This is a genomic window from Limosilactobacillus sp., from assembly GCF_051873075.1.
In the GTDB taxonomy this organism is placed as follows: domain Bacteria; phylum Bacillota; class Bacilli; order Lactobacillales; family Lactobacillaceae; genus Limosilactobacillus.
In genome coordinates, this window is sequence record NZ_JBJEEM010000035.1 from 35,946 (window position 1) to 86,227 (window position 50,282).

The window sequence follows — 50,282 nt, forward strand, 5'->3', positions numbered from 1 at the left end:
CCAAACTTCGGGTAGTCGGTACCACGGTCATAGAACTTCTTGGAGTACGGGTGAATGGCTGCCGCGTACTTGAAACTCTGGACAATCGTCGGGTTGTGTTTGAGATAAGGAACCAGTTGGGTGTATGGCGTTGATAAGGTCTGGGCAAAGTTGCACATTGCAAACCCAGTCAGGGTCATGTACTCCATGTCAGCGGTCCCGCCGCCGTAACCAGAACTGATCATTATTCCGGAAGTTGTCTGTTTCTTGATGTGATCGATCTTCGGGATGGGGTTGGCCTTGAGACTGACCCCTGGAACCCGGTCGGGGTTGGCGAAACTCTCACTCAGGTTGAAGATGATCGTCTGATCCTTCAGCTGATTAGTGCGGGTCGTGTTGATCTGGCGGGCCGTCTGGCTGTATTCACGGCTAATCCGGTCCATGGCGGCCTTGGAGTAGCCATGGGGCCTGGTCATGACCGTGATGTCGACGTTGTTGAGGAACTGAACAGTGGGACCGTTCTGCTTGGCACCCACGGCCTGGTGGATGAAGTGGGGCTGGTCATCTAAACCAGTCATGAAGGTCTGAATCCGGGAGTCGTGGTGGTTCCAAAAGGCCGAACTTCCAAAGGCCCCGATCGCCAGGACCAGCCAGAAGATTCGCCAAGGCCAGCTAAGCCGCTGGGCACGCTGGTAGTGTTCCAAGGCAATAATGGCCCCGATCACCAGAACGATGGCGATCCCACTGTAGATGAGCAGGTGGTAGTCGATCATCTTGAGCAGACTGTCGAGGTCGTCGATCATTGCTAATTCGGATGGCAGGATCGGTTCGTTACGCAGATCCATCTTCTGAATATTGGCTACGATCCAGATGACGTTGGCCATTCCCGTGACCAGTAGCGATAACCAGTAACGATTAGTCAGTGACTGAAGTGCTTTGAAGGTCAGAAAGATCAGGCCGGCAGTCAGCCATAGCATCGACTGCTTGACGAAGAGGGTGTCGTTGCCCATGTAGTAGATGGAAAGGTCGGCCAGGGCGTACGCAACCAGGAAGGCCAGCAGGCTCGGCCAACGGTGCCAAACGCCTCTGGCAACACGCCGGACAACCGTAGCTAATTGCTGGTCGACCGACTTGCTGGTATCGGTAGTAAAGCAGCGGTTGAGGCGTTGATTAAGCTGCCAGCGGGCTTGCAGCCAATTGATTAGGAACGGGAACAGGCCGGCAGCCACCATTCCCAGTAATACTAGAGCCAGGATGATTGCCAGTTGGCCCGCCAGGTTGGGCGCCAGCTTGGTCAGCTTGCTGGCCCGACTGGTGGCAACCGGATCACTGAACAGAACGGCCAGCCCAAGCAGGAAGTAGCTGGAGTGGTTGAGTACTGCTGCAAAGCGGGTCAATGGCTTAGCAAACAAGGCAAAAAGGCAGACGGCCACGATTACGGTTGGTAGGAAGGTCGGGGTGGTGAACCGGTCCGCCGTGAGCAGGGAAGCGTGCGTCTGGAAGGCGGCATTTGGCATGGCGGCCACCAGCAGGATGTTCACGACCAAGGCCGCACAGAGCCACTTGCCGATTTGATGACGGTTAACAATCAGCTGATCGGCCAGAGCTCCCATCGTTAGAATCAATAGGTAGAAGGTAACCCCGTTTCCCTTCAGCAGGCCGAACATGTCCTGGTTAAAAAGCGAGGTCGCTAACAGCGGCAGGACCAGCAGGGTGATCCCCGTTACGGCATTGTGCTTGTTAATCTTAGTGCGCAACCAGGGTAAGATAGCGCTGGCTGCAATTACTGCTGTTGCCAGCGGGGCCACGTTACGGCTGACGGGTAACAGAGCGTTGTATAGGCGGTGATAGTTGAACTGGTTGAAAGCTAACCAGTCGAAGACTACTGCTAAGGAGGCTGTCAGGATAGTGTAGAGCCATAGTCTGAAGGTCCGCGCAAGACGGAGCGGCTGGCGTGCTAAGATGGCTCCGCAGCTAAGCAGGGCGGTCAAAAATAAGATGATGGTTCCGCTATGAAGGAGCTGGATGCCCACCATGGTCAAATCATTATGTGCGTATTTGGCGTAAGTCAGTTGTGGCGACCAAATGATGGCGTTTATCCCCCAGATGAAGACGAGGAGTGTAAACGGCCACCAGGCCCGAATGTTTTTCATGAAGAGATCTCCCATACTTAATTAAATATAACCAGTATACCGCAAATTGGATTAGGACGTGGTTGGCAAATTAATTTTCAACACTAGGTTCCCTATTGACACGGTGTCACTAAAAAAGTAGACTAAATAGTGACACCGTGTCACCACGCGCCCAACTATACAGAAAGTTCGTGATAAAAATGTTTCTAGCGTTAAAAGAAATTAAACATTCTAAGTTTCGCTACGCGCTGATTACCATTATGATCATGATGATCAGCTACCTGGTCTTTATCCTGATGGGGATGATGCTGGGGTTGGCCGATGAAAACAAGGCGGCCATCAATTCTTGGGGGACCCAGACGGTTTTCCTCAATAAAAATGCGAACGGTAGCCTGAGTGCCTCGATGATTACCAAGGACCAGTTGCCGAAAAACGGCCTAAATGACCATGAGGCCCTAGTCGGCCAGGTCCCGGTAGTCATTACCCGGGCAAAGCACCAGCAGCTGAAGGAAAATGCGCAGGTAATCGGTCTTGATCGCCAGCAGTTCATTGCCAAACAAAAAATCAAGCTGACGGCCGGGCACCAGGCCAAGGGGACTCACCAGATTGTGGTCGATGAAGGCCTGCGTGACAAGGGCTACCGAATCGGTGACCAGGTCCGGTTGAATTCCAGCCAGCAGAAATACCGGATCGTTGGTTTTGCTGAGAATGCCAAGCTCAACGTGGCGCCGGTTATCTACACCACCCTTGACAATTGGCAACAGCTGAAAGGGGTCAACGACCAGGTCATTGCTAGTGGGGTGGTGGCCGACCAGGCTGAATCTGCTGACCGTTTTAACCAGCTTAGCCGTTATTCCGTCACTAGCTTTATCAATAAATTGCCTGGTTATACTGCTCAAAACAACACCTTCACGTTCATGATTGCCTTTCTGATGGTGATTTCCTTGGTTATTATCGCCGTCTTCTTGTACATCCTGACGATGCAAAAGATAAGCAACTATGCGGTCTTGCGGGCTCAGGGAATCCCGGCTCGTCACCTGGTCAACGCGACGCTTGCCCAGGCAGCGGTCCTGATGCTGGCGGGGGTCATTGGCGGAGTAGTCTTTACCTGGATTACCCAGCTGATACTGCCGGCAGCCGTACCGATGCTGATGAATTGGCCAATTATTGCCGGGATCAGTATTGTCCTGGTCCTTCTTGGAATGCTGGGCGCATTGCTGCCAGTGCGGATGATCCTTAAGATTGACCCAGTGCGGGCCCTTAATAATTGATGGGAGGAAGAAACGTCATGAGTGCAATCGAATTGAGCAACATCAACAAGTTCTTTGGGACGGGCCTGAGTCGGGTCGAGGTATTAAAAAACGTGGACTTTACCGCTGAACTAGGCGAATTGAGCCTAATCCTCGGGCCGTCGGGTTCGGGGAAGAGTACCCTTTTGACCATCATGGGCGGCTTGCAGACTCCCGACAGCGGGACCGTCATGATTGATCAGCAAAATCTCGCTGACCTGACCCCTAAACAGCGGGACCACCTGCGGCTCAATAAAATCGGCTTTGTCCTTCAATCGTATAACCTTTTGCCCTACCTGAAAGTCAGAGACCAATTCAAGCTCGTTGACCGGGTCAAGCGGCAGGGCAATATCTCAGCAGCCGAATTGGACCGCCTGCTGGAAGAACTCGGGATTGACCGCCTCCTTGACCAGTACCCGGGCGAGTTGTCGGGGGGGCAGAATCAGCGGGTGGCGATTGCCCGGGCCCTCTATACCAATCCCCAGATCATCCTGGCCGATGAACCAACGGCGGCTCTGGACAGTAATCGGGTGAAGGTCGTTGGCCAGCTCTTCAAGCAGATGGCCCGTCAGCACCATAAGGCGGTGATCGTGGTGACCCATGACCTGCGATTACGGGAATTTGCTGACCACACCTACCAGCTGATGGATGGACAACTAACCCGGGAAAACTGATATTTCCTGGGAAATATAATTTATTCCAAAAATGCCGCCTTTACTTGGCGTTAACCGGGAAGCCCTTGGTATAATTTTAACTAGGTAATCTATGGAAACTAAGTAAGGGAGGCAATCATGGCTTTTTTAGAACTACGCGATATCCATAAGTCATACTATCTCGACAAAGAAGAGTTCCCGGTTCTTAAGGGGATCAGCCTGGACTTTGACCGGGGAGAGTTTGTATCGATTCTCGGTGAGTCCGGCGGTGGGAAATCAACCCTGATGAACATTATTGGCGGACTGGATCGGAACTTCACCGGCCAGGTTCTGGTCAATGGCCAGCTCCTCGACCACCACGACCAAAAGCAGCTGGATAATTACCGGCGCTCGACTGTCGGCTATATTTATCAATCGTATAACCTGATCTCTCATTTGACGGTGCTTGATAATGTGCTGATTGCGCTGGACATGACTACTTTGAGTCGTGAAGAGCAACGGCAGCGCGCCCTTAAGCTGCTGGATAAAGTTGGCCTGGCAGACCAGGTTAATAAGCACCCTAACCACCTATCTGGAGGGCAGAAGCAACGGGTAGCAATTGCCCGGGCCCTGGCCAGCGACCCTCAGATCATCATTGCCGATGAGCCGACGGGGGCCTTAGATGCCCAGAATACCCAGGAGGTGCTGGCCCTGCTGGACGACATTGCCAAAGACGGCAAGCTGGTCATCGCGGTCACCCACTCCCAGGAAGTGGCGGATCACGGGACCCGGATCGTTCACCTTGCCGATGGCGTGATCGATGGTGATGAGCGGCTTCGTCCCACTTATCCCTTGCCGGCCAACCCGACCCACATTGCATCCCGGCCATTGCCGGCGAGTGCTAGTTACCGGACGGCCTTCAAACACCTGATGTATAACTTCTGGCGTAACTCCCTGATCATGCTGGGGACGGCGATCGGGATCTTTGCGGTCATCCTCTTTACGGGTTTGGGCAACGGGATTAACGGCTATATTCAGGACCAGATCAATTCACTGGCAAATCCGCGTGCGGTGACGGTGCACAAGAACCCGACGGGGAAGAAGATGACCCAAGATCAGCTCCAGACCTCGATGCAGAACATGGCCGCCGATCCCCAATCGATGCTGATCAGTGATCATAATGTTGACCGTCTTCGCAAGCTCAAGGGCGTTTCAAAGGTGGAACCGGGAATGATCGTTCCTGGTTTCCGCTTGTCCTACCAGAAGATGCAACAGAGTGGGACCAACCTTTCGACCTGGAACCACTCCGTTACCACGCGGGCAATCAAGCATGGCCATAAACCGGGTAACAACGAGATCCTCCTAACCAAGCAGCAGGCGATCCAGTTGACTAGCCCAACCAAGTACCGGCAACTGATCGGTAAGAAGGTCCATATTGCGTTTAACTGGGTTGACGATAGTGGTAAACCGATAGCGGTAGAGAGTGATGTTCGCGTGAGCGGAATTGCCGATGGACCAAGTGCGGTGACGGCCATGAATTATACGACGATGCACCACTTGATGAAGGATAACGGCGGCACGACGGAGGCCAACTTTGTAGCCGTGATTGTCAGTGACCTTGATCAGGTACAGACGGTTGCTAACCGGATTGATAACATGCGTGATGGCAATAACAAGCGGATCTTTGGCGCGATTACCGTTGGTTCGGTCCTGAAGACTGTTAATACTTACGTTAGCCTAGCCTCAACGGTGCTGGCCGCAATTGCCGGGATTTCACTGTTGGTATCTGCTCTGATGATCATTGTGACGATGTACATGTCGGTATCGGAGCGGACCAAGGAGATTGGGATCTTGCGGGCCCTGGGTGAACGGAAGAAGGACATCCGCCGGCTCTTCACCTCTGAATCAATCTTGATCGGCCTATTCTCAGCGGTCCTAGCGATGGCCCTGGCTCTAGTGGTGACGGCAATTCTTAATCACGCCCTGTATGGCTTGATCAAGTACAACATTGTTCAGATCACTGCGGGAAACATTGTCTTCGCCTTCGTGGTGGCAATTGTGATCTCCTTCATTGCAGCCCTGCTTCCGGCACACCGGGCGGCAAATCTGAACCCAATCGATGCCTTAGCGGCAGATTAGATAACGAAAAGCTCAACTCAGGTGGTACTAACCAATTGGTTCGGGCTTTTTACTTTTATTAGACAGATGAACACCAATAGTGCAATAAGTTAAAGTTGACCAGAAAGTTTTGTTAGGTAGGCCAAAATAAGCGTATAATAAGTAACGGAGGTGTTAAAAGTGACGACGGTTTTTGTTCACGATAACGACAAGACGCAAACGGTTCATTGCTCTGACGGTACACAAGGGGTCATGTATATTACGGATATTGACTCAGCACCAAAGTACGATTTTAAATTTTATGGTCATGCGCATCCCGGCTTTTATTTGACGGCGGATCAATATCATAGTGGTGAAGAACTAAAAGTCGAAGATGTCCTGGACACGGAAGAGTTTCAGCTTGAGTTTGTCTGAAATGAAAATGAGGAATATGGCTTATGCCATATTCCTCATTTTTTAACAATTTGTTCAGCATGGTTTAGGACATCGGCGATTAGAACAACCACCTGGGGATCATCGAGGTGGTAGATGACCACTTTTCCTTCCCGGTGTTGCTGGACGAGATTGTATTTGCGTAACAGTTGAAGTTGGTGTGATACACCGGATTGCTCCCAGTTTAATCGTTTGCTGATTTCGGAGACACTCATCGAGTTCTGAATCAGGAGGTAGAGGAGTTGCAGTCGTTTCGGATTACCGAGGATCTTAAAGAAATGACTGATACTCTCAAGGTTAGGATTGTTATTTACTGGCACGGTAAATCACTACTTTCATTCTAAAAACGCTTTATTTGACAATGAAATAACCAATATATATTTATTTTAAGGTTTTAAACGAAAAAAAGCAAAAGTCAAATTGCTTTTGCTTTTTTCAGTTAGTTAAATTTTATTTTAGAGTGCCAGGTGTTGCCCAACGTAGATAACGTATGGACTTTGCAGGTTATTTTTGCTTGCCAATGTTCGCCAACTTAAACCATATTGAGCGGCAATCTTTGATAGGGAGTCGCCACTCTGGACGACGTAACCGGTGTGCGTGGCTGAGACGCGGCTAACAGTACTGGTCTGGAAGCCTTGACTGCCGCCACGAACTTGCAAGCGTTGGCCAACATAAATCTGGTTCGGGTTGCTCAGGTGGTTGGCCTGGGCGAGACTCGTGTAGGTGGTGTTGAACTTAGCAGCAATTCCAGAGAGGGTATCGCCACTCTGGACGGTGTAAGTTGCAGCCGTGCTGGTACTGGTTGTAGCCGTACGTTGCGTGGTAGTTGTTGCCGTCTGGCTAGTCTGTGCCCGGAGTTGCAATCGTTGCCCGACGTAGATGCGGTTCGGGTTGCTCAGGTGGTTAAGCTGGGCGAGGCTAGTGTAAGTAGTGTTGAACTTATTGGCGATGCCGGACAGGGTGTCACCACTTTGGACAGTGTAGGAACTGGCACTAGTCGTCTGTTGCGCATTGCTATTGGTATTTTGCGTTTTGTTGCTATTGCTTTGTGCCTGTGCCCGGAGTTGCAGTTGCTGACCGATATAGATGCGGTTCGGGTTGCTCAGGTGGTTGATCTGGGCCAAACTGGTGTAGGTGGTGTTGAACTTGTTGGCAATGCCGGATAGGGTATCGCCGCTTTGGACAGTATAGGAACTAGCATTTGAAGTCTGTTGAGTATTGTTATGAGTTGACGCCTGGTGGTTGGAACTGGCGTGGCTTTGCTGTGTCGTTGATGATAAGTTCTGCCGAACCAGCAGGCGTTGACCAACGTAGATGTGGTTGACGTTTTGGATGTCATTCAGGTGCGCCAAGGTTTGAACAGAGGTTGAAAAACGGTTAGCGATGCCGGATAGGGTGTCACCGCTGTGCACAGTGTAGTAATTGGTGCTTCCGTTGGCATCAAAATTGGTGTCTGACGAGGAAGTATTAGTATCCTTATTAGTGATCGTCCGGCCAGAAAAGGCGACTGAATCGAGCTGATTCAGGTTGTAGGTTTGGACCAGCTTGATCAGCGAATTAGCGTAGCTCGGGTCAGTTGCGTAGCCGTCTTGGCGCAACTTGTTAGCAACTGAGACATAGTTGGTGTCACCGAGAAGGTTGTGGTAGCGGCTGTTACTGTGTAAGAAGTTCCCGTGGTCCTCAACCGATTCAGAATTGTTGGCGTAGGCCCGGAAGTTGTCATTGACGTAAACGCTCCGCCCATTGTAGACTTCCCGAGTCCGCATATTGATGGAATGACCATTATAGGAACCCTTGATCCCAAAGAGGTTGTGGGCCTGGGTAGTAAGGGTTGACTGACCCCAACCGCTTTCCAGGATTGCCTGGGCAACGGTGATGGAAGGCAGGACTTGGTACTTGTTCCAGCCGGTAATAGCACCCGGAGCGACACTTTGGATAAAGCTCTGGCAACGGGCATTATTGCTGAAATGCAACGTGGATGGGTCGACCGTATTGCTTTGCTGAGGAGCAGCGGTGGCTGCCATTGCCATCGTTGTGACGGCCGCAGCACTGGCCGGCGCGCTGCTCTGGGCTATCGTAGCTGAAGCGGATTGAACCGGAGCAACGCTAGCAGAAGTGGCAGCACTGGCGCTTTTAGGCGCGGAGCTGCTGGCGGCTGAACTGTTGGCAGTTGCGGAACTTTCAGTAGTGGCAGAGGAACTGACGTTGCTGTTAGCAGCGGCGCTATCGGCAACGGCACTGCTGGTTGGTGTAGCACTGGTGATTTGGGGTTCTTCCTTTACCAGCTGACCTTCATCGGCATGGGCGACGGCGCCAGTGGCGGTAAGCATTGTAAGTGCTGTGATCCCCGCAAACATCCATTTTCGACCACTTTTGTACATCTTGAAATGAGTGGTCGAGTTAACAGATTCTTGACGATTCATTAGCATGGACTCCCTTGACTTAAATTGGTAAATAACTTGCTAAGTTTTAGCAAAAAAATTTAAGAACTTATTAAGATTTACACTTAGCACCAAATTACCATTAATTTGGTTGGTCGTCAATTTGAAAAGGACTCGCTTTATTAGTGGAGTTATATTTCTGCCTTGATGATCGACGACCGTGGTGCCTTTTTTGCTATCCAATAGGAAGGAAAATTAATTTATCAATATTTTAACGAATGAAAAAAATTGCATATCAATGTTGGAAAATAAATCTTAAGTTATCCGTCTGGGGCCGGTTACGCTATAATAAAAGGGTTACTGACATAATTTTGGAAGAAAGTAGGGATTAATTAATGGTTGCGAAGTTAAAAGATGTTGCCCAGCTTGCGGGGGTTTCAGTGACCACTGTATCGCGGGTGATTAACAACTACGGGTCCCTGAGTGAAAAAACCATTAAGAAGGTGCACGCGGCGATGCGGGAACTGAACTACCAGCCTAATGCTTTAGCGCGGGCAATGCAGGGGAAGCCGTCCAAGTTTATCGGCCTGATCTTTCCTAATCTGATTAACCCCTTTTTCGCGGAGCTGGTCAATGAGCTAGAGCGTCAACTGTTCATCAAGGGTTACAAGACGATTATCGCGTCCTCGGCGGAAAATCCGGAGATTGAGCATGACTACCTGAGCATGCTGATGGCGAACCAGGTTGATGGGATCATCTCGGGTTCCCACAACCTTGACATCAAAGAGTACCACCAGATCACGGCGCCAATTGTGTCGTTTGACCGTTACCTGGCTGACAACATTCCAATCGTTTCGGCCGATAGCTACCAGGGCGGGCAGCTGGCCACCAAGTATCTTCTAGATCATCAGGTGCGGCGGATTGCGGTGATGGTCGATGAGGACCAGTCGGTTTCCCCGACCGTCAACCGAATCCAAGGAGTGGTCGACTATCTTGGCCAACAGCACCGCAGCTTTGATCCCATTGACGCCCATCAGGATGACCTGACGGCGGTCTTCCCCGGCATCTATGACGGGGTGATCGCCTCTAATGACGTGCAGGCCCTAGAGATCAGCAACATTTATCGGCAAGCAGGCCTGCGCCTCAACCAGGATTACTTCTTGACGGGCTACAATGGTTCTCGGCTGATTCGTCAGACCAATCCCGAGTTGCCAACCGTAATTCAGCCGATCGAAGAGCTGAGTGCCAAACTGATCGATACCTTGATGATGCGGATCAAGAATCCGCAGACGGCAGTATCATCAGTGGTGGTCCCGGTGCATTTCTATGCTCCAAAAAAATAGTGATTTTACGCTAAAGGCCTCCCGTGTTCAGTGCAGAACACAGAAGGCCTTTAATGTTTTTGGCGTATTCATAGTCGGTTACTTGCTTTGCATAAACCGTTGGAGTAATTCGGTTTCTTCAGAAGTCGCCGCTGCGTTTGATGATTTGATGTCGTGAATTCGTTCGACTGACAAATGGCTTCCAAAGGCAACTTCGTTATCGTTTAAGTCGTTCTCACGCTCAAAGTTGATCAGCTTAAGGGCTAACTCACTCAAATTGTCCATGAAATCAATTCCTCCTTAAATAATTAGGTCATTTAGACTTGAGTCACTTCATGTTTCATTGTAGAACATGTTAAAAATTTATGTCAAAATTTAGTTTAGCACAGATCGGCCAAGTTGCGATAATTAAATTCGCAATGTTCTAACGGGAAACCCGGGACATGGGCCCGATTTTGTGTGATAATCTATGTAATTACTTTTTTAGATTGGAGAATCATTATGAGTTGGAATTGGCTTGGCTGGCTCCTTTGGATTTTGGCAATTGCCTTTTTCTGCTACGTCATCCACTACATCCGGGTGCAGCAGTTGATGCTGATCGCTAAGACCAAGCGGGCGTTTGATAAGAAGCTGTTTGGCCGCTATGTTGTCTTGGTATTGGTGGCCCTCCTGTGGATTGGAACCATGTCTTACATGACCTTCTTTCGACAGGTTGACTTGGGAAATCGCCACGAAACACGGATCAGTACAGAATACTATCCGCTGCAAATCAGCAACAAAAATGATAACTACTACTATGTCCTGGCAACACGGAGCAAGGGCGGGAATCACCCGGTTGTTTCCTATACATATTGGTCTGGAAACAACAAGTATGTGACCAACTCCCGCTTTGGTTCAGTTGCAGATGGCGAGCGGATTATCCCGTTGAGCATCAGCGCCTTGCCATGGAACCGGCCCCAGCTTAAGAAGCATGATTCGCAGACGGGGCACGCTTTTGCCGCCGTCATGTCGGTCCACTACCGGAATACTCCACTGAACGGGATCGGCCTGCGGGCTAACCGCGAGTCGGCTGTCTACACGCTTTTGCGGGTACCATCGGCAGAAATGGTCGTTGAACGATAGTAATCGGGGCGTTTTATGACGACGAAAAATACGATTAAGTTAAAATGGGTAGCTCTGGCAAGCTTGTTGAATAATACCGGAGCTGCTTTTTTGTGGCCGCTGACTACGATGTACATGCATAACTACCTGCACCAGACCCTGACCACCGCGGGGCTGGTTATGCTCTTCATGTCGATTGCCATGATGGCCGGCAACTATACCGGCGGCTGGTTGTTTGACCATTGGAGTCAGTACAAAACGGCGCTGATCGGGGTTGGCCTGTCGACTTTGGCAATCTTTCTTCTGATTTTTATCCATGGGTGGCCCTACTTTGCTTTGCTGATGATGCTAAACAGCCTTGGTGACGGGATCAACGCGACGATCGTCAACTCATACGGGTCTCTGATCACCCAGCATACCTCCCGTTACGTGTTCAACTACATTTACATGGCTTTCAACATCGGGGTAGTAATCGGGACCTTACTGGTAGGGATTCTGCTGCCGATTAGTGTGGTCCTGGTCTTTGCGGTGGCCACGTTCTTCTACCTGATGCTGACGGTACTGGTGATCCTGACCTTCAACGTTAAGGTGACCATTCCCAAGCGCTCGGCGACCCGGGACCGACAGCGGGTGCGCTCACCCCAGCATCATCGTCTGATCATCCTGATCTGGCTGATTTTATTGAACCTGGTAACGATCCACCTCAGCTACTCCTTGTGGGAGAGTGTGATGGCGGTTCACATGACCAATATGGGAATCCCCTTCTACGCCTACAGTATGCTGTGGACGTTGAACGGGGTCCTGATCATCATCGGCCAGCCCCTGGTCAACAAATTGAGTCCCTATGTCCGGCTGTCGAGCCAGATCATCGTGGGGATTCTGATCTTTGCCTCCTCGTTTTTGCTGCTGGTCTTCGCCAAGAACCTGCTGGCCTTCACCCTGGACTTTGTGGTGTTGACGATCGGTGAAATGACGAGTTTCGCTGGCCTGCCAGCCTGGATTGCCCAGCTGACCGATGTCGATGAGGCTGGCCACTATCAGGGACTGTTGAACATTACTATTTCGGTAGGCCGGGCGATTGGACCGCTGTACGGTGGTTACGTCATTGAGGCCGGTAACTACCAGCTGCTGTTTATCTCGGTTTTCTTGATGATGTTTATTACCCTACTGATCGTGATTGGCTACCTTACCCGAATTCATCGGCTGCAGGCTCGTTCCTGATTGGGTAGACCAACGGCGAGAGCTATGGTAAAATCACAAGTGTGTAAAAGCGTTGAGTAGATAATAAAGCGGTCGCAAAATCGACAGAGAACCAGTAGGGCTGAGAGCTGGCGGCGATCGTGAAAACACCTCTACTAGCTGGACGGGGGAATTGAGTAGTCCGTCCCGGATGACCCGTTAACGTCATGAAGTTGAAAAACTTCCTGAGGTAGTGACTGTGAGGCCACTACGAATAGAGGTGGCACAGTGGATTTAATTCGCCCTCTAAGGCTGGATGGCCTTGGGGGGCGTTCTTTATTATGCTCAATGCGGAATTGAAAGGAGAGAATAAAATGGATTATCAAAAGCCAAAGGGTACCGCCGATCTGCTTCCAGGAACGACTGGCCTGTGGGAAAAGGTTGAGGCAAGTGCTCGTGAAGTTTTCCGTGAATTCGGCTACCGGGGGATTCGGACACCAATGTTTGAGGACTACAACGTCTTCTCACGGAACGTTGGGGACACCTCTGATATTGTGGAAAAGGAAATGTACGACTTCCATGACAAGGGTGACCGGCACATCGCACTGCGGCCTGAGGGAACGGCCGGGGTTGTCCGGGCCTACGTTGAAAACAAGCTCTATGGCCCTGAATATCCAAAGCCGTACAAGGTCTACTACATGGGCCCAATGTTCCGTTACGAGCGCCCACAATCTGGTCGGCAGCGTGAGTTCCACCAGATCGGGGTTGAGGCACTGAACAACGAATCACCGCAGATTGACGTTGAAGTCATCGCCATGGCCATGACCCTCTTCAAGCGGTTCGGTGTTCCAAACGTCAAATTGACCATCAACACCCTGGGGGACAAGAAGGTGCGTGAAGATTACCGTCAGGCTCTCATCGACTACCTGAAGCCCCACTATGATGAACTCAGCAAGGATTCTCAAGAACGTCTCTACCGGAACCCGTTGCGGGTCCTCGACAGCAAGGATGCGGGTGACCAAAAGATCGTGGCCGATGCGCCGTCGATTCTGGACTACCTTGATGACGAATCCCAGGCCTACTTCGACCAGGTTCAAAGCCTCTTGAAGCAATTGGGCATCGATTACGAGATCGACACCAACATGGTACGGGGACTGGATTACTACAACCACACCATCTTTGAGATCATGTCCGATTCACCGGTCTTCGGCGGTGGCTACACCACGGTATGTGCCGGTGGTCGTTACAACGGCCTGATCAAGCAGCTGGGCGGCCCTGAAGAAGGGGGCATTGGCTTCGGAATGGGTGTTGAACGGCTAATGTTGCTCCTCCAACAGGAGAACCCGGAATTTGCCCCTCAAGACAGCCTAGACGTCTTCTTTGCTAGCGCCGATGACCAAGGGGATGCCCTGGCCTTCGACCTGCTGAACAAGGCTCGCCAACAGGGTGTCGTTGCCGACAAGGATTATAGCGGCGTCAAGGTCGGCAAGCAGATCAAGGAGGCCTTCCGGCGCAACGCCAAGTACTTTGCCGTGTTTGGCAGCCGGGAAGTTGACGAAGGCAAGTTCCAGCTGAAGAACGCTGCTACTAAGGATAGCGTCGAAGTTGCCGTTGACGACTTCGCGGCGGATCCTGCTAAGTACCTGAAGTAGAATTTCCGAAAAATAAGGGACCATGGCAATTGTTGTCAGGGTCCCTTATTTTGAAAATTGAATATTGAATTAGTCGTCGACGGCGTAAGTCCCCATGTCGTCAGCGATGACAATCCGGCCGGCGTATTCGGCACCGTCACCCTTAGTCAGGCCGACCTTGTTGAAGGCGAAAGTAACGGTGGCATCGGCTTTGACGGCCGTTCCCATGACTTCCCCAGTGTCGGTATTGATCCCGGATGGCATGTCGACGGCGACCACCAGGGCCTTGCTTTGGTTGATCGCTTCGATAGCGTCAGCGTAGGCTCCGGTCACCGGCCGGTCAATGCCGATTCCGAACATGGCGTCAATGATCAGCGTGGCTTGCTTGAGAACAGCCAGGTCGCTTGTCTCGGGGATCTGGTAGTATTGGCAGATCTTCTCCTGGGTCTGGTGTTCCGCTGAGGCGTGGTCGGGATTGCCGACGTTGAGGATGGTGACCCGGACACCGGCGATGTGGAGCAGCCGGGCGACATCGAGTCCGTCCCCGCCGTTATTGCCGCTTCCGGCCACCACGACGACATGTCCTAGGTAGAGAGGAAAGGCGTTGAGGACCTCATCCCGCACCGCCAGGGCAGCCCGCTCCATTAGGACCAGTGAGGGGATCCCGATCGTATTGATCGTATAGGAGTCATAGTGCCGCATTTGTTCAGCCGTAATAGGTGTTTTTTTCATAATTGAAAACCTCCTGAGCGCTTAATTAACTTAACTGTACCACTTAATGCAGTTGTAAGTTGAATTTGCGGAAGATAAAAGTAGAATTAATAGTAAAGCGAAGAAGGGACATGAACGATGAGTAAGAAAGGCAAGTATGAAGTCTTGAAATTCACCTGTATTCCGGTGGAAACAGATGCAGATGGCAAGTATCAACTGAAACTTGATCCAACCGGCAATGCTAAGCTGCACGTCTGGCGGATTGGCAAGCATACCAAAGGAAAGTACCAAGGACCCGGTCAGCTATTGATGACCGAGAATAACCTGACCGCGGTGATTCTGGCCGCCGAACCGCTGGCCTTTAAGGACCGCCACAGCGAAACGCCAATGCAGCGTTTCCTGACAACCCGGGTGGATAACGACGTATTACAACAGGGGTTGGCACTGTTGAAATAGTAAATGACGGGGACCGTGTTTAGTGCGATCCCCGTTATTTGCTATTTAAAGGCGGCCTGCAGTTGTTCTTTGAGAATGACGGCTTGATTATGCTGTTGGTCCTTGGCCCCGTACAGGAGGATGATGTTCTGGGATGGCAGTTTTTCTTCAACCAGCTGCCTGAGCTGTTCGTAAGCCGGATTTTCGGCGAGCTCATTCAAGTAGCGAACCTTGAATTCCGCGTATTTAGCTGGATCGTGGCCGAACCACTTCCGCAAGTCATTGCTAGGCCCGACTTCCTTTAACCATTTGTCCAGGTGGGCGTTGACCTTGGAGATCCCCCGGGGCCAGAGGCGGTCGACCAGGATTCGGTAGCCGTCTAGGTCGGCTGGCTTGGTATATATTCGTTCCGCTTTGAGTTCCATCTGTGCTGCTCCCTTCAATTCGTGGTAACTTTAGAATAGTTCTTTTAAGGGGGAATTCAACCGATGTTGTCTGAATACCAACAATTTTTTACCGGCCGGCCGACAACCGCGATCGCCCGGGACCTGCTGGGTAAGCTCGTAGTCTACGACGGACCGGATGGCATGACCGGGGGCTATATTGTCGAGACCGAGGCCTACCTGGGGGAAGATGATTCTGCTTCTCATGCCTACAATGGTCGGCGGACCGGCTATTCAGAATCGCTGTATGGCCAGCCGGGTGACATCTACCTCTACCAGATCCGCGGGCACTACTGCTTTGACATCGTTGTCCAGGACCGGGATGAGCCGCAGGGGATCCTGCTGCGCGGCATTGAACCCGCGATCGGCGCCGACCTGATGGCGGCCCACCGGAAGATGACCGGGGTCAACGTCACGAATGGCCCCGGCAAACTCGTTCAGGCCCTGGGGATTCATTCCCGGGAGCTTGACGGGCAGCCGATGGAAACCAGCCCGCTCCGGGTGGACCTTGATCGGTATAAGATTCCCCGGGAAATAATCACGACGCCCCGGATTGGGGTAAGCATGCGGGGCAAGGATGGCGCCAAGCCCTGGCGCTTTTTTGTCGCGGGCAATCCCTACGTGTCGGGGATGCGTAAACGCATGATGGACCGCCAAGAACACGGGTGGAAGGACTGATTACATGGCATTGACATATCAACAACTACTGACAGCCGTCCCATTGGTTTTACGGGCGGGTAATGTTCCTAACATCGTCGGTGACGCCGGGATCGGCAAGTCGGCCCTGGTTGGCGATGTTGCCAGCCGGCTGGGGGCCCACCTATTCACCACAGTGGTTAGCCTGAACGAGAAGGGGGACCTGGCTATCCCAGTTCCGCCGCTGACCAGTGATTCCTTTGTGGAGACCCAGCACTATGGGCGGCTGGCCAATGTCCAGTTTGGCTATTCGGAGACCCTGATCAGAATTATCAAGGATGCCGAGGCCCATCCCGAGACACCGATTATCTGGTTCCTCGATGAATTTAACCGGGGGACCGCTGCCGTCCAGAGCGAGCTGATGAACCTGGTCCTGCAACGGCGGATCAATGCGCTGCGTCTCCCGGATACTGTGATGATCGTGATTGCGGAGAACCCGGATAGCACGATGGCCGGCTTTGGCGATCGTGAGTATGCGGTGGCTGCTGCTGATGCGGCAATCAAGGATCGGACAGTCCGGCTGGTGATGACGACCTCCACCGCAGAATGGCTTGCCTGGGCGCGCGGGGCGAAAATTAACCAGCTGGTGATAGATTACCTGACCACCTATCCGGAGCGGCTGGCGGTCCACGATCCTGATAATTTGGACCTGCAGCCGACGCCCCGGGCCTGGGAGCGGGTTTCAAATAATTTGGATCAGCTGCAGCAGTTGCCGGCAGATGTTCAAGCTGAGCTGGCCGCCGACCTGTTCAGCGGCGACCTGGGGACTGAGGTCGGGGTCTCTTTTGCCCAGTTCGTGCTGGCCCAGGGGAAACAGCTTACCCTGGAGGCTCTTCAAACCAAGGCGGCCAGTCGAGAAGACTTTGCGGGGGCCGATGAGGCGACAAAGGTTCGTTTGCTCCGGGAATGGGCGGCAGACGATAATCGGGCACCGCTGAGTACGGAATCCGGGGCCCGGGACTTCAGTACATTACTCGATCAGGTCAGTCCCGACGGCCAGTTTGCCGTTGTTCAGTCAATTGGCGATCAGCTGGAGCAAGTTATTCAGCCGATGTATGAGGCAGCCAAGGAAGTGCCTACGGGGGCAGTGGCGAAGCTTTACCGCCGACTGGCTGAGGTTGCCACGCGTGGGGATCGCCACTGATGGCCTTCTGGAACAAGCTCTTTCATCGTTATCCTGCTGAGGATGCCCCCGAACTGGTCAGTCAGGCGATTATTGCGATATTGCAGGAACATCGCTTGCTGGGCGAAATTCTCCTCCAATTACCCCGCCAGTTTGCTGACCACCAGAACGTCGTGGTTGGCCTGCATTGGGTGGGCGACCAGCTAACCCTGGTGATCAACCCGAATATGTTTAATAGGCTTCGCCACGACGACGCCCAGCTGTTGCTTGCCCACGAGGCGTTGCACGTCCTTTGGCAGCACCCGCTGCGTTACGCCGGCCATCCCCACCCCGCACTGGTCAATGTGGCCACGGACATGGCGGTTAACCAGTATCTCCCGGCGCCGCCACCAGGAACGGCGACTCTGGAACAGGTCCAGAAACTCTTGCGCCGCCGAATTCCGGCCCGGCTAGATTCCCAGGACTACTTACGAATACTAGCCAAGACCAGCGTGGCCGAGCGCGAACGCTTGAAAAAGGGCGGTATCCAGCTGGAGGGCGCCCGGCGTGGCCAGTTGCCGGTTTCTGGAACGCAGGATGATCACCGGGGCTGGTACCAGCGTTCAGCGCAGCTGGCCAGCAGTCAGCAGGTCCGGATCGCAAACTTGCGCCGGCTTCTTCGGCATGCTTGGCACCAAACGCCGCAGCGTGATCGGGGCCTATTGCCGGGGGAGGTTCGGCAGGCGCTTTCTCCCCAGCGGTCTTCAGGAAGCTTCGATTGGCGCCAGGTCCTTACTCGCCAGGTCGGCCAGATTGCCCGGGGCAAGGAAGAATCACACGCCCGGTTTAACCGCCGCCAGCCCCTGCGCATGGACCTGCCTGGTCAGGTTACCCACTTGACAGCCGACCTGCAGATCTTTATCGACAACTCAGGCTCGATGGCCGACGCAACGGTAAGCCAGGTCCTGACGGAGATCACGGCCCTCACCCGGCGATACCGGGTCAAAGCGACGGCCTATTCGTTTGACGCCAAGGTCTACTCGCCAGGGCACTCCCTGCGCTCTGGCCGGTCCCTTGCTTGGCAGCGGCACGGCGGTGGTGGTACCAGTTTTCAAGCGATCTTTGATTTTCTGGCCAGTCACCACGTTTCCCGGACCGGGACCCTGGTGGTGATCATTACGGATGGCTGGGGTGAAAAGCAGTTGCGCGATCACCGTTATCGTAACGTTGACTGGCTGCTGACGACGAAGGCTGACCAGCTGTCCGTCATCGATCACCCCGGCCGAGTATTTGAATTAGGGAGGAAGACAATATGACGACACTTTTGAATCCCCAGGCCATGCAGCGAGTCCTGACCCATAGCGATGAGTACCAGCGGGCCGTGGGGCTGTTGAACGAGGACTGGGACCCAGACAGTCAGCCGATCTATCGGAATGTCCTCGAGGCAGCCGACGTCCACTTCGCCCGTCAGCTCCAGGTGGCCGGCCTATTAAACGGCACCACCGACCTCGGCGACTACCGGGCCGTTAACCAGTTGATCATGCGGCATGACCAGTGGTTTTCGGCCGGGGCGCGGCAGGCATTGCTGGCCCCGTTTCAGGACTAGTTCAAATGTTACCGACATTTCTTAAAAGATAGTATAATAGTAATATTAATACGCTAAGGAGGATGCACTGTGGCAGTAGATAAAAAGATGATCAGAGATGACCTGTACGAGGCCGTTAACGGTGACTGGATCAAGGACGCCAAGATTCCTGATGATAAGCCGGCAACCGGGGGCTTCAACGACCTTGTTGATGAAATCGATAAGCAGATGATGGATGACTTCGATGCCTACGCGGATGGCAAGCAGAAGTCAGACGACGCGCGGTTCAACGAGATGATCAAGCTGTACAGGGTTGCCAAGAAGTTTGATTTCCGCAAGAAGGTTGGCCCTAAGGCATTGAAGCGGGTGCTCAGCAGCGTCGAAGAGCTTCAATCCTATGACGACTACCAGGGCCAGTGGAAGAACTGGGTCATGTTCGGCCTGCCGTCACCGGTTGCTTTTGACATTGATGCGGATATGAAGAACGCCACGGTCTATGCCCTGTTCGTTTCATCTCCCGCACTGATCCTGCCCGACAAGAGTTACTATGCTCCAGAAAAGCAGCAGGAGCATGATCAGTTGCTCAAGCTGTGGACTGACATGGTTGCAACGTTGATGGATAAGCTGGGCTACGATAAGGAAGAAGCTGCCCAGATCATCCAGCACGCTAAGGACTTCGATGCCCTCCTTTCGCCAAACGTTAAGAGTGCCGAAGAAGCCGCGGACTATAGCAAGATGTACAACCCGCAGACGGTGGCAGAACTGGCGAGTGCAACTGACCAGCTGGACCTGGCCGGTGTAATCAAGCGCTTGGTCGGCACTACCCCAGAGAAGGTCATTGTGATGGAACCGGACTACTTTAAGGCCCTGGATGGGATCTTGAAGGGCCACTTCGACCTGTTCAAAGACTGGGCCACCGTCAACATCATCCGCGACTACGCCAGCTACCTGGACGACGAGATGCGTGAGATCAACGGCCGCTTTAGCCGGGCCCTGTCTGGGAGCAAGAAGCCGGTTAGTCAGCGCAAGTTCGCCTACTACCTTGCCCGGGACGTCTTCAGCCAGGTTGCCGGTGACTACTACGGCAAGAAGTACTTCGGCCCCGAAGCCAAGGCCGATGTTCACCGAATGGTTGAAAAGATGGTGGCAGTTTACAAGAAGCGGCTGGCCAAGAACGACTGGCTCAGCAAGGCCACGCGGGAGAAGGCGATCCTCAAGCTGGACAAGCTTGGCATCCAGGTCGGCTATCCAGACGAGATCCCGGCCATCTATGACCAGCTCAAGGTCGATGAGGGTGAATCGCTGATTGCCAACCTCAACCAAATCAGCTACGTCAAGAACCGGGAGATGTTTGGCCGCTGGAACAAGCCGGTTGACCGGATGCGGTGGGAGATGAGCGCCGCCACGGTTAACGCCTACTACCACCCGTTCAAGAACATCATCGTCTTCCCGGCTGCCATCCTGCAGGCACCGTTCTACTCTTTGAAGCAGACCAGCAGCCAGAACTATGGTGGGATTGGGGCCGTAATCGCCCACGAGATCTCCCACGCCTTTGACAACAACGGGGCTCTCTTCGACGAGTACGGCAACCTCAACAACTGGTGGACCGCTGAAGATTCTGCGCACTTCAAAGAGTTGGCCCAGAAGATGATCAAGGAGTTCGATGGCTTGCCGTTTGCGGGGCAGAAGGTCAACGGGAAGCTGACCGTTTCCGAGAACATCGCCGATGGTGGCGGATTGTCCTGTGCCCTTGAGGCCGCCAAGGAAGAAGACGACTTCAGCGCCAGCGAGTTCTTCATCAACTGGGCCACGATCTGGCGGATGAAGGCGACCAAGCAGTATGAACAGCTTCTCCTGTCGATCGATGTCCACGCACCTCAAAAACTGCGGGCCAATGTTCAGGCCGAGAACCTGGCGGACTTCTACACCGCCTTTGATATTCAACCAGGTGATAAAATGTACAAGGCCCCTGAAGACCGGGTCAACATCTGGTAAAGACAAAATCACCGCTGTCTCAGAAAATGAGCCCGCGGTGGTTTTTGTTGTCTGGGAAGTTTAGCGTGACACCGAGCAGGGCAGCCGGTATTGTATAGGCATGGATTATTTCCCGGGAAATCAATTCGAATTGAGGAGGCAACTGATGGACTTTGCAACGAAAGTGAAAAAATACCGAGCACAGCACGAGTGGACCCAGCAGGTCGTGGCGGAAAAGCTAGGCGTTTCCCGCAAGACGATTTCGAGTTGGGAAAACGGCCGTTCATATCCGGATATTTTCATGCTGGTCCAACTCAGTGACCTCTACCACGTCAGTTTAGATGATTTATTACGGGAGGATCACGAGATGATCGATAATTACAAAAAAGAACACGTCGCTAATACCAAGCAGGACCAAACCTTTATCGTCGCGTACCTTATAAACGTTGCGACTACTCTGTACTTCTTATATCGGACACTGTTTGGTGTGCATTTTCTTAGCCGATTGCCGCTTGGCTGGCAGGTGTTTGCCGGAATTTTGCTGGTAATCGCGACCGCGAATATTTACTTCCTACTGAGCCGGATTAGCTGGCGAGATGTCAACCGGGCAAACAAGGTCGGTAGTATCTTGACGTTCGTGATTGTTGCGGCCTTGCTGGCCCGGTTGAATATCAACACGGTTGTAGATCCCTATTCCTTTGGTCAGGCCTTGGGGCTTGGGCTGGCAGACGGCCTAGCCGGATTATCGATTGTGGAAACCGTTTGGCTGTACCGGCAATTTATGGAACGGAGGAATCGTTAGATGAAAGAAATTAAGGTTGTTCAAGGTGACATTACCCAAGCCCGGGTCGACGCCATCGTTAACGCGGCCAACACGACCCTGATGGGTGGTGGCGGGGTTGATGGTGCCATTCACCGGGCGGCCGGCCCCGGCTTGTACCTGGCCTGTCGCAAGTTCAACGGCTGCCCGACCGGAGAAGCCCGGATCACCGGCGGCTTTAACCTGCCGGCCCGCTACATCATTCACACGCCAGGGCCAGTCTGGCACGGCGGTGACGGTAATGAACGGCAATTGTTGGCTAACTCCTATCGTAACAGTCTGTGCCTGGCCGAGGAGAACGGGTGCCGGAGTGTGGCCTTCCCGTCGATCAGTACCGGGGTCTATGCGTTCCCGCTTGAGCTGGCGGCCCCCATCGCCCTGACCACAATTCGTGACTTTCTGCGTACTGCTGAAGTAGTTGATACGGTTACGATGGTCTGCTTTGATCCGCAAACCCTGGCGGCCTATCGCCGGGCACAATAAAAGGACCTGCCTAAGTTGGCAAGTCCTTTTTATTAGTGAATGAACGCGGTGATAAAGGTGACCGCCCCAAAGATGATCCCGGGGAAGTTGGCGATGATGACCGGCCAATCCTTGTCGGGCTTAAGCCAACCATAGGCAACCCATAGGGCGGCGTTGATGGCGGCACAGATCGGCTGGAGGGGTGATACCGGGTGTCCGGTAAAGTTGAGGATGATTTGGTCGATGTAGGAAGCGTACATGATCAGACAGGCAATCGTGGCGATGTTACCAATCAGTTTAGCCTCACGCCACCGCTTCATAATTTCTTTGTTATCCATGGTTGTAACCCCCTTGTGAATTGGAAAATGTTATAATAAAACTAATTCTTTAAAATCGGGTGAAATTTATGGCCAAAAAGCCAGTCAAGCTAGATGACGTCGCCAAAGAAGCCGGTGTCTCCAAAACGACAGTATCGCGGGTACTCAACCACCGCGGCTACCTCAGTGATGAGACAATTGCCAAGGTTGAACGGGCAATGGAAAAGCTTAATTACCGTCCAAATGCCATCGCACGCCAATTGTATAAGCAGGAAACCAAGCTGGTGGGGTTGATCTTTCCGACCATTGACGACCCTTTCTTTGGCCAGCTTGAGTCTGCACTGGAGAATGAGTTGTATCGCCGCGGCTATAAGGTCCTAATGGGAAACAGTCAAAATAATCCGGAGAAGGAACGTAGCTTCTTACGGCAGCTCCTTAACCGGCAGGTCGATGGCCTTATTGTTGGGGCCCATAACCAGGCGATCAGTGAGTATCAGCGTACCAACCTACCGATTGTTTCAATTGAGCAGATTGTCAGCCGCAATGTTCCGGTGGTTGCTTCTGATAACTATAACGGTGGCTTGCTTGCCACCAAACGGTTGTTAGACGATGGGTGCCAGCATATTATCCACACCAATTATCCCGAGGATATCCCGACACCTAACCATGAACGGCGGTTGGCCTACGAGGACCTGCTTCGTAAACATGGGCAGATCCCGATCACATATCACATCAGTTTTGATGATCCGGTAGAGAAGAAACGCCAGATCATTCGGCAGATCTTTGAGGATCATCCCGAGGTCGACGGAATCTTTGCCGATAATGATACCAATGCTGGTTTGATCATGAATATTGCCGGCGAGTTCAAACGGTTGATCCCTGAAGATCTGCGGGTAGTCGGCTATGATGGTGCCAATGCAACCCGCATCTTGTTGCCGCAATTGACGACAGTCCAGCAGCCAATCAATCAGATGGCGGCTACAGCAGTTGAAATGCTTCAATCCCGGATCAACGGCGAGAAGGTAGCTTCAACTATGTTACCGGTAAAAATTTTGGATGGTGGAACAGCCTAGTGCTGTTCCTTTTTATTTTATAAAAAAATTTCTTTGTGTCAACCGGTTGACACAAAAATCGGAAAGCGCTATCATACTAAGTGTTGATATACGAAAGCGTTTTCGGAAAAGTGACAAAATAATTTGCTAAAGAGGGATTTTATCATGGCGCATGTTTCATTAGATAAACAAGGATTGAAGCAATTCGTTAACGATAACGAACTAGGCGAGATACAGGCAATGGTCAACGCCGCGGACGACGAACTCCGCAACGGGACCGGTGCTGGGGCTGACTTCCGCGACTGGCTCCACCTACCGAGTGAATACGACCGCGACGAGTTTGCCCGGATTAAGGCGGCTGCCAAGAAGATCCAGTCGGACTCCGATATCCTGGTCGTAATTGGAATCGGGGGTTCCTACCTTGGTGCCCAGATGGCGATCGACTTTTTGCACAACACCTTCTACCAAGCCCAGCGTGCTGAGGATCGCAAATACCCGCTGGTCATCTTTGCGGGGAACTCTTTGAGCTCCACCTACGTTCACGACCTGCTTCAGCTGATCGGGGACAAGGACTTCTCCGTCAACGTGGTTTCCAAGTCTGGAACCACGACCGAACCATCAATTGCCTTCCGGATCTTCAAGAAGAAGCTGATTGAAAAGTACGGCCAGGAAGAAGCCAACAAGCGAATCTACGCCACGACCGACAAGGCCAAGGGGGCACTGAAGACCGAGGCCGATGCCAACGGCTACGAATCCTTCGTCATCCCGGATGGCGTCGGTGGCCGTTACTCCGTCCTGTGCCCAGTGGGGCTGTTGCCAATCGCCGCTTCTGGCGCTGACATCGACCAACTGATGGCCGGCGCCGCCCAGGCCGAGCATGACTTCGTTGATTCTGACCTGACCAAGAACGAGGCCTACCAATACGCGGCCTACCGGAACATCCTCTACCGTAAGGGATATGAGACTGAACTGCTGGAAAACTATGAACCGAACATGCGGATGTTTGCCGAATGGTGGAAGCAACTGGCCGGTGAATCCGAAGGTAAGGACCACAAGGGGATCTACCCATCCAGCGCTAACTTCACCACGGACCTCCACTCCCTGGGTCAATACATCCAGGAAGGGCGGCGCTTCCTGATGGAGACCGTCGTTAAGCTCGATAAGCCGAACTACGACGTCGAGATCCCGAGCGAGGACGATAACCTGGATGGCCTGAAGTACCTGGAAGGCAAGACGATGGACTTTGCCAACACCAAGGCCTACGAGGCCGTAGTGGCTGCCCACACGGCCGGTGGGGTTCCGGTCATGACCGTCCACATTCCAGAAGAGAACGAATACACCCTCGGTTACCTAATCTACTTCTTTGAAGTGGCCATGGGAATTTCCGGTTACTTGAACGGGATCAACCCGTTCAACCAACCAGGTGTTGAAGCCTACAAGGTCAACATGTTTGGCCTACTGGGCAAGCCGGGCTACGAAGAAGTCGGCAAGAAACTGCGTGCCGAGATGAATGAGAATAAGTAAGGAGGACCACGATTATGTTATTAGGAAGTATCGAAGCTGGCGGGACTAAGTTTGTCTGTGCGGTCGGCGACATTAACTACCAGATTAAGGATTCCATTCACATTCCAACCACGACGCCAACGGAAACCATCCAAAAGTGCATCGAGTGGTTTGACCAGTATAAGGACGAATTGTCTGCTATCGGAATCGCCTCGTTCGGTCCGATTGAGATTCGGCGGAGCTCACCTAAGTACGGCTACATCACCAACACTCCTAAGAAGGGCTGGGCGGACACGGATTTCGTTGGTCCGTTCAAGAAGCACTTCAACATTCCGATTGCCTGGACCACAGACGTTAATGGTTCGGCCTATGGTGAATACGTCCTCTCAACGCTGTTCAACAAGCGGATCAATTCCCTGGTTTACTACACAATCGGGACCGGTTGTGGGGCCGGAGCTGTCATCGACGGTAAGTTTGTCGGGGAGCTCGGTCACCCCGAGATGGGCCACATCCGTTTGAAGCGTCACCCAGATGACCTTGACTTCAAGGGCATCTGCCCATTCCACGGCGACTGTCTGGAAGGCCTGGTTTCTGGGCCAACCTTTGAGGCCCGGACCGGCAAGAAGGGCAAGGATGTGCCATTGACGGACCACGTCTGGGACATCATGGCTTACTACGTTGCCCAAGCCGCCTTGGACGCCACCCTGATGTTCCGGCCCGGCCAGATCGTCTTCGGCGGCGGGGTCGTCAGCGAAGAATTCTTGAAGAAGGTTCGGCGCGAGTTCAAGAAGCTCTTGAATAACTACGTCGATGTTGGCAACGTGGATGAATACATCACGATGCCGTTGGCTCAGAACAACGGGTCCGCCACGCTCGGTGACTTTGCCCTGGCACTGAAGGCTGCCACGAACTGATTAGGCAGATCAATTAAGAAAATAAGCATAAAGGGGAAACAGAATTATGAAGGAAACAAAATTTATCCGAGTTTTGAGTGTTATTGCTAGTGTCATTGCTGTCTGCATGTATGTTTCATACATTCCACAGATCATCAACAACCTTCATGGTGCTTACTGTGCACCACTACAACCGTTTGTGGCCGGAGTGAACTGCACCCTCTGGTCAATCTACGCCTGGTTTAAGAGCGAACGGGACTGGGCAGTGTTCGTTGCCAACTTCCCGGGAATCTTCTTTGGATTCATCACTTTCTTTACTGCCTTGCATTAAAACAACTGCTTGATAAAATACACCTCGATCAAAAATCACCCAGGAAATATTTCCCGGGTGATTTTTTTTACGGCAGCATTGTTGCGCAGTTCATTGTGGTTGTGATACATTCTAACAAATAATTATTGGGAGGATAAAAGGATGAGTGAGCAAAAGAATAGTCGGCGCGGTCGGCACCTCCGCTTGCTGGCTACTAGACGGCGCCGGTGGCTGATACTCGGCGGAGCGCTCTTAGTCGTGGCAGCTGGGATCGGGATCGCCCGGGGACTGGGGGATAAGGAGGCTGATCGGCCGAAGTATCATACGATGCGAGTGACCAGTCAGGCTGACTTTGCCCTAACGGGGAAGGTGGAGTCAACCCAGACCCAGGTGCTCTCTTTGCCGGCGGGGAAAATGCAAGACTTGAACGTCAAAAACGGTGATCATGTAACCCAAGGGGAAACGATCCTGACGACCCATGACCAGGATAGCCAGGACAGTGCCACCGAGCTCCAGGGCGACCTCACTAAGAGCCAGCAGCAGGTAAAGTCGCAGCAGCAGACCATCAACAGTCTGCAGCAACAACTGAACAGCGCGGATGCTGATGGGCAAGCTGACCTGCAGAGCCAGCTCACTGAAGCCCAAAATGCCTACGCCGATGCCCAGGCCAGCGTCACGGCAACGCAGAATCGCTTGAACAGTACTAACAGCAAGGTAAACCAGGCGCTGACCGCTCCCTATGCTGGTTACGTTACGATCGACCAGTCCAAACAGGGTGCCCCGGTCGTGACCCTCTACTCGGACACCCTGCAGTTTACGGGGCAGGTCTCAGAGTACGACTACGCCAAGCTGCACAATGGCACTAACCTGCACGTGAAAGCCTTGGCTACCAACCGGACCGAAACGACCCCGGTAACTTACCTGGCCAAGGTGCCAACTAGGAATAGCGGGAACAACAGCAAGTACGAAGTAACCGCCAACCTCAATGCCAACAAATTTATGGCGGGGCAGACGGCTAAGGCATTTATTGCCCAGGATGGGGTCCGCATCCCTAAATCTGCCGTGCACAATGGCCGAGTCTTTGTGGTCGAAGATGGTCGGGCTCGGGCGGTGAACATCAGTGGGCATGCGGTCAACAACTACTATGTGGTCACGGACGGTGTTGACGCGGGCGACCGGATCGTCACCGATCCCGGGCACCACTTGAAGAACAATACAAAGGTTGATCAAGATGATTAAATTGACCAACATCAACAAGTATTACCGCCAGGGGGATCAATGCTTTCACGTCTTGCATGACATCAATTTGACGGTTGACCAAGGAGAGTTTGTGGCCATTATCGGGGAGTCAGGCTCCGGAAAATCAACGCTGATTAACATTATTGGCTTTCTTGACGACGATTTTGCGGGCACCTACTTCTATGCGGGACAGCCGATCCATGATTACACTCGTAAGCAGTTTTCCCGTCTGCGGAACCAAAACGTGGGCTTTGTTTTTCAAAATTTCAAGCTGATCCGGGAAGCCACAGTGGCGGAGAATGTTGCCCTGCCGCTCCTGTATGCTGGTCAACGGCGCCGGGCGATTAAGAACCGGGTGACAGAAGTGCTTGATCAGGTGGGCTTGCATGGGTACGAAAACCAGCTGCCCCAGAATATGTCAGGTGGTCAGCAGCAGCGGGTTTCCATTGCCCGGGCAATCATCAGCCATCCGCATTTTCTGATTGCCGACGAGCCGACGGGAGCCCTGGATACGGCGACTAGCCAGGAGATCATGAACCTTTTCAAGCGACTCAATCATGATGAAGGTACCACGATCATCATGGTAACCCATGATCCGCGGGTGGCGGCCCAGTGTAAACGGGTAGTGAAGATTATCGATGGACGCGTCATCAGCGACAGTCGGGGGGGTCACGATGCGGATAAGTGAATTATTACGGACGGCCCTGCGCTCGTTGCGGGCCAACAAAAAGCGCAGTTTTCTGACGATCATCGGAATCATGATCGGGATTGCCGCGGTGATTACGATTATGGGGATTGGTGACGGGATTACCCAGACGATGTATGACAAGTTTGGCAACAATACCAAACAGGGCCAGCAGACGACCGAGATTTATTACCTGCCGGATAATGAAAACTCGACGGTGAACGGCTTCACTCAGCAGGACCTTGCCAATATTGACAATCAGTTTGGCGGCGAGATCCGGCGGGTGCGAATTGAACATGAAGCGGATAATCTCAACACCCACGCCGAGATTGGCGATGCTAACAAGAACGTCACCGTCAGCCTATTAAAAAAGCCCACCGCTGCGGTTAAGCTGGTTGCGGGCCGGCAATTGTCGAATAATGAACTGGTGACGGGGCAGCCGGTGGCGCTGATGAAACTGTCACTGGCCAAACGACAATACGGGACCGCTCAAAACGCGGTAGGTACCACGGCAACTGTGGGAACGACAACGTACCAGGTCGTGGGCGTATACAAGGATCAGGCCGAATATTCGCTGGACGGTAACCAGAATAAGTATGGGGTCAACCTGTTATTGCCATTTAGCCTCTATTACCAAGGGGATGCCGTCAACCAGGGTGACACGATCAAGTTAACCTTTGATCACGGAAGCGACGCCGGCCGGGTTTCCAAGCGCGTGGCCAAGTACCTGAAGAAGAGCGGGTCGGCGGCTAACCAGGGAAACTACCAGTATGAAGACATGGAAAAGGAATTGAAGCAGTTTTCCTCCCAAATGAGCATCATTACGAAGTTTATCAGCTTCATCGCGGCCATTTCGCTCTTCATTGCTGGGATTGGAGTAATGAACATGATGTATATCTCGGTCTCGGAACGGACTCAGGAGATTGGGATCCGGCTGGCGGTGGGGGCGACCCCGGCCAACATCATGCTGCAGTTCTTAATCGAGGCCGTGGCACTGACGGTGACCGGGGGCTTGCTCGGCTTCCTTGGCGGGGCCGGCTTGGCGCACCTGCTCGCTCCGCTACTTTCCAGCTCGATTGGCGGTGGGATTCACATTCACGCCCACATTACCATGAACGCCTTCCTATTGGCCTTTGGCACCTCGGCGGCGGTAGGCCTAATCTTTGGGATCCTACCGGCGCGCCAAGCAGCCAACAAGAACTTGATTGACATCCTGCGTTAAAGATCGACCACTTGTGCCGGGTAACCGGCCTGACGAAGAAAATTCAGCAAGTCGCTGGTGGCCAGGATGGTGGTCATGGTGTTGTCATTGGGGTGGCAACCGATGGTAGCGGCCGTCGCGACGTCCTGATCAACGAAGAGCTGGACGTCGTGGTCGTGATTGTTCAGCAGGCCGAACGGTGAAACGCTCCCTGGAGTCAGTCCTAGTTTTTCCTGCAATTCTTCAGCTGAGGCAAAGGTCAGCCGCGGGGTGGCGGCCAGTTGGCGTAAGCGCTTAGTATCCAGCCGCTTGTGTTCTTCCAGCAGCACCAGGTAGTAGTGGTCGTGTCTGCTGGTGGTTAGAAAGAGGTTCTTGGTGCGGACGAACGTTTCGCCCTGGACATAACGATCGGCCTGCGCCGCGGTAAAAACGGCCGGATGACTGATGGTACGAAAGGGGATGCCCTGTTTTTGCAAAGCTGCGTTGACCTGTGTGCTCTTAATCATGGTGGTCCCTCCTTAAAGAATATTACAAGCATTATAGCATTTCCCCGATCCGGCTAGATTGTTGGCGGCGGGCTGATATATAATAAACGCAGTTTACGTAGAGGGGGAGCAACAATGAACATTGTGTGGACATGGGATGTTATTCGACGGATTATCGAAGTCTTGTGGTTGATTAACATTGCCTTTGCGGTCTGGACGGTCTTCCGAACCCGGCGGGATATCGCCTCAACCTGGGCCTGGCTGCTGGTTTTGACAGTCCTGCCGGTGGTCGGCTTCGTTATTTATCTGTTTGTAGGCCGAAAGCTGTCGAATGACGATATCTTTACTATTCGTGCCGAGCAAAAGGCGTTTGGCAAGAAATTGGTTAGTGCTCAGCAGAAAAAGGTGCGGGAACACCATCTTCTGGTTCCACACGGGAAACTTGCCCGGGCCCGCCAGTTGGTCAGCCTTTCCCTGAGCCTGGACCGGTCGGTGGTTACCTTTGACAACCATGTCCAGGTCTTCACGGACGGTCACCAGCTCTTCGATAAGATGATTGACGACATCAACCAGGCGCAAAAGACAGTCTACGTCGAATTCTACACCTTCTACGCGGATGATCTCGGCAAACGGGTGCTGAAGGCTTTGGAAGAAGCGGCCAAGCGGGGGGTTATCGTCAAGGTTCTCTATGACCTGAGCGGGTCGCGAGGAACGACCTACCGCTTCTTTGCCCACTTAGAAGAACTAGGCGGAACTGCGCAGCCTTTCAACTCCAAGGCCAACAAGCGGATTACGACCCCGCGGCTGAACTATCACCTGCACCGGAAGATTGTGGTGATTGATAACCAGTTGGGCTACATCGGCGGCTTTAATATCGGTGATCAGTACCTGGGGGTTGATCCCAAGTTTGGCTACTGGCGCGATACTCACCTGCGGATTGTTGGCCAGGCCGCTGTGATGCTGATGGTCCGCTTTGCCATGGATTGGAATACCACCTGTCGTAAGACTAACAAGCAGCGGATCGATCTGACGGCGGCCCTCAAGGACTTTGAGGTGAAACAGCCGGCGGAGATGGGCGAGGACGATGTAGCGATGCAGATTGTTTCCTCGGGTCCCGATAATGATAACTTCGCGATTCGGCGGGGGTACGAATCGATTATCAGCTCCGCTCGCAAGTACGTCTACATCCAGACGCCATACCTGATCCCTGGGGAACCGATCCTTGAATCACTGATCATTGCCGCCCGGAGCGGGATCGACGTCCGGATCATGATCCCGTGCATGCCGGACCACCCCTTCGTCTACCGGGCCACGGAGTACTACGCCAAGTACTTGGTCAACAACGGGGTGAAGGTCTACAAGTATAACAACGGCTTCATCCATGCTAAGACGATGGTCAGCGGAAATAACTTGTCCTCGGTCGGGTCGGCCAACCAGGACTACCGGAGCTACCGGCTCAACTTTGAAGCCAACGCGTTTGCTTATAGTGAAGAGCTGACCGCCCAGCTGAAGCAGATCTTTGAAGAAGACATGAAGAAGAGTACTCTGCTGACGCCGGAGTACTTCGATCGGCAGTCTAACTGGCGGAAGTTCAAGCAATACTTCTCCCGGCTGTTATCGCCAATTTTGTAAAAACTGGGAAAATTAATAAAAGGCTGGGGAAGCTTTCTCCAGCCTTTTATTGTCTTCGGGGGCGATATAATGAAAAAGATAATGATGAGAATAACATTAGCCTCGCTGGTCTTTCTGGCTGGTAGTGCAGTCTGGTATTGGCAGTCGTTGGCCAAGCCGGCCTTGACAGTGATGATTACTGCGCTGGTGGTGGCCTACCAGTTCGGGATGCGGCTTTTGATCGGTGACTGGCTCGAAAAATACCTGCCCCACCAAGTGGTTCCCGACCGGGGATGGTTCCGGGTCGGACGATTCGAGCAACGTCTTTACCAGTGGCTGCGGGTGAAGAAATGGAAGCATTGGCTGCCCACCTATCAGCCGGACTCTTTTGACATCCATACTCAGACGTTTGCCAATATCCTGCAGGCGGGTTGCTTGGCGGAGATAGACCACGAGCTGATGATGCTGTTGAGTTATCTGCCACTAGTACTGACTATTGTGTGGGGCGATTTTGGGATTTTCTTGTTGACATCTGTGCTCGCTAGTCTGGTTGACTTGCCCTTTGTTATCCTGCAACGGTTCATTTAGCCCGCCGCCAGGCGCAACGGGGACATTAGGGGAGCCTATATAAAAAGGAGCAACGCTGTAGCGCTGCTCCTTTTTATATCTCATTTTAGTAGTTAAACAGGTCCGTAGACAGGTAACGGTCACCGCCGTCAGGGGATACGGTGATTACCTTCTTGCCCTTGCCCAGCTTCTTCGCGAGCTCAATGGCGCCCTTGATGTTGGCACCAGCAGAGATCCCGACCAGGATTCCTTCTTGGTGGGCGACTTCACGGGCCGTGGCGATGGCGTCGTCACTGGTGATTTCCAGGATGCCGTCGTAAACGTCCTGGTCGAGGACTGCTGGAACGAAGCCGGCACTAATTCCTTGAATCTTGTGCTTGCCGCCGTGGCCTTCCTTAAGGACCGGTGATTCGGCCGGTTCCAGGGCGTAAACCTTGGTAGCTGGGTTAGCCTTCTTGAGGGCGTGGCCGATCCCGGTCAGGGTGCCGCCAGTACCAACCCCGGCAACGAAGGCGTCTGGCAGGTTGTCCTTGCCAAAGGCTTCGATGATCTCTTTCCCGGTTGTTGCTTCATGGATGGCCGGGTTGGCCGGGTTCTCAAACTGCATTGGCATGAAGTAGCCCTTCTCCTTGACCAGCTCTTCAGCCTTGGCAATGGCACCCTTCATCCCGTCGGCGCCTGGGGTGAGGACCAGTTTAGCGCCATAGCCCTGCATCAATTTGCGCCGTTCAACACTCATGGTTTCTGGCATGGTAATCACCAGCTGGTAGCCCTTAGCAGCGGCGACCATTGCTAGGCCAACCCCGGTGTTCCCAGAGGTTGGTTCCACGATGGTGCCACCAGGAGTCAGCTTGCCTTCCTTTTCGGCCCGTTCGATCATTGCCAGGGCGATCCGGTCCTTGATAGATCCGGCAGGGTTGAAGAATTCGAGCTTAACGTAGACGTCAGCGGCGTCTTCAGGAACGATGCGGTTTAATTTAACGATGGGGGTGTTACCGATCAGGTCGGTGATTGAGTTAACAATCTTAGTCATAATTGATTACTCCTTTACTAATTGTTTGTTTTGCATGTCGTTGGCTACTGTTTGGAGCCAGTTATCGAAGTAGATGTGCTGGGCCGGTTGCCACTTGAATTGCGGCCCGCGCATGTGGATCGGGTCGAGAAAGTAGTTCAAAGGCTTAGCGTACTCCCGATCTGGATAGGCGTTCTTCTCACGCCGATACTCCTTTAATAAGGCTTCTCGTCCGTATTCTAGGTGGGCGAACAGGAAGGACTGCTGATACTTTGGGGCCCGGAAGGAGAAGAGGTTGTCGTCAATGGTGGTGGCCTCGAGGATCAGGTCGGGATGGTCAATAATCTGCTGGTGATCCAGCTCCGCATAGCGGGCATGGGGGGCCAGGAAGCCATCAGGCAGGCCAGCGAGCAACGGTCCATGGTTGACGATGTGGTTGGGGAAGACCCCAAAGAGCTTCTCCGCCAGCCGGTGCTTCTCGATCCCATACAGGTAGTTAGCAGCGGCCATTGCTCCCCAGCAGATGTAGAGTTGTGGAATATTCAGTTTTACCAGCCGGTCGATCAGCTGGTGGATCTCGTCGATGTAGGTCACCGCACTGAAATCGATCTGTTCAATCGGCGCCCCGGTGATGATGAAGCCGTCAAACTCGTTCAGCCGGGCAAGATCCAGCGGCCGAGAGATCGCTTGGACCAGTTCGGGGACCGGACGATCCCGGTAGTGGGTCTGTGGGTAGAGAAAGGTCAGTTTGACCGGGCATTCAGCATGGGCAAAGACGTTTTCAAACCGTTTCTGGGTGTCGACCTTATCATGCATCAGGTTAAGAATGCCAATCTTAATCTGGGGAGTGGCCATGAATTATCACCTCAATTCGTTGTTATTTGGACACTAAAAAACTGTTGTTAATCAAAAAGCAAATAAGCCAAAGAACCCCAGTCAGACTGGGGCAGGCACAAGATGATTAACAACAGCAGCTAGTGGACCACGGATGAATTGAATTTGTAACTTTTAACATTTGGACCACTCCTTTTTTACTTAACACTTATTTATTGTTAGCAATATTCTAACCTGGTTGCCAGTGGAAGTCAATCAATATCTCTTTGCTTGTTCAAAGCCAAAAGGCCCACCGGGTTAGGAAGCCGGTGGGCACTAAGCTTTAATGAATGTTGTCGATAATCTGATGGTAGACCCGGGTTGTCAGGCCGTAGATCAGCAGGTAGATGGCCAGCAGTGCCAGGGTAATCGTGATGGCAACCGTGATCATCAGCGGCAGGTTGTAGAAACTCAGCTGGGTCATGATCTGCTTGATGGCGGGCGCTGCAAAGAGCAGGTTGACGACGGCCCCGACGATCGGCAGCATGAAGACCATTAGGACCTGACTATGAATGCTCTTAGTGGTCTCGCCTTCGCTGAGGCCAACTTGTTGCATTGTCTGGAAACGGTACTGGTCGGCATATCCTTCCGAAATCTGCTTGAAGTAGATAACGATGGTGGTGGTAATGCCCAGCGCCAGACTGATCAGGATCCCGGCAAATACCAGGCCTCCGTACAGGCTGTTGAATAGGTAGTGAATGTTGTACCGCCCGGTTAGCTGGCCGTTGGGAAGCTGGAGGCGGGCCTGCAGTTCGCTTTCAAACTGCATGTGTTGCCGGTCAGAACCGTTCAGGCGGTAACGGAAACTGGTGACGTTCATCGTCGGCATCCCTACTGGCAGGTGATTAACAATCACGAAAGCCGGTGCGTAGATGGAGTGCTCGGGGTTAAAGGCAAAGTTAAGCTAGCGCAGATTTTTCGCCTGGTAACGATGGTTGGCGATGGTGACCGCCCCGGTGTGTTGCTTGGCCGGGGAGTAGATCAGGGCCTGGCGATCATTGATCCGGGCCGTCTTGCCGGTCATCTTGCGGTATTCCCGGCTGGTGACAAAGATAACGGAACTGGTGGTGTCATTGGTCATGTGTTCCAGGGCCCCCTGGTTGATAAACCGTTGGCCTTGCCAGTAACCGTTCTGGACCGTCGTGGCTTGGTAGGTACTTTGGGCAAATACCTTGGCGTGGTGCTGCCGGGCGACGGCGCTGATCGTTTCGTGTTGCTGACTAGTCAGTGGCTGCTTGGTGGTCATGACCACGTCTTTGGGGACGTAGAGGTTGACCGTATCACCAATACCGGCGTAGAGGGAGAGCGAGCTGAAGAGGGCGACGAGGACGGCTGAGCATAATAGGCAGATCGTAGCTAGGCTGGCGCCGTTTTGTTCCATTCGCTGGCGCATCCCGGAGATGGCGATGAAATGCCGCGGCCGGTAGTAGAATTTCTTGCGGTGCTGCAGGAATTGAAGAATGAGGACGCTTCCGGCAATGAACAGCAGGTAGGTGCCGACCACCACGAGCAGGACGGCGGTCATAAAGTTGCTGAATGCAGAGACTCGGGGCTTGGTGGTCAGGGTGAGGTAGTAGGCAATCGCCAGCAGGACGATTCCTAACACGCCCATGAGTTTGAATAACCAGCCATGGTGGCGGGGTACTTTTGCGGTAGCGTGCCAGAGCTGATTGGGGTTGAAGCGGTGTAATTTGATCAGGTCCACCACCATCAGGATGACGAAGAAGCCGGCCATGTACAGGGTTGTCCGAGCAAGGGCCGCCGGTTCAATCCAGGGCTGCCTGAGGCTGTGCACCTTCAGGAGCCGGCCCAATCCCAGAAAGGCGAGGCGTTCAAAGATGACCCCGGTGACCAGCCCGCAGATGATACTGCCGATGAAGAGGTAGCATTTTTCAATAATGGTCAACAGCTCCAGGTTGCGACTGGTCATCCCCAGCATGCTGTAGAGACCAAGCTCGGTGCTGCGCTGCTGCCAGAGAAAGCGATTGACGTACAGGAGGAAGGCAAAGGTAACCAGGAGGATGAAATTGGCACTCAGGTTGATCATTGCCGTGGCGGCGGCACTGCTGGGCAGTTGGTGCAGGCTGTGGTTGACGCCGATTGCAGCGAAGATGTAGTTGATCGCCACGAGCATGCTAGCCGCCAACAGGTAGGGGCCATAGACCTTGCTGTTACGCCGGAAACTGGAGTTGATTAATTTGAAAAAGAGCATTGTTATTCACCACCATTCGTGAGGGTCATCATCGTGTTGCTGATCTCTTCTTGATACTTCTTCAACGATTGATTGCCGCGGAAGAGCTCGTGGTAGATTCGCCCGTCCTTGATGAAGAGGGTGCGTTTGGCGTGGCTGGCCGCCGCGGCACTGTGGGTCACCATCAGGATGGTCTGGCCGTTTTCATTGACGTCGTCGAACAGTTCCAGGATCTCGGCGCTGGTGTTGGAATCCAGGGCGCCGGTCGGTTCATCGGCCAGCAGGAGGTCCGGCTGGGCAATCAGGGCCCGGGCGATGGCCACCCGCTGCTGCTGACCACCGGAAATTTCACTAGGGAAGCGGTCGATGACCCTTTCGATCCGTAGGCGCTTCATCAGGGGACGTAGGCGTTGTTCCATGACCGCGGGATCCATCTTGGCCAGGACCAGGGGCAGGTAGATGTTGTCCCGATTAGAGAGGCTGTCCAATAGGTTGAAGTGTTGAAAGATGAAGCCGAGGTGTTCGCGCCGGTAGCGGGCTGCGTCGTCCTTGGACAGGGCACCTAGGTCTTGACCGTTGAGGATTGCCTGGCCGCCGGTCGCGTGTTCCAGGGTGGCGATGATGTTCAATAGGGTACTCTTGCCGGCCCCGGATTCGCCCATGATGGCCACGTATTCGCCGCGGTCAACGGTGAAGTTGATATCCTTCAGGGCGGTGACGGGGTGGCTGGTGCCGGCGTTGTAAGTGCGCTGGACGTGATTGAGTTGTAGTAATGGCATGGTAATTGCTCCTTTCAATTGGTTCGCTGTTGATACTTTAATTATAAAAAGGCCCCGGTCACTTTCCTACTTACGAAAGTAACCAGAACCTTACAGCTTTGTAATGTTATTTAATCAGCGAACATTGCTGGCAGGGAAGATCAAATAGAAGCTGCTTCCCTGACCAACCTGGGAGCGGACCCGGATGGTGAAGTTGAGCTCAGCAGCGACCCGTTTGATCAGGTAGAGTCCCATCCCGGTCGACTGGGTGGTCTGGTGACCATTGTGACCGGTAAAGCCGTTTTCAAATATTCGCTGCTGGTCGGCAGCAGAGATGCCAACGCCTTGATCGCTGATGATGAGGGCCCGCTTGTCCCAGGAGACGGTGATCTTGCCACCGGGCTGGGAATACTTGATGGCGTTGGAGAGGAGCTGATTGATGCAGAAACGCAACCACTTAGGATCGGTCAGGACGCGGTGGTCGAGGTTGATTAGTTCAGGAACTAATTGCCAGCGGATGAAGAGGGCGGAGTTCTGCTGAATTACCGAATTGACGAGATTCTGCAGGTTGACCCAGGAGAACTCGTAGTCTGAACTGGCCATCGTTAGGCGCTCATCGTTAAGGAGCAGGTCCAGGTAGTAGTTAGCCTCTCGGACTTCATCCTTAACACTGGTGCTGGCAACGGTGGGCGCATTTTCGGCCGCCGCCTGGAGACCGGTCAGGGTGTTCTTGATCTCGTGGGCAAAGAGGTCCAGCCGGTCGAGCTGTTGTTGCTGCTGGAGGTGCAGTGCTTGAATCTGCCGCCGGCTGTCATCCTGCACATGCGCGAGCTGGTCCATCAGCTGGCCTTCCACCGGATCATGGGGTGCAACTGTCGTATCGTGGTGCTGAAGGTGCCAAACCCGCCGTCGACTGTGCAGGACGCTGCCAACCAGCCAGACTAGGAGGAGCGGGAGACTGAAGCGGAGCAGGTCCCAGCAAAAATGCCGTGGCAGTTGGTAGAGGATCGCCAGGAGCCAGGCCAACCCGATCAGCAACAGGTAGGTGCTGACGGTGGAGAGGGCGGCCCGGGAAAATAGTCGCCAAAACCGCCTATTCATTGGCGATCACCAGCCGATAGCCGACGCCCCGTTCCGTCCGGATTGCACGGTCTAACCCCAGTGGGGCCAGCTTGGCTCGCAGCCGGCTGATGTTGACGTTGAGGGTGTTTTCGTTTAGGTACTTACCGCCCTGCCAGAGCCACTCCAGCAGGGTCGCCTTGCTGACGGTTTGGTTGTGGTGGCTGAGCAGGACCTGGAGCAGGGCGCCCTCGGTGGGGGTCAGCTGGGCCTGACCATTAGGGTTGTGGACCTCGTTGGTCAGGGTGTTGAAGTGGTTGTCGTCCCAGTCCAGCTGGGTGCTGGGGCTGTCTTGCCGGTTGCGGCGCAGCAGGGCCTGCACCTTGGCCAGCAGGACGGTCATGGAGAAGGGCTTCATGAGGTAGTCGTCTGCGCCCGCCGCGACCGCGTGCATCACGTTGCTGTCAATATCGGCCGCCGAGATTACGATGATGGGCACCTGGCTTTGCCTGCGCAGGTCCTGGATCCAGTAGAAGCCATCAAAGCTCGGCAGGGTAATGTCAAAGAGGACGAGGTCGGGCTGGGCCGCCGTGATCTCCTTGGTGACGCTTTGCCAGTCCTGCACGGTGACCACCGTGTGCTGCCACTTGGTCAGTTCATGGGTGACGGCCGCAATGATCTGGGGATTGTCTTCCACAATGAAAATTTTTGCCACGTTATTCCCTCCTTTTTGTCTAAAGTATACAAAAAAACGCCGGCCGATTACACGGCGCAGCGTCAAATTTATTATTCCAATCCCATCTCGTGAGCGTAGGCAGTTTCCTCTTTGATCAGGCGTTGCCGTTCCTTCTGGTTGTACCATGGGGAAACGGTGAAGGCGAGGATGTCGTTGATCACGTAGATCGAGGAGTTGACCGCCATTGCCAGGGTTGCGGAGCCCTGCCGGTAGGAGACGAACCAGAGGACTAATTGGGCGATCCCGGATGCCAGCCACCAGAAGAACTGGTTGTTGAAACGCAGGAAGCAGATTACCCCGGCAGTCAGGCTGATGGAGAAGCTAATGGCGTCGATCCATGGCCGCGGGTCATCGGTGAGCCGGCCGATCAGGTAGCCGGAGACCAGGTAGACCAGGATGGTGGCGACGATGGCAACCACCCAGCTTTTGGCGGTGAAGTGGCGGATCTTAGATGCCATGTTGACGTTCCAGTTGGCCGACAGGAGGACAGGCACGTCTAGGGTAACGACGTAGGCCAGCTGTTCACCGATACTGAGGTAGTTTTTGGCATTCAAACCGGCGATGATGAAGCAGATCGCCGAAAGAATCCCGAGCCAGCCGTTGACGGACTTGGCGGCGTTGATGGCCAGCACGCAGAGCACCCCCAGGGTCGTCCCGATGAAGGTGATGATCGTTACCCAGGTAATCGGGGAACTGACGAGGGTCATCACCTGGCAGCCGAGGCTGAAGAAGAACAGGTAATAGTTCTGTTGCGGCCAGCCCTGCAGCTGGTGGCCAAGAAACTTAAGATAATTATTAAACATGATAAAACCCCTATACTAAATATTGCGGTTTACATGTAATAATCACGGTGCCGACACAATATGTAGTGATTAAAAATGCAACGCGTACTAGTATAACGGGCCCGTCCCAGCGGCGCAAGCAATTATCATGTTGATTAATTGCCCAATTGTTAACGTCGATTTTACGATAATAGGCGGGTAACCGGTTACCCAACTATCGCTAAATTATTTTTTAATCACTTAGTTGGATCTTGATGATGGTCACCTGATAGCTGGATTGCGGAGCCTGAACGGTGACCGTCTCCCCGGCCCGGTGGTGGAGTAGGGCCTGCCCCAGCGGCGAGTCAAAGGAAATCTTCTGCTTGGCCAGGTCGGCTTCCATCTTGCCGACCACCTGATAGTCAGTGACCTCATCGTCATCGTCGAAGCGCAGAGTCACTTGGCTGCCGAGGTCGACGGCTTGACTGTCTGCGGGCTTGACTATCTGGGAGTACTGGAGCTGTTTGTTGAGGTAGCGCAGGCGGCTCTCCAGGTGGCGGAGCTCCCGTTTGGCGGTGCTGTACTCGGTGTTTTCCGAAAGGTCCCCGAGCGCCCGGGCGGCCTTGAGCTGGGCAATCTTAGCCGGCCGCTTTTCTTGCAACTGAGCGATTTCCTGCTCGATTTCGTGATAGCCGTTGGGGGTCATTTTTTGAAAATAAACATTCTTCATCGCTTCGGCAATCTTCTTGCGTTGCATTTTTGATCAGTCCTTTATTTTTTCGCTACATCACAATTATGGTATCATAGAAAGGAAAATTCAATTTTGAGACGGAGGATAATTGAAGAATGAACGAGCAAGAAGAACACGTAAAACAGTTCCTCACTTCGTCCACGTATCATCAGCTATCTGCTAACCAGCAGAAGCATGCTCAAGATATTTTAGTCCGGTTTAATCAACAGATGACAAATGAGCAGCACTTGGCCGACACCGCGTGGACACCCCAGGCGGTTAAGGAAGTAATGGTTGGCGACTTTATCGCGGACCCGGCACTGACCAATCAATTTGGCATTGCGGTTGCCCCGGTTCTAAAGGCCTACCAGAAGTTCCTTGGCGTTGATCAATTAAAGGAGATTGTTCAGGCAATTGATGCGCAGCGTGCCAACATGAATGCCTGCCGGAAGGCTCATAAGACCTGGGCCCAGCTGCAGGGCACGAATGATGCTGGGACACAGCCTAAGGCCCAAACACAACCAGTTAAGCAGCCTAAGACGACATGGAGCGAGGAAAAGCTGGCGCAATTGATCGCACGGGTTAAGCGTGACATTCCGGCGGCCCCTGAGTTCCAGCATCAGGCCCTTAGTCTGGCTGAAATGCAATACGTGATTGCCGAATTCCTGAACCTAATGCACCAGGAATTCAACGAGTATCCTGGCGAGTGGGTCTTTGCGGACCTGCAACGGGTTCTCGGCATGATGATGCCGCTCGACCCGGACATTACCCCAAAGCAAATCCGCAATATTGTGCCAACTGCCCAGGCCTTGTTTGACTACCTGAACCAGAGCGGTGTGATCACGATGGACCAGTACAAGGTAGGGATGAAGGCGATCGCCAACATGCAAAATTCGCAGGAGATGCTGGCTTCCCTCTCGCGCAAGGAACGAGAGACCCAATTAATGCTGTCCTTCATCAACAGCAACGGGATCAACACGGATGATGTTCCGGCCGCTGAAGCCTGGATGGATGATCACCGTGACGAGGTAGCGGCCTTCATGCGAACCCTGCTTAACCCATGGCGTGATTATGAACACCAGCAACTGGTCAAACGGCAGGCAGAAGCACGGCGGCGGGCTCAGCTATCATCGGCTACCGGTGAGAAGATTACCCACCATCGGGCACCGCGGGGCATCAAGTTCAGTAAGAAGGCTCGTAAGAAGCGGCGTAAGTAAGAAAGGAAGCAGACGGCAATGAGCATTCAGATTCCACAGAGTATGACTGAGGTTGAGGTGCAGCTCTTGGACCGGCAAAAGCACGGTGAGCACGTGACCAAGGAAGAGATCATTCGCAATGCCGTCCGGGATACCCTTCAGGCATTGATGGATGAGGCCTTGGATGGCCATTATGATGATGTTAAGTGGGATGAGCAGGGCCATGACCTGGTGATCTACGATATCATGGGCAAAGAAGTTGGGCGAGTCGCCCCTAAGAAGGCAACCTTCATTGATGACTTTACTGCCAGTCCGGACAGCATGATGCTGCATTTTGACGATGCGGTGACTAAGGTTGTCGGTGGCCGGTAAAGGATGAAGCTGGAAAAATTTAAGAATTAATAAGGGCCTGAGGAAAAATTTTGCTTTTTCCCAGGCCCATATTTTTTATTACGGAATGATTGTTTAGTTAAAACGTAGTGACAGGCAGGTCAACCCGCCGTCGATCTTACTGAACTCGGACATGTTGACTTCACGCGTGGTGAAGCCATTGTCTTCGAGCAACTTCTTGACTCCTGGGAAGCCCGCCGGCATGATTACTCCGTTACCGGTGTTGATGCAGTTGACGGCATAGTCTTCTCCTGTTGGAACCTTGAGTTGGTCGAAGCCCTTGAAGTAGGGACTGTCGATGTATTCACCGGCAACCAGGAGCTTGTTATCACCCATGTAGGTAGTACCGGTCTTGAGGTGGAGCACATTTTGAACAGGAACGGCCTTAACGATCTTACCGAATTTGGCGGCGATCTTGGTGAACTGATCGATTCCAGCCTGGTTCGTTCGTGCAGAGCGGCCCACGTAGATCACATTATTGTCCACTGGCATGACGTCCCCGCCTTCTAATGTGCCGGGGCTGGTGATTTCAAAGATTTGGTGGTCAGTGTAGAACTGCTTGATTGCCGGCTTGATGAGCTCCCGTTCCCTTTGCCGGGTGCTCCGGGCGGGATTGGTAATAACGGCAAAGTCATCAAAGACTACTGCCGGGTCCTCGACAAAACAGGAGTCGGGGTAGTCTTCCAATGGCCCCAGAATTGTAGTGGTGATACCGAGGTCGTTAAGGGTCGCAACGTAGTTTTGGTGTTCCTTGATTGCCAATTGGTAGTCCGGCTTACCCTCATCGGCGTAATCATCAATCCCATTAATCACACTTTTTGCGGGAGTACGAACAATTGCTTTAGTAAATAACATTCAAAGACCTTCTTCCCTAGAAAACGTTTTCAACAACTAACTTTAGTATACAATTTGCCCTGATTGAGTTCAATATAGCAAAGAAGCTGGAGCCTGATATGTTAGGCTTCAGCTTCTTTACTTTGTATTTAGTAAGCACGGAAAACCATAGGCTAGTCGCCCCTAGTGTTTAATACTAGGAGCGCTTTAGTGCTTTTTTCAGCTTATTCTAGAATTTATGCTTAATTTGGTACGGTTTTTGCCCCGCGCCCGGTTCCTTAGCCGCGTCCTTGGCGTAGAAGATTGCGTATTCTTCATCGTCGGGGCCCTTGGCGATCACCAGGTCGTCATTGCGGCGTTCCCGCTTGAAAATTTGGCCCTTTCGTACAGCTTCGTTGTAATCGTGAATGTTGGCGATTGAGTCACCGGGATTAAAGAAAATTCTGGTTTCCATTTTTACTTCACTTCCTTATGCACGACTTGGTAAGTCTATTTTACCATGATCGAGGATATGACCGTGAGCGGCGTGGATAAATTCGTTCAACCAATAGCCATTTTTTAGCGGCAAAACGGTGTCGAGTGCGTAAACCCGTAATGTGTAGACGTGGGTCTGGTCAGGCGGCTGGGGGCCAACGTAGCCGGTGATGATCTGCGGATCGCCGTTGACCAGAGAGCCGGCATTACTGTTGCGGCCCTGGATAAACTGATCCGCCAGGTCGCGGCTGGCGTTTGCCGGCAGATTAGTCATTGTCGCCGGAATGTTGGCGGCCAGCCAATGGATCCAGGTGAACCCGCAGACTGGCGTTGAGTCATAATCCACAAAGGTCAAAGCCAGAGTCTTGGTGCCGGCAGGGAGGTCGGTAACCGTGATTGGGAATGACTTAATCGGGTGGGCAGCCAGCATTGCCGATGCAGGGGCGTACTTGCCGTATTCGTCGGCGAGCAGGCCGTTTTCAAGTGGTACTGAGATTTTCATTTTAACTCCTCCTTATTCAAGGTAGCGGTCGCGCAACTGGCGAAGCTGGTCATCAGTGAGTTCCAGGTAGTCCGTCAGGTAGTGCTGGACATCGCCGTAGTGGTCCTCAATGGTGGTGATAGCCGTGTTTAAGTAATCGATATTGACCGAGGCCAGGTCTCGCCGGTTGTTGATCAGGGTATCCGTGGCTGGGGTCTGTGGCAGGTCTTTTCTCATTTGGGCCAGCCAGCCCTCACGAAAGTCTTCCGTAACCTGGTTGGTCAACAGGTAGTCTTTCTGGATTGTTTCACGTGGAACACCAAGCGCACTGAGAATCAGGAAAGCCGCCATTCCAGTGCGGTCCTTGCCGGCGGTGCAGTGGAAGATGGTGGCCCCGCCTTGGTTTTCGAGCAGGCGGTCAAACAGTTGACGGAAGGCGCGCTTGGCACTTGGGATAGTGGCCATCCGGGAATAAACCGTCAGCATGTGGCGGTAGCCGTTGCCCTCCTCTTGCATTCGCTTGGCAATCTCTTCGTTGCTGTGTGAGGCGTCCGTTTCGTCCTCATCAAAGACCGGCAGATGGTAGTAGGTCGCGGTCGCTGGAACCCGGTCAGGCATCTGGCGAACCTCGGCCTGGCCACGCAGGTCAATATCCTGGGTGACCGGGATCTGGGACAGGGTCGTCAGGTCGTCATCGGTCAAGGTGGCCAACGAACCGGTCCGCAGAAGCTGGCGCCATTTGGTGGTCCGGCCGTCAGTGGTCTGGTAGCCGCCAAGGTCGCGGAAGTTGTGGCCGTTATTAATGTTGAGCAGTCGATTTGGCATAGGAATCCTCCCTCGTAATTTATCGGTTAATACCTATTCTATACCTTTTTGCTCAAGTAAGGGGCAATTGCCTGTGCGAGGTGTTGGCCGGCAATGATAGTGCCTGTTTGATCGGGATGAAGGCCGTCGGTATAGGAAGGACACCAGTTGGCGGTGTCGATGACCGGCAGGCGGTAGTATTGACCGATGGCTTCAATCTCGCCCTTGAAGTGCTGGCTGAATGGGACTAGCAGGACCGTCGGGGTGCCCGGGAAGCAGTCGGTGACCTGTTTGATGAAGTGATCATAAGCGGTGCTAAACTGGGCTACTGAATAGCGGCGGTCGTTAACGCCGAGGTTGACAACCACCAGTTGGGGATGGTTAGCCATCCAGGGCGTGTGGCAATCGATGCGACGAAGGAATTCACTGGCGACCGGGACCCCGCCAGTCGCTGGCCGGAGCACCCCGCCGGCGGAATAGGCAATCCGGAGACTGTCGGCATCCAACAGGTCGGCGCAGATAGTGGCGTAATTGCTCTCGGGCCGGTAGTCGACGGCGGCATGGCGGCCAGCAACCCAGCAACCGGCCGTGATGGAGTCCCCGATGAAGTCGATTACGGGTCGGACTGGGGTAGGCGCCAATGTGCCGGCATCATCGATCCTCAAAGACCGAATAGCAAAGCCCTGGTCCCCAGTCCAGACCTCGTCCAGATCGGTATTGCCAGCTGCCATTATTTCGATGGTGTGCGCATCGGGGGTGAGGGGCAGGATGATCTTTTCCTGCTGGGCGAAGAAACGTCGCCAGTGGCAGCCGTCGACTCTGATTGCGTAGACCTGCCCTGGTCCTAGTGCAGAGTGATGGTTCGCCACGGTCAGGGTGAGCTGGTGGCTGCCCATGACCCGAACGCGCAGGTAGCTCCCCAGGTTGGTGGTATAAAGGCCGTTGTGCTTGACCGCCCAGCGTCCGGTTCGCTGAGCAAGTTTTAAAAGTTGTGACGGAAGATAGGTACGCATAAAAAGTCCTCCTTAGAAGTTAATCCTAGTTTAGCACGGCAACGCGGGAATTTTATTGTGCTGTTCTCAGTCGATCTAGAAAGCGCTTGCAAAGTTTGTTAGGCAAATATGAAAGCGCTTATTGACAAATCGGGTAAAGAAGACTAAATTAGATTTAGTAAAAGTTTACTACAGTTTTTTCGCAATATGATGGATTGAAGTATGGAGGTTATTGTGATGGATAAGCAACAATTCTTAGATGAATACAAAAAGGTCTTTAACGAAAATGGTAAGGATGTCTTCTTCTCACCTGGTCGGATCAATGTAATCGGTGAACACACCGACTACAATGGCGGGCACGTCTTCCCATGTGCCATCAGCATTGGTACCTATGGTGTCTACGGCCCACGGGAAGACACGACGGTTGCAATCTACTCAGCCAACTCCGCTAAGGAAGAAAACAGTAAGATCATTACCTTTGATATTAACGATGACCAACCACAGTCAGCTAAGGATGAGAAGTGGGTTAACTACTTCAAGGGGATGCTGGTATACCTGAAGCAACGTGGTTACAAGATCGACCATGGTTTCAACTTCTACATTCACGGTTACCTGCCATACGGTTCTGGCCTGTCTTCATCCGCTTCGATTGAAATGCTGATGGGGAACATTCTCAAGGAAGAATTCAACCTCGACATTGACGAGATCGAACTCGTTAAACTGGGGCAAAAGACGGAAAACGACTTCGTAGGTCTTAACTCCGGGATCATGGACCAATTTGCCGTTGGGATGGGTAAGAAGGATAACGCCATCTACCTCGACTGCAACACCCTGGAATACCGGTACCTGCCACTGGAACTCGGCGACTACGAAATTGTCATCATGAGCACCAATAAGACCCACTCCCTGGCCGGCTCTAAGTACAACGAGCGGGTTCAAGAATGTGAAGAGGCCGTTAAGCGCCTGAGCAAGAAGCTCAACATCAAGAAGTTGGGTGAAATTGATCCTGATACCTTTGACCAATACACTTACCTGATCAATGACGACACCCTGCTCCGTCGGGCTCGGCACGCCGTTAGTGAAAACGAACGGACCAAGAAGGCCATCGATGCCATGGAAAAGGGTGACCTGGAAGAACTTGGCCGCCTGATCAATGCCTCCCACGTTTCCCTGAAGTACGACTACGAGGTTACCGGTAAGGAACTGGATACCTTAGCTGAAACTGCTTGGGAACAACCAGGCTGCCTTGGTGCCCGGATGGTCGGCGGTGGGTTCGCCGGCTCCGCAATCGCCATTGTCAAGAAGTCCGAAGCCGACAACTTCAAGAAGAACGTTGGCGATGTTTACCGCGACAAGATCGGTTACGACGCCAGCTTCTACGATGCCGAAGTTGTTGATGGACCGCACAAGCTTTAATTGATTGCTTAAAGAATGCTTTTTAGTGGGGGAACGAGATAATGAAGTTAATGGAAGAATATGCCGACAAGGTGATTGCAAGCGGCGCTTACGAACCGCTTGACCGGATCTATGTCCTAAACAAGATCCGGGGCTTCGTTGGCGACGAAGATGTTGAAGCCAATGACGATGCGCCGTTGGTTAGCCAGCTGGTTGATCTGGCGGTTAAGCGCGGCAAGATTGAAGACGGCCAGACCGAGCGGGAAATTTTGAATGACCAGCTCTATGACCTGATGACGCCGCGGCCATCCGTTGTTAACCACGAATTCTGGGAGAAGTACCAACAGTCGCCAGACACGGCCACCAACTGGTTCTACAACCTGTGCACGAGCAACGACTACGTTAAGGTTGCCGCGATCAAGAAGAACGTGGTTTTTGACAAGCCAACCAAGTACGGCAATCTGGAAATCACCATTAACCTTTCCAAGCCGGAGAAAGATCCCAAGGCCATTGCGGCGGCCGCTCATGATACTAAGAAGAAGTACCCACAGTGTGCCCTGTGCATGGAGAATGAAGGCTACAAGGGCCGGCTCGGTCAGGCGGCCCGGAGCAACCACCGGATTATTCGGATGATGATCGGCGGCCACAAGTGGGGCTTCCAGTACTCACCATACGCTTACTTCAACGAACACTGCATCTTCCTCGACAGTAAGCACGAACCGATGAAGATCAACCGGCAGACTCTGATCAACCTGGTTGAGATTGAAAAACAGCTGCCTGCTTACTTCGTCGGTAGCAATGCCGACCTGCCAATCGTCGGCGGTTCGATGCTGGCTCACGAGCACTATCAGGGTGGCCGGCACAGCTTCCCAATGATGAAGGCAGCGATCAAGCAGCCGCTGGAATTTGCGGATTACCCTGACGTTGAGGCCGGGATTGTCAACTGGCCAATGAGTGACATTCGCCTCACCAGTGCAGACACGGCTCAGCTGATTGATTTGGGGACCCACATCATTGACGTCTGGGACCACTACAGCGACGAAAGTCTTGATATCAAGGCCTTTGACGGCGACACCCGCCACCACACCGTTACCCCAATCATGCACCGCGACGGCGCAAAGTTCGTCCTCGACCTGGTATTGCGTGACAACAACACCAGTGACGAGTACCCACTAGGTATCTTCCACCCACACGAAAAGCTGTGGCACATCAAGAAGGAAAACATCGGCCTGATCGAAGTAATGGGACGGGCAATTCTGCCGGCCCGGCTGAAGAGTGAGCTGGCAGAGGTCAAGAAGTTCTGGCTCGGTCAGGACAACCAGATCGCTGACCGCCACCTGCCATGGGCTAAGGAAGTGCAGGCTAAGATGTCCATCACCCCGGACAATGTTGACGAGGTAATGGAACAGGAACTGGCCAATGTCTTTGCCAACGTCCTTGAAAACGCCGGTGTCTTCAAGGATGATGCTGCTGGCCAAGCCGGTTGGGACAGATTCATTGAAAAATTATAGTAAAAACTGGTAAAATATTTCTGTTAAGTTTAGGAAAGGGGCGAATGTTAAGAATGGCAGTAACACTGCGCGACATTGCAAACAAGGCGGGGGTTTCGATTGCCACCGTTTCGCGAATTCTTAATAACGATGCGACCCTTTCCGTGAACGAAAAGACGCGGCAACGGGTGCTAGATACGGCCGAGCGTTTTAACTACACGAAGCACAAGCGTTCCGCAAGCAACCGTACCCAGAAGATCGCGGTTGTTCAATGGTACTCCCTGACTCAGGAACTGGATGACCTCTACTACATGGCGATTCGCATGGAAATCGAGCGTTCTGCGCAACAGCGGGGCCTGCAGACCGTGCCGATCTACCAGAACAACATGGAGGACATTCCGCAAGACGTCACGGGGATCATTGCGATCGGCAAGTTCAGCAACAGCCAGGTCGAAAAGTTTCGTCTGGTGACCCCGAATATCGTCTTCGTTGATTACGACAGCCTGGCGGCAGGTTATGATTGTCTGGTACCGGACTTCGAAAACGCGGTTCGGTCGGTCATCAGCGAATTCTGTGCCGAAGGAATCGACGACATTGGGATGCTAGCGGGAACTGAAACCACGACGGATAACGAAACGGTCCCGGATCTGCGGCGCTTCTACTTTGAGAGTGACCTGCGTCATCGCGGTCTCTATCATCCTGAATTCATCTTTGCCGGCAACTACACCTCGATGTCCGGCTATCAGGTGATGAAGAAGGCGATCGCTGACCTGGGCGACCGGTTGCCTCACGGGATCTTTATTGCCAACGATCCGATGGCGGTCGGGGCTCTCAAAGCGGTCCAAGAGGCTAAGATCAGGATTCCAAGTCGTCTGTCGTTGATTAGCTTCAACGATACCGCCCTGGTCAAGTACGTTTACCCAAGCATGTCGGCGGTCCATGTGGCGACCGATGAGATGGCTCATTCGGCGGTTGATATGATGATCAAGCGACTGCAGAATCCAGATAACGATCCATGTAAGACCGTGGTCGGTACCCATCTGATTAAGCGACAGACAACGCGTTAAACATCAACAGAAAAAAGCATCACCTGCAACCTGTGCAGGTGGTGCTTTTCTAATCCATTAGGCCTTCTTTTTGATTCGTGCTTGGTACCAGCGGTAGGCCAGGTAGCAACCGGCCAGGGCCATGACAATAATGGCGACGGTGGTGTAGTCATCGAAGATCTGGACGATGGTTTTCCAGGACTCGCCGACCCAGGCCCCCAGCCCGACCAGGATGGTGTTCCAAAGGGCGCTCCCAATGGTGGTCAGGAGGCAGAACTTGATCAGCGGGGTCTTAGCGATCCCTGCTGGAATTGAGATCAGGCTTCGGACGACTGGGATGCAACGCCCATAGAGGATCCCACTGGTCCCATGGCGGTTAAACCAACGAACGGCCCGGTAGGCATCGTCTTTTTGAAAGCCCAGCAGACGGAAGAGCCGGCGCGAAAGGAGGGCCCCCAGCCGGTCAACCGTTAGCTGGCGGCCGAGCGCGTAAAGGATCAGGGCGCCAAGCAGCGAGCCCAAGGTGGCACTGATAATGACCCCAGCAATCGTCAGGGAGGTCTTTGTTGCTATGAAACCGCTCATTGTCAGGATAATTTCTGAGGGCAGGGGCGGGAAGACGTTTTCTAGGGCAATCAGCAGGGCAATCGCCAAGTAGCCGAACTGGTTAATAAAAGAAGTGATCCAAGCGTCCATCGTGTTTGTGGTCTCCTGTTACGGTTAGTTTTGGTAGACGCGGTGTCCACCGATCCATGTTTCACTTACTTTAACAT

General features: G+C 53.1%; 51 protein-coding genes and 1 pseudogene. 30 read left to right on the plus strand and 22 right to left on the minus strand.

Annotation, left to right across the window (positions count from 1 at the left end; genetic code table 11):
- The coding region (locus ACI31J_RS04160; protein WP_439773178.1) for a sulfatase-like hydrolase/transferase at positions 1-2,132 on the minus strand (2,132 nt) is incomplete at its 3' end.
- 179 nt (positions 2,133-2,311) lie between these two features.
- Between ACI31J_RS04160 and ACI31J_RS04165 the strand changes: the two genes are divergently transcribed.
- From ACI31J_RS04165 to ACI31J_RS04180, 4 genes are all read left to right on the plus strand, one after another.
- Positions 2,312-3,382: an ABC transporter permease gene (locus ACI31J_RS04165; protein ID WP_439773179.1), complete on the plus strand. Its 1,071-nt coding sequence runs from the start codon at positions 2,312-2,314 to the stop codon at positions 3,380-3,382.
- Positions 3,383-3,399: 17 nt separating this feature from the next.
- A complete protein-coding gene (locus ACI31J_RS04170; RefSeq protein ID WP_439773180.1) occupies positions 3,400-4,074 on the plus strand; it encodes an ABC transporter ATP-binding protein in 675 nt (224 codons plus the stop codon).
- 117 nt (positions 4,075-4,191) lie between these two features.
- Positions 4,192-6,171 (plus strand): ATP-binding cassette domain-containing protein, encoded by a 1,980-nt coding sequence (locus ACI31J_RS04175; protein WP_439773181.1) that lies wholly within the window; start codon positions 4,192-4,194, stop codon positions 6,169-6,171.
- A 159-nt stretch (positions 6,172-6,330) separates the two neighbouring features.
- The gene (locus ACI31J_RS04180; protein WP_439773182.1) at positions 6,331-6,564 is read left to right on the plus strand and encodes a hypothetical protein; all 234 of its coding nucleotides are present in this window, start codon (positions 6,331-6,333) and stop codon (positions 6,562-6,564) included.
- A 35-nt stretch (positions 6,565-6,599) separates the two neighbouring features.
- On the opposite strand, the gene ACI31J_RS04185 is transcribed toward ACI31J_RS04180, so the two are convergent.
- Together ACI31J_RS04185 and ACI31J_RS04190 are read right to left on the minus strand one after the other, a co-directional pair.
- Positions 6,600-6,902, minus strand: a complete 303-nt coding sequence (locus tag ACI31J_RS04185) for an ArsR/SmtB family transcription factor (protein WP_439773183.1) — start codon at positions 6,900-6,902, stop codon at positions 6,600-6,602.
- A gap of 135 nt (positions 6,903-7,037) precedes the next feature.
- Positions 7,038-9,005, minus strand: coding sequence for a LysM peptidoglycan-binding domain-containing protein (locus ACI31J_RS04190; protein ID WP_439773184.1), 1,968 nt, complete (start codon positions 9,003-9,005; stop codon positions 7,038-7,040).
- A gap of 353 nt (positions 9,006-9,358) precedes the next feature.
- On the opposite strand from ACI31J_RS04190, the gene ACI31J_RS04195 reads away from it, so the two are divergent.
- A complete protein-coding gene (locus tag ACI31J_RS04195; RefSeq protein WP_439773185.1) occupies positions 9,359-10,306 on the plus strand; it encodes a LacI family DNA-binding transcriptional regulator in 948 nt (315 codons plus the stop codon).
- A 78-nt stretch (positions 10,307-10,384) separates the two neighbouring features.
- Here the strand turns inward: ACI31J_RS04195 and ACI31J_RS04200 are convergent, their stop codons facing one another.
- A complete protein-coding gene (locus tag ACI31J_RS04200) occupies positions 10,385-10,570 on the minus strand; it encodes an LBP_cg2779 family protein (RefSeq protein ID WP_439773186.1) in 186 nt (61 codons plus the stop codon).
- Positions 10,571-10,786: 216 nt separating this feature from the next.
- Here ACI31J_RS04200 and ACI31J_RS04205 point away from each other — a divergent pair, with 216 nt between their 5' ends.
- The 3 genes from ACI31J_RS04205 (at position 10,787) to hisS (ending at position 14,217) form a co-directional block, all read left to right on the plus strand.
- Entirely contained in the window at positions 10,787-11,407 is a 621-nt protein-coding gene (locus ACI31J_RS04205; RefSeq protein WP_439773187.1) for an LVIS_2131 family protein, read from the plus strand.
- A 15-nt stretch (positions 11,408-11,422) separates the two neighbouring features.
- A complete protein-coding gene (locus tag ACI31J_RS04210) occupies positions 11,423-12,607 on the plus strand; it encodes an MFS transporter (protein WP_439773188.1) in 1,185 nt (394 codons plus the stop codon).
- A gap of 332 nt (positions 12,608-12,939) precedes the next feature.
- The gene (gene hisS, locus ACI31J_RS04215) at positions 12,940-14,217 is read left to right on the plus strand and encodes a histidine--tRNA ligase (protein ID WP_439773189.1); all 1,278 of its coding nucleotides are present in this window, start codon (positions 12,940-12,942) and stop codon (positions 14,215-14,217) included.
- A 69-nt stretch (positions 14,218-14,286) separates the two neighbouring features.
- On the opposite strand, the gene ACI31J_RS04220 is transcribed toward hisS, so the two are convergent.
- On the minus strand, positions 14,287-14,928 hold the full coding sequence (locus tag ACI31J_RS04220; RefSeq protein ID WP_439773190.1) for an NAD(P)H-hydrate epimerase: 642 nt from the start codon (positions 14,926-14,928) through the stop codon (positions 14,287-14,289).
- Between the two features lie 117 nt (positions 14,929-15,045).
- Here ACI31J_RS04220 and ACI31J_RS04225 point away from each other — a divergent pair, with 117 nt between their 5' ends.
- A complete protein-coding gene (locus ACI31J_RS04225; protein WP_439773191.1) occupies positions 15,046-15,363 on the plus strand; it encodes a DUF7671 family protein in 318 nt (105 codons plus the stop codon).
- A gap of 41 nt (positions 15,364-15,404) precedes the next feature.
- Here ACI31J_RS04225 and ACI31J_RS04230 read toward each other — a convergent pair whose 3' ends face one another.
- A complete protein-coding gene (locus tag ACI31J_RS04230) occupies positions 15,405-15,767 on the minus strand; it encodes a DUF488 domain-containing protein (RefSeq protein WP_439773192.1) in 363 nt (120 codons plus the stop codon).
- Between the two features lie 63 nt (positions 15,768-15,830).
- Between ACI31J_RS04230 and ACI31J_RS04235 the strand changes: the two genes are divergently transcribed.
- The 7 genes from ACI31J_RS04235 to ACI31J_RS04265 all read left to right on the plus strand — a co-directional run bounded on the left by ACI31J_RS04235 (position 15,831) and on the right by ACI31J_RS04265 (position 22,445).
- Complete coding sequence (locus tag ACI31J_RS04235) at positions 15,831-16,463, plus strand: DNA-3-methyladenine glycosylase (protein WP_439773193.1); 633 nt, start codon at positions 15,831-15,833, stop codon at positions 16,461-16,463.
- 4 nt (positions 16,464-16,467) lie between these two features.
- A complete protein-coding gene (locus ACI31J_RS04240; protein ID WP_439773194.1) occupies positions 16,468-17,625 on the plus strand; it encodes an ATP-binding protein in 1,158 nt (385 codons plus the stop codon).
- On the plus strand, positions 17,625-18,899 hold the full coding sequence (locus ACI31J_RS04245; RefSeq protein ID WP_439773195.1) for a vWA domain-containing protein: 1,275 nt from the start codon (positions 17,625-17,627) through the stop codon (positions 18,897-18,899). Before ACI31J_RS04240 ends, ACI31J_RS04245 begins: the two co-directional genes overlap by 1 nt.
- On the plus strand, positions 18,896-19,189 hold the full coding sequence (locus ACI31J_RS04250; protein ID WP_439773196.1) for a hypothetical protein: 294 nt from the start codon (positions 18,896-18,898) through the stop codon (positions 19,187-19,189). Before ACI31J_RS04245 ends, ACI31J_RS04250 begins: the two co-directional genes overlap by 4 nt.
- A gap of 87 nt (positions 19,190-19,276) precedes the next feature.
- Complete coding sequence (locus ACI31J_RS04255; protein ID WP_439773280.1) at positions 19,277-21,163, plus strand: M13 family metallopeptidase; 1,887 nt, start codon at positions 19,277-19,279, stop codon at positions 21,161-21,163.
- A gap of 145 nt (positions 21,164-21,308) precedes the next feature.
- Entirely contained in the window at positions 21,309-21,944 is a 636-nt protein-coding gene (locus ACI31J_RS04260) for a helix-turn-helix domain-containing protein (protein ID WP_439773197.1), read from the plus strand.
- On the plus strand, positions 21,945-22,445 hold the full coding sequence (locus ACI31J_RS04265) for an O-acetyl-ADP-ribose deacetylase (protein ID WP_439773198.1): 501 nt from the start codon (positions 21,945-21,947) through the stop codon (positions 22,443-22,445). It begins immediately after the preceding gene.
- A 32-nt stretch (positions 22,446-22,477) separates the two neighbouring features.
- Here the strand turns inward: ACI31J_RS04265 and ACI31J_RS04270 are convergent, their stop codons facing one another.
- Positions 22,478-22,762, minus strand: coding sequence for a SemiSWEET family transporter (locus ACI31J_RS04270; RefSeq protein WP_439773199.1), 285 nt, complete (start codon positions 22,760-22,762; stop codon positions 22,478-22,480).
- 68 nt (positions 22,763-22,830) lie between these two features.
- On the opposite strand from ACI31J_RS04270, the gene ACI31J_RS04275 reads away from it, so the two are divergent.
- The 7 genes from ACI31J_RS04275 to ACI31J_RS04305 all read left to right on the plus strand — a co-directional run bounded on the left by ACI31J_RS04275 (position 22,831) and on the right by ACI31J_RS04305 (position 29,645).
- Positions 22,831-23,814 carry a LacI family DNA-binding transcriptional regulator gene (locus tag ACI31J_RS04275; RefSeq protein WP_439773200.1) on the plus strand — a complete coding sequence of 328 codons (984 nt, stop codon included), beginning with the start codon at positions 22,831-22,833 and terminating at the stop codon, positions 23,812-23,814.
- 144 nt (positions 23,815-23,958) lie between these two features.
- Entirely contained in the window at positions 23,959-25,317 is a 1,359-nt protein-coding gene (locus ACI31J_RS04280) for a glucose-6-phosphate isomerase (RefSeq protein WP_439773201.1), read from the plus strand.
- A 14-nt stretch (positions 25,318-25,331) separates the two neighbouring features.
- Positions 25,332-26,210, plus strand: coding sequence for a fructokinase ScrK (gene scrK, locus ACI31J_RS04285; protein ID WP_439773202.1), 879 nt, complete (start codon positions 25,332-25,334; stop codon positions 26,208-26,210).
- A 46-nt stretch (positions 26,211-26,256) separates the two neighbouring features.
- Entirely contained in the window at positions 26,257-26,520 is a 264-nt protein-coding gene (locus ACI31J_RS04290) for a SemiSWEET family transporter (RefSeq protein ID WP_283593884.1), read from the plus strand.
- A gap of 141 nt (positions 26,521-26,661) precedes the next feature.
- Positions 26,662-27,738 (plus strand): efflux RND transporter periplasmic adaptor subunit, encoded by a 1,077-nt coding sequence (locus ACI31J_RS04295; RefSeq protein ID WP_439773203.1) that lies wholly within the window; start codon positions 26,662-26,664, stop codon positions 27,736-27,738.
- The gene (locus ACI31J_RS04300) at positions 27,731-28,426 is read left to right on the plus strand and encodes an ABC transporter ATP-binding protein (RefSeq protein ID WP_439773204.1); all 696 of its coding nucleotides are present in this window, start codon (positions 27,731-27,733) and stop codon (positions 28,424-28,426) included. The genes ACI31J_RS04295 and ACI31J_RS04300 overlap by 8 nt, the downstream gene beginning before the upstream one ends.
- The gene (locus ACI31J_RS04305) at positions 28,413-29,645 is read left to right on the plus strand and encodes an ABC transporter permease (protein ID WP_439773205.1); all 1,233 of its coding nucleotides are present in this window, start codon (positions 28,413-28,415) and stop codon (positions 29,643-29,645) included. Before ACI31J_RS04300 ends, ACI31J_RS04305 begins: the two co-directional genes overlap by 14 nt.
- On the opposite strand, the gene ACI31J_RS04310 is transcribed toward ACI31J_RS04305, so the two are convergent.
- Positions 29,642-30,130, minus strand: coding sequence for a prolyl-tRNA synthetase associated domain-containing protein (locus tag ACI31J_RS04310; protein WP_439773206.1), 489 nt, complete (start codon positions 30,128-30,130; stop codon positions 29,642-29,644). The genes ACI31J_RS04305 and ACI31J_RS04310 overlap by 4 nt on opposite strands.
- A gap of 114 nt (positions 30,131-30,244) precedes the next feature.
- On the opposite strand from ACI31J_RS04310, the gene cls reads away from it, so the two are divergent.
- Both cls and ACI31J_RS04320 read left to right on the plus strand, forming a co-directional pair.
- Positions 30,245-31,741, plus strand: coding sequence for a cardiolipin synthase (cls, locus tag ACI31J_RS04315; RefSeq protein ID WP_439773207.1), 1,497 nt, complete (start codon positions 30,245-30,247; stop codon positions 31,739-31,741).
- Positions 31,742-31,810: 69 nt separating this feature from the next.
- Positions 31,811-32,308, plus strand: coding sequence for a hypothetical protein (locus tag ACI31J_RS04320; protein ID WP_439773208.1), 498 nt, complete (start codon positions 31,811-31,813; stop codon positions 32,306-32,308).
- A gap of 85 nt (positions 32,309-32,393) precedes the next feature.
- On the opposite strand, the gene cysK is transcribed toward ACI31J_RS04320, so the two are convergent.
- The 8 genes and pseudogenes from cysK to greA form a co-directional block, all read right to left on the minus strand.
- Complete coding sequence (gene cysK / locus ACI31J_RS04325) at positions 32,394-33,320, minus strand: cysteine synthase A (protein ID WP_439773209.1); 927 nt, start codon at positions 33,318-33,320, stop codon at positions 32,394-32,396.
- Positions 33,321-33,326: 6 nt separating this feature from the next.
- The gene (locus ACI31J_RS04330) at positions 33,327-34,154 is read right to left on the minus strand and encodes a homoserine O-succinyltransferase (protein ID WP_439773210.1); all 828 of its coding nucleotides are present in this window, start codon (positions 34,152-34,154) and stop codon (positions 33,327-33,329) included.
- A gap of 301 nt (positions 34,155-34,455) precedes the next feature.
- A pseudogene (locus ACI31J_RS04335) lies at positions 34,456-36,384 on the minus strand (FtsX-like permease family protein).
- Between the two features lie 2 nt (positions 36,385-36,386).
- Positions 36,387-37,142: an ABC transporter ATP-binding protein gene (locus ACI31J_RS04340; RefSeq protein WP_439773211.1), complete on the minus strand. Its 756-nt coding sequence runs from the start codon at positions 37,140-37,142 to the stop codon at positions 36,387-36,389.
- A 114-nt stretch (positions 37,143-37,256) separates the two neighbouring features.
- The gene (locus ACI31J_RS04345; RefSeq protein ID WP_439773212.1) at positions 37,257-38,222 is read right to left on the minus strand and encodes an ATP-binding protein; all 966 of its coding nucleotides are present in this window, start codon (positions 38,220-38,222) and stop codon (positions 37,257-37,259) included.
- A complete protein-coding gene (locus ACI31J_RS04350; protein WP_439773213.1) occupies positions 38,215-38,895 on the minus strand; it encodes a response regulator transcription factor in 681 nt (226 codons plus the stop codon). The genes ACI31J_RS04345 and ACI31J_RS04350 overlap by 8 nt, the downstream gene beginning before the upstream one ends.
- A gap of 71 nt (positions 38,896-38,966) precedes the next feature.
- On the minus strand, positions 38,967-39,719 hold the full coding sequence (pnuC, locus tag ACI31J_RS04355; protein ID WP_439773214.1) for a nicotinamide riboside transporter PnuC: 753 nt from the start codon (positions 39,717-39,719) through the stop codon (positions 38,967-38,969).
- Between the two features lie 211 nt (positions 39,720-39,930).
- Positions 39,931-40,434 carry a transcription elongation factor GreA gene (gene greA, locus ACI31J_RS04360; RefSeq protein ID WP_439773215.1) on the minus strand — a complete coding sequence of 168 codons (504 nt, stop codon included), beginning with the start codon at positions 40,432-40,434 and terminating at the stop codon, positions 39,931-39,933.
- A gap of 89 nt (positions 40,435-40,523) precedes the next feature.
- On the opposite strand from greA, the gene ACI31J_RS04365 reads away from it, so the two are divergent.
- On the plus strand, positions 40,524-41,624 hold the full coding sequence (locus ACI31J_RS04365; RefSeq protein WP_439773216.1) for a hypothetical protein: 1,101 nt from the start codon (positions 40,524-40,526) through the stop codon (positions 41,622-41,624).
- Between the two features lie 18 nt (positions 41,625-41,642).
- Positions 41,643-41,975, plus strand: coding sequence for a hypothetical protein (locus ACI31J_RS04370; protein WP_439773217.1), 333 nt, complete (start codon positions 41,643-41,645; stop codon positions 41,973-41,975).
- A 93-nt stretch (positions 41,976-42,068) separates the two neighbouring features.
- On the opposite strand, the gene ACI31J_RS04375 is transcribed toward ACI31J_RS04370, so the two are convergent.
- The 5 genes from ACI31J_RS04375 to ACI31J_RS04395 form a co-directional block, all read right to left on the minus strand.
- On the minus strand, positions 42,069-42,848 hold the full coding sequence (locus tag ACI31J_RS04375; RefSeq protein WP_439773218.1) for a dimethylarginine dimethylaminohydrolase family protein: 780 nt from the start codon (positions 42,846-42,848) through the stop codon (positions 42,069-42,071).
- A 208-nt stretch (positions 42,849-43,056) separates the two neighbouring features.
- Positions 43,057-43,281, minus strand: coding sequence for a hypothetical protein (locus tag ACI31J_RS04380; protein ID WP_439773219.1), 225 nt, complete (start codon positions 43,279-43,281; stop codon positions 43,057-43,059).
- A 15-nt stretch (positions 43,282-43,296) separates the two neighbouring features.
- Positions 43,297-43,803: a YbhB/YbcL family Raf kinase inhibitor-like protein gene (locus ACI31J_RS04385; RefSeq protein ID WP_439773220.1), complete on the minus strand. Its 507-nt coding sequence runs from the start codon at positions 43,801-43,803 to the stop codon at positions 43,297-43,299.
- 12 nt (positions 43,804-43,815) lie between these two features.
- Positions 43,816-44,607 carry a tyrosine-protein phosphatase gene (locus tag ACI31J_RS04390; RefSeq protein ID WP_439773221.1) on the minus strand — a complete coding sequence of 264 codons (792 nt, stop codon included), beginning with the start codon at positions 44,605-44,607 and terminating at the stop codon, positions 43,816-43,818.
- A gap of 38 nt (positions 44,608-44,645) precedes the next feature.
- Positions 44,646-45,599, minus strand: coding sequence for an SGNH/GDSL hydrolase family protein (locus ACI31J_RS04395; RefSeq protein ID WP_439773222.1), 954 nt, complete (start codon positions 45,597-45,599; stop codon positions 44,646-44,648).
- A gap of 216 nt (positions 45,600-45,815) precedes the next feature.
- Here ACI31J_RS04395 and ACI31J_RS04400 point away from each other — a divergent pair, with 216 nt between their 5' ends.
- From ACI31J_RS04400 to ACI31J_RS04410, 3 genes are read left to right on the plus strand one after another with little or no spacing between them, the layout of a single operon-like run.
- The gene (locus ACI31J_RS04400; protein ID WP_439773223.1) at positions 45,816-46,994 is read left to right on the plus strand and encodes a galactokinase; all 1,179 of its coding nucleotides are present in this window, start codon (positions 45,816-45,818) and stop codon (positions 46,992-46,994) included.
- Positions 46,995-47,035: 41 nt separating this feature from the next.
- Positions 47,036-48,484, plus strand: coding sequence for a UDP-glucose--hexose-1-phosphate uridylyltransferase (locus ACI31J_RS04405; RefSeq protein ID WP_439773224.1), 1,449 nt, complete (start codon positions 47,036-47,038; stop codon positions 48,482-48,484).
- Positions 48,485-48,537: 53 nt separating this feature from the next.
- Complete coding sequence (locus tag ACI31J_RS04410) at positions 48,538-49,530, plus strand: LacI family DNA-binding transcriptional regulator (RefSeq protein ID WP_439773281.1); 993 nt, start codon at positions 48,538-48,540, stop codon at positions 49,528-49,530.
- 57 nt (positions 49,531-49,587) lie between these two features.
- On the opposite strand, the gene ACI31J_RS04415 is transcribed toward ACI31J_RS04410, so the two are convergent.
- The gene (locus ACI31J_RS04415; RefSeq protein WP_439773225.1) at positions 49,588-50,205 is read right to left on the minus strand and encodes a DedA family protein; all 618 of its coding nucleotides are present in this window, start codon (positions 50,203-50,205) and stop codon (positions 49,588-49,590) included.
- Between the last annotated feature and the right edge of the window lie 77 nt (positions 50,206-50,282).

Bases quoted from the DNA above. Each gene is read 5' to 3' on its own strand.
- ACI31J_RS04165 (WP_439773179.1), top strand. From the start codon at position 2,312: ATGTTTCTAGCGTTAAAAGAAATTAAACATTCTAAGTTTCGCTACGCG.
- ACI31J_RS04170 (WP_439773180.1), top strand. From the start codon at position 3,400: ATGAGTGCAATCGAATTGAGCAACATCAACAAGTTCTTTGGGACGGGC.
- ACI31J_RS04175 (WP_439773181.1), top strand. From the start codon at position 4,192: ATGGCTTTTTTAGAACTACGCGATATCCATAAGTCATACTATCTCGAC.
- ACI31J_RS04190 (WP_439773184.1), bottom strand. From the start codon at position 9,005: ATGAATCGTCAAGAATCTGTTAACTCGACCACTCATTTCAAGATGTAC.
- ACI31J_RS04195 (WP_439773185.1), top strand. From the start codon at position 9,359: ATGGTTGCGAAGTTAAAAGATGTTGCCCAGCTTGCGGGGGTTTCAGTG.
- ACI31J_RS04200 (WP_439773186.1), bottom strand. From the start codon at position 10,570: ATGGACAATTTGAGTGAGTTAGCCCTTAAGCTGATCAACTTTGAGCGT.
- ACI31J_RS04205 (WP_439773187.1), top strand. From the start codon at position 10,787: ATGAGTTGGAATTGGCTTGGCTGGCTCCTTTGGATTTTGGCAATTGCC.
- ACI31J_RS04210 (WP_439773188.1), top strand. From the start codon at position 11,423: ATGACGACGAAAAATACGATTAAGTTAAAATGGGTAGCTCTGGCAAGC.
- hisS (WP_439773189.1), top strand. From the start codon at position 12,940: ATGGATTATCAAAAGCCAAAGGGTACCGCCGATCTGCTTCCAGGAACG.
- ACI31J_RS04220 (WP_439773190.1), bottom strand. From the start codon at position 14,928: ATGAAAAAAACACCTATTACGGCTGAACAAATGCGGCACTATGACTCC.
- ACI31J_RS04225 (WP_439773191.1), top strand. From the start codon at position 15,046: ATGAGTAAGAAAGGCAAGTATGAAGTCTTGAAATTCACCTGTATTCCG.
- ACI31J_RS04230 (WP_439773192.1), bottom strand. From the start codon at position 15,767: ATGGAACTCAAAGCGGAACGAATATATACCAAGCCAGCCGACCTAGAC.
- ACI31J_RS04235 (WP_439773193.1), top strand. From the start codon at position 15,831: ATGTTGTCTGAATACCAACAATTTTTTACCGGCCGGCCGACAACCGCG.
- ACI31J_RS04240 (WP_439773194.1), top strand. From the start codon at position 16,468: ATGGCATTGACATATCAACAACTACTGACAGCCGTCCCATTGGTTTTA.
- ACI31J_RS04245 (WP_439773195.1), top strand. From the start codon at position 17,625: ATGGCCTTCTGGAACAAGCTCTTTCATCGTTATCCTGCTGAGGATGCC.
- ACI31J_RS04250 (WP_439773196.1), top strand. From the start codon at position 18,896: ATGACGACACTTTTGAATCCCCAGGCCATGCAGCGAGTCCTGACCCAT.
- ACI31J_RS04255 (WP_439773280.1), top strand. From the start codon at position 19,277: ATGATCAGAGATGACCTGTACGAGGCCGTTAACGGTGACTGGATCAAG.
- ACI31J_RS04260 (WP_439773197.1), top strand. From the start codon at position 21,309: ATGGACTTTGCAACGAAAGTGAAAAAATACCGAGCACAGCACGAGTGG.
- ACI31J_RS04265 (WP_439773198.1), top strand. From the start codon at position 21,945: ATGAAAGAAATTAAGGTTGTTCAAGGTGACATTACCCAAGCCCGGGTC.
- ACI31J_RS04270 (WP_439773199.1), bottom strand. From the start codon at position 22,762: ATGGATAACAAAGAAATTATGAAGCGGTGGCGTGAGGCTAAACTGATT.
- ACI31J_RS04275 (WP_439773200.1), top strand. From the start codon at position 22,831: ATGGCCAAAAAGCCAGTCAAGCTAGATGACGTCGCCAAAGAAGCCGGT.
- ACI31J_RS04280 (WP_439773201.1), top strand. From the start codon at position 23,959: ATGGCGCATGTTTCATTAGATAAACAAGGATTGAAGCAATTCGTTAAC.
- scrK (WP_439773202.1), top strand. From the start codon at position 25,332: ATGTTATTAGGAAGTATCGAAGCTGGCGGGACTAAGTTTGTCTGTGCG.
- ACI31J_RS04290 (WP_283593884.1), top strand. From the start codon at position 26,257: ATGAAGGAAACAAAATTTATCCGAGTTTTGAGTGTTATTGCTAGTGTC.
- ACI31J_RS04295 (WP_439773203.1), top strand. From the start codon at position 26,662: ATGAGTGAGCAAAAGAATAGTCGGCGCGGTCGGCACCTCCGCTTGCTG.
- ACI31J_RS04300 (WP_439773204.1), top strand. From the start codon at position 27,731: ATGATTAAATTGACCAACATCAACAAGTATTACCGCCAGGGGGATCAA.
- ACI31J_RS04305 (WP_439773205.1), top strand. From the start codon at position 28,413: ATGCGGATAAGTGAATTATTACGGACGGCCCTGCGCTCGTTGCGGGCC.
- ACI31J_RS04310 (WP_439773206.1), bottom strand. From the start codon at position 30,130: ATGATTAAGAGCACACAGGTCAACGCAGCTTTGCAAAAACAGGGCATC.
- cls (WP_439773207.1), top strand. From the start codon at position 30,245: ATGAACATTGTGTGGACATGGGATGTTATTCGACGGATTATCGAAGTC.
- ACI31J_RS04320 (WP_439773208.1), top strand. From the start codon at position 31,811: ATGAAAAAGATAATGATGAGAATAACATTAGCCTCGCTGGTCTTTCTG.
- cysK (WP_439773209.1), bottom strand. From the start codon at position 33,320: ATGACTAAGATTGTTAACTCAATCACCGACCTGATCGGTAACACCCCC.
- ACI31J_RS04330 (WP_439773210.1), bottom strand. From the start codon at position 34,154: ATGGCCACTCCCCAGATTAAGATTGGCATTCTTAACCTGATGCATGAT.
- ACI31J_RS04340 (WP_439773211.1), bottom strand. From the start codon at position 37,142: ATGCCATTACTACAACTCAATCACGTCCAGCGCACTTACAACGCCGGC.
- ACI31J_RS04345 (WP_439773212.1), bottom strand. From the start codon at position 38,222: ATGAATAGGCGGTTTTGGCGACTATTTTCCCGGGCCGCCCTCTCCACC.
- pnuC (WP_439773214.1), bottom strand. From the start codon at position 39,719: ATGTTTAATAATTATCTTAAGTTTCTTGGCCACCAGCTGCAGGGCTGG.
- greA (WP_439773215.1), bottom strand. From the start codon at position 40,434: ATGCAACGCAAGAAGATTGCCGAAGCGATGAAGAATGTTTATTTTCAA.
- ACI31J_RS04365 (WP_439773216.1), top strand. From the start codon at position 40,524: ATGAACGAGCAAGAAGAACACGTAAAACAGTTCCTCACTTCGTCCACG.
- ACI31J_RS04370 (WP_439773217.1), top strand. From the start codon at position 41,643: ATGAGCATTCAGATTCCACAGAGTATGACTGAGGTTGAGGTGCAGCTC.
- ACI31J_RS04375 (WP_439773218.1), bottom strand. From the start codon at position 42,848: ATGTTATTTACTAAAGCAATTGTTCGTACTCCCGCAAAAAGTGTGATT.
- ACI31J_RS04380 (WP_439773219.1), bottom strand. From the start codon at position 43,281: ATGGAAACCAGAATTTTCTTTAATCCCGGTGACTCAATCGCCAACATT.
- ACI31J_RS04385 (WP_439773220.1), bottom strand. From the start codon at position 43,803: ATGAAAATCTCAGTACCACTTGAAAACGGCCTGCTCGCCGACGAATAC.
- ACI31J_RS04390 (WP_439773221.1), bottom strand. From the start codon at position 44,607: ATGCCAAATCGACTGCTCAACATTAATAACGGCCACAACTTCCGCGAC.
- ACI31J_RS04395 (WP_439773222.1), bottom strand. From the start codon at position 45,599: ATGCGTACCTATCTTCCGTCACAACTTTTAAAACTTGCTCAGCGAACC.
- ACI31J_RS04400 (WP_439773223.1), top strand. From the start codon at position 45,816: ATGGATAAGCAACAATTCTTAGATGAATACAAAAAGGTCTTTAACGAA.
- ACI31J_RS04405 (WP_439773224.1), top strand. From the start codon at position 47,036: ATGAAGTTAATGGAAGAATATGCCGACAAGGTGATTGCAAGCGGCGCT.
- ACI31J_RS04410 (WP_439773281.1), top strand. From the start codon at position 48,538: ATGGCAGTAACACTGCGCGACATTGCAAACAAGGCGGGGGTTTCGATT.
- ACI31J_RS04415 (WP_439773225.1), bottom strand. From the start codon at position 50,205: ATGGACGCTTGGATCACTTCTTTTATTAACCAGTTCGGCTACTTGGCG.